We start from the raw sequence: 54,945 nt of genomic DNA, 5'->3' as shown, positions 1-54,945 counted from the left end.
ACAAGCACGGGCTGGAGAAATTATATCCCAAGGCGCCGGCCAAGCGGGCAATGATCGACAGCGCCATGTTCTACCTGATCGGGACGCTCTACCCCTATGTGGCGCGCGCCACATATCCTGTGCTGAATTTCCCGCAATATGCCGGCGAGGTCGGCCACAGCGACGCTCATCCCGACAAGAAGTCGGAAGCCCAGAAGGCCGCTATAGAAGCGATAGCCGAGCCGCTGGAGGTGTTTCACAGCTTCTTCAGGAACGGCAAGCCGTTCATCGGCGGCAAGAACCCGTCGATCGCCGACATCCGTCTGGCGGCGACGCTCGAATTCCTCGCCGTCATCGACTATGCGCTGCCCCAATGGGCAAAAGACTATATGGCGGCGATCGAGAAGAAGCTCGGCAAGGCCTATGCCGAGCCGGCCGGCGACGTGCGCGGCTATATCGCCTATGTGCGGTCGCAGGCCAACGCCTGAGGCACGTGCAGGCCGGCGATCGTCCGCACGTTCTGCGGGAGCCGGTAATGATCTGGGGTAATTCTTTCTTACTCTCCCCTGTTTGCACGGTGTGGGGAGCTTAAGGTTTCGTTAACCGAAACCCTTTCTACTGGTATCCACCTCCAGCTTGCGACCACGGATGTACTGGCGCGGATGGAAAGCAAAGGTCGGCTGCTCGCCGGCCTTTTGCTTATTTCAGCCCCTGCCGAAGTTGCGCCAGACGGCGTTTCACGACGCCTGCATGGCTGATGAAGCGCGTTGCCGGCATCTTGCCATCGCCGATGTCGGCCCTACCATCGAAGTAGTACCCTCCTCGAGGGCGGTTCAAGGACAGAGGCCCTGCCATGAAAAGCATTGCTGGAATGATGGTGATTGCAGGCGCCATGCTGGCGGGTGCAGCCGGTCAATCGAATGCAGCGACGCTCAACACCATGCCCGAGGTCGGGGCTGCCATCCAGGCGTGCTGGACCCCGCCGGCGAATGCCGGGAATTCCACCGTCACCCTGAGCTTCAGCTTCAGGCGCGATGGCACGCTGATCGGCCGGCCCAAGCCGACCGCCATCCGCGTCGCCGGCGAGGAGAAGACGCGCCAAGCTTTTGTCGACGCGGCGGTCGCGGCCGTGGACCATTGCCTGCCGTTGAGCTTTTCACCGGCGTTGGCTCAAGGCATCCCGGGCAAGGTGTTCACTCTGCAATTCAACTCGCCCAAACAAGAACAGGCTGCACCGCGAGTGAAGGCTTCGCCTTGATCTTTTCCAAAAACCGGATTCCACTTTTCGGGATCTAGTGCATGTCGCGCAAAAGTGTGCAGCGGTTTTGCGACAACGACATGCATTAGACAAGAACCTAAGCGCGTCGCATGAGGCCCGGTCGACCGCGATGCGCTTTAGTGGCGCCTTCGTCTGGCCTCGACATGTCGCGCCAGTTCCGGCATCTCGAAGACATAGTCGCTCCAGGCCGATTCCGGTATCTGGCCGGCGAGATAGCACTCCAGCAAAAGCCTCTGCTCGTGGTCGAGTGGCCTCGGTGCGCGTTCATGGTCCAACCCAAGTGAATGGAACAGATTCCTGGTCAGGTCCGCGACAGTGAAGTGGATCGACATTTGCGGTCTCCTCCTTTGGCCGCTCAACGCCGATCCCAGGGCTAAGGTTTCAGCAACGGCCGGCCGGTAACGCCGGATTGATCGCGATGCCGAACCCGCCGCGCGCATCAAAACTTCGCCGTGGCGGGCGTCCGCCGGCGTTGCTGCCGGTTCGTCTCAATCTTGAAATAAAAATGTAATATTGAATTTACACGAGTGGATCTAATACACTAGAGCTAAAGTCTCTGGTGGCGATTTGATCTACTCCAATTAGGAAAGACTGACTTAGCTAGTACTTATCCATAGTCGACAAAGAAATCCTGTTCTCGGTGCAACAAGGATAATGGTCGTTCCAATGACACGCTTCTGGCCCCTCACGATTCTGATGCTGGTGTCGGCAATAGCCGTTGCGCTCGGCACATCCTTCTCCTACGCGGATAGCTGCGGTGCCATCAGGAGCCAATTGCTTTCGGCGGGGCGCAGCGGCGGGACCAGCCCCGAGCTTGCCCAACTGCGCCGGCAACTCGCCGCGATTCAAAAGCTTGAAAGACAACGCAGATGCACGGCGAAAACGGCCGGCTTCTTCTTCAATCCCTGCGCCGACCTGGTCAGCATCAAGGCGGAGGTGCAACGGCAGATCGCCAGACTGTCGAATTCGAGCAGGGACACGTCCGGATTGAAGGCCAGGTTTGTCGCGCTGGGCTGCGCCGCCCCCGCTGCCAAGAAACAGCCGGCGCAGCAACGCACGGCACCCAAGGCCCAGTCCGCAGGCACAACAATTGGCGGCAATCGGATGCTGTTTTGCGTTCGCTTGTCGGACGGATATTTCTTCCCCGCGCCAAAATCGCAGTTCGCCAAGGGCGACGATCTGAAGGAAACGGTCGATCAGTGTCGCTACATCTGCGACGATGCCGGCGTCGACCTCTATACGCTGAGCGACGCCACTCGCGAGACCGAGGAGATGGTCACGCTCGAGTCGGGAAAACCCTATGTGGAGCTACCTGCCGCGTTCCGGTACCGCGACGACGCGAACTTCAAGGCCTGCGACGTCAAGCGCTATTACCGGCGCGTCGCCGAGCTCAGGGCACGAACCGTGACACCGGCCAACATGACCAACGCCATCATACCGTTGCCGACGGCAAAGCCGGATTTTGGCATCGTCGCGGAAATTCCTGAATCCGGGATCGAAACCGCCGGTGCCGCTCCGGCAGAGGCAAAAACGCAGGCTGCCGAAGTGCAGGGGGCTGCCCAGCATCAGTCGATCGAAAGAGCGATCGGCGCGCGGCCGGTGAGAGTGGTCGGGCCGGCCTTCTTCCCGGCGGACTGACCAAGGCGGGCGATGTTCCGAGACGGCTGGCCGGATAGCCTCTTCAAGGCCTGGAGCCGTGCGCATCGACCGACGTCGGATGGTTATTCGCAGACCATGCGGGCCCGTTTGCCGGGCTCGCTGACATTCTTGCAAGTTAGCGGCTTCGTCGGCTCCGGCGACAGCATGGGCGGGTTGTTGGTGACCCTCCTCCGAGGCGCTGCAACGGAAGCCGCGCTCCTGCGCACCGCCGGCCTTTTCGGCGTTTGCGGCGCCACTGGAAAGACGTCGGTCTCCAGTTGCGACTGTTCGGCTTGCGCCTGCGGCGAAGGCCTGTCCCAGAAACGGCGAACATCGAGCGGCTTGGGAATGATGACGGTGCCGTCATAGCTGCGCGCGCAGCCGCTTCCCAGAGGCAGCGCCAGGCACAGGAAGACAGGCAGAATCCGTCGAGACATCAGCAATACCCCTGCAAGCTTATAACGCTGCTTCGGCCTAACCGACAACCGGCGGAATAGGGCGAAGGGAGTAGATACCGTGAAGTAGAGTCGTCGCACTTCCAGTCGAAGGCGTTGCTCGAAGATCGAGCGCCGGGTCGGGCGCGGATGGAGGTCCAGCGCGAGTTAGAACCTTGCGATTCGTCAACGCTTCCAGCGTAAGGCCATGGTGCGATCGCACCATACCAAAGCCGCGCTCAGTGGCGACAATGGGATATTCGAAGTTCCGCTCCTCCAGTTACGGGCGGGAGCAGCGACCGCCGGCAAGAAACAGGGTCAGATTTACCCCAACGGACCTGTTTCGGCGATGGCGCGGCCATGACACGTTCTGGCTGCATGCAACGCGCTCCCGTCCGGCTTTTTTCTTTTAAAGCCGGTGGCTACGATCGCCGAGCAGACGATGCCGGCCGGAATTCACGCAAGCTGCTGATTCCAGCGGCAAACCGCGGCCCATGCCGACAAAGCCCGCGACCGCTCCTTCTTAACCCGGCTGGACGACGTTACCGGAGCGACATGAAACTGTCATGCGACTGTAATAATCGGGGGCTATTGGCCTCAGCGGGCGCCCGAGGAATGGCGCCGAGAGACCATATTCCGAACAGGAGCAGGCCACATGAGACATTTCATCCGCTCGGCGGCCGTTGCGATTGCAATGGCTGCGGCGACGACCACCCTCACCCTGTCCGCCGCGCTCGCCGCGGACATCTCCGGCGCCGGCGCCACCTTCCCCTACCCGATCTATGCGAAGTGGGCCGACACCTACAAGAAAGACACCGGCGTTGGCCTTAACTACCAGTCGATCGGTTCCGGCGGCGGCATCAAGCAGATCAAAGCCAAGACCGTTACCTTCGGCGCTTCGGATGCGCCGCTCAAGGGCGACGAGCTTGAAGCGTCCGGACTGGCTCAGTTCCCGATGGTGATGGGCGGCATCGTTCCCGTCGTCAATCTCGAAGGCATCAAGCCGGGCGAGTTGGTTCTCGACGGCCCGACGCTGGCCGACATCTTCCTCGGCAAGATCACGAGCTGGGATGACGAAGCGATCAAGAAGCTTAATCCCGACGTCAAGCTGCCTTCGCAGGCGATCGCGGTCGTTCACCGTTCCGATGGTTCGGGCACGACGTTCAACTTCACCTATTACCTCGGCGACGTCAGCGCGGACTGGAAAGAAAAGGTCGGCGTCGACAAGGCCGTGGAATGGCCGGTCGGCATCGGCGCTAAGGGCAACGAGGGCGTTGCCAACAACGTCTCCCAGACCGGCGGCGCGATCGGTTATGTCGAATATGCTTACGCCAAGCAGAACAAGCTCACCCACACCGATATGATCAACAAGGACGGCAAGAAGGTCGAGCCCGCCGCGGCGGCGTTCTCGGCGGCAGCGGCCAATGCCGACTGGAGCTCGCAGCCGGGCTATGGCGTCATCCTCGCCAACGAGCCGGGCGCCGAGTCCTGGCCGATGACGGCGGCAACGTGGATCCTGCTCTACAAGAAGCCGGATGATGCCGCGACCACCGGCGAAGCGCTCAAATTCTTCGCCTGGGCATACGACAAGGGCGACGAGATGGCCGGCGAGCTGGACTACGTTCCGATGCCCGACAAGGTGGTTGAGAGCGTCAAGGCCATGTGGGCCAAGGAAGTCGTCGGCGACGACGGCAAGCCGCTCTACTCGGCTATGTAATCTCCTCCAGGGAGGGCGTCGATGGCGCCCTCCCTGTTGCCTTTAATCGCGAGGACCCAATGACCATCGCTTCCGATGCCATGCCATCATCTGCAGCAGCCCGGGCCAGGGAAGCTACGGTGCGGCGCTTCGCGCTCACAGATGCCATATTCCGCGGACTCACCCGCGCTTCCGCAATTCTTGTGCTGGTCATCCTCGGCGGTGTCGCGATCTCGCTGTTTGCCGGCTCATGGCAGGCGCTGTCGTCGTTCGGTTTTTCTTTCCTGACGACTGAGAGCTGGAATCCTGTTACGGAAAAATTTGGCGCACTGGCGCCGATCTACGGCACGCTGGTGACGGCGGCCATTGCCATCCTGATCGCGGTTCCGATCGGCATCGGCATTGCAATCTTTCTCACCGAGCTCTGCCCGCGCCCGCTCAGGCGCCCGATCGGCATAGCGGTCGAGCTGTTGGCCGGCATTCCTTCGATCATCTACGGCATCTGGGGCCTGTTCGTGTTCGCGCCATTCCTGCAGACGACGATACAGCCCTTCATCATCAACATCTTCCATGGCGTGCCGGGACTATCCAGCCTTTTCGCCGGCCCTCCTTACGGCATCGGCCTTCTGACCTCGGCGCTGATCCTCGCCATCATGGTGTTGCCCTTCATCACCTCGATCACCAAGGATGTCTTCGATACGGTGCCGGCGGTGCTGAAGGAATCGGCCTACGGCATCGGTTGCACGACCTGGGAAGTGACCCGGCGCGTGGTCATTCCCTATACCCGCATCGGCATCATGGGCGGCGTCATGCTTGGCCTCGGCCGGGCGCTCGGCGAGACCATGGCGGTGACCTTCGTCATCGGCAACGCCCACCGCATCAGTGCCTCCCTGTTCGCGCCGGGCACGACGATCTCGGCGACCATCGCCAATGAATTCACCGAGGCCGACGGCGACCTCTACACCTCCTCGCTGGTTTCGCTCGGCCTGATCCTCTTCGTCATCACCTTCCTGATCCTTGCCGCCGCCCGCTATATGCTGATGCGGATCGACGCCCGTACGGGAGCCTGACCGATGTCGACATCCTCATCGCTCCACAGCCGCCGCAAAGCCAGGAATTCGGTGATGATGGCGCTTTGCGTCGTCGCCGCCGGCATCGGGCTTGCCTGGCTGGCGCTCATCCTCGGCGCACTAGTCTATAAGGGCACAGCCGGGCTTTCGTTCGCGGTCTTCACCGAGATGACGCCACCACCGGGCGAGGCCGGCGGCCTGCTCAATGCCATCGCGGGCAGCCTGCTGATGACGATCATCGCCGTTGTCGTCGGCACGCCGATCGGCGTGCTGGCGGGGACCTACATGGCCGAGTATGGACGCTTTTCGCGCATCACCACCGTCGTCCGCTTCATCAACGACATCCTGTTGTCGGCGCCGTCGATCATCATCGGCTTGTTTGTCTATGAGCTGATGGTGCGGCCAATGGGACATTTCTCGGCCATTGCCGGCGCAGTTGCGCTTGCCATCCTGGTCATTCCGGTGGTCGTGCGCACCACTGAAGACATGCTCAGCCTGGTGCCGAACGCGTTGCGTGAAGCCGGTGCCGCGATCGGCGCGCCACGCTGGGTGGTGATCCGTTCGGTCGCCTACCGCGCCGGATTGTCCGGCATCGTCACCGGCATATTGCTGGCGATAGCACGCATTTCCGGCGAGACGGCGCCGCTGCTCTTCACCGCGCTCAACAACCAGTTCTGGAGCAGCAATATCAACGCGCCGATGGCCAGCCTGCCGGTGACCATCTTCCAGTTCGCTCTCAGCCCTTACGAGGAATGGCAGCAACTGGCGTGGACCGGCGCACTCATAATCACCCTGACGGTTCTGGGCTTGAGCATCCTCGCCCGCAGCCTTACCGGACGCAGAGAGGACAGATGACACAGATGTTGTCCCCAGACATGACGATGGCCGAAACGGTAGCCGAGAAGACGAAGATCGAGGTCAAGAACCTCAACTTCTACTACGGCCAGAGCAAGGCGCTGAAGGACATCAGCCTGTCGCTGCCCGAGCGCAGCGTCACGGCCTTCATCGGCCCTTCGGGTTGCGGGAAATCGACGCTGCTGCGTGTGTTCAACCGCATCTATGAGCTCTACCCAAAACAGACGGCCGAGGGCCAGGTGCTGCTCGACGGCAAGAACATTCTCGACCGGTCGCAGGATCTCAACCTCCTCAGGACCAAGATCGGCATGGTGTTCCAGAAGCCGACGCCGTTCCCGATGTCGATCTACGAGAACATCGCCTTCGGCGTCAGGCTCTACGAGAACCTCGGCAAGTCCGAGATGGACGGCCGCGTCGAACAGGCGTTGAAGCGCGCCGCGCTGTGGAGCGAGGTCAAGGACAAGCTCAACGCCAGCGGCTTGAGCCTGTCCGGCGGCCAGCAGCAGCGGCTCTGTATCGCCCGCACCGTGGCGGTGAAGCCGGAAGTCATTCTGCTCGACGAACCGGCTTCGGCGCTCGACCCGCTGTCGACTGCCAAGATCGAGGAACTGATCGACGAATTGCAAGCCGACTACACGATCGTCATCGTCACCCACAACATGCAGCAGGCGGCGCGCGTGTCGCGCCAGACCGCCTTCATGTATCTGGGTGAACTGGTCGAGTTCGACCGGACCGAGAAGATCTTCACGTCGCCCCGCGAGAAGCGCACGCAGGACTACATCACTGGCCGCTTCGGCTGAGCCATTCCGATCATGCATTTGAGGACAGGATCATGGGCGAACACACAGTCGCTTCTTTCGACGAGGATCTCGAGCAGATCAGCAAGCTGATCCGCGACATGGCCGACCTCGCCGGTTCGATGGTCGGCGGGGCGACCAAGGCCCTGTTGAATTCCGACAACGTGCTGGCGCAACGCGTCGTTTCCGACGACGCCATCATGGATGCGCGTCAACGCGAACTGGACGACCGCGCCATCACCCTGATCGCCAAACGCCAGCCGATGGCCCACGATCTTCGCCATGTGGTCGGAGCGATCCGCATGGCGGGCGACCTCGAACGCATCGGCGACCTTGCCAAGAATATCGCCAAGCGCGTGAGTGCGGTCGGCCTCAGCGCCACGCCGCGGGACCTGTCGCATTCCATCGACGCGATGGCGCAGCTGGTTCTCATCCAGGTGCAGGGTGTCATCGAGGAATATGCTGCAGGCGATGCGGCCGCGTTGGCCAAGCTGCGTGCCGCCGACGAGCGCATCGACGTCAAATACACGTCCGTGTTCCGCGAGCTCTTGACCTACATGATGGAAGATCCGCGCAACATCACCGCTTGCACGCACCTGCTGTTCTGCGCCAAGAATCTGGAGCGGATCGGCGACCATGTCACCAACATCGCCGAAAATGCGTATTATGTGCTGACCGGCGAGCAATTGCCGGTCAATCGTCCGAAGCAGGACGAAACGACAATGTCCGCACCGGTGACATGATGGGGGTGCCCAGCCGATGATCGCACCACGCATAATGGTGGTGGAGGACGAGGAGCCGTTGGGTGTGCTGCTCCGCTACAATCTCGAATCCGAAGGCTACCAGGTCGAGGTGGTGACACGCGGCGACGAAGCCGAGATCCGTTTGCAGGAGAATGTGCCCGACCTTTTGGTGCTCGACTGGATGATACCAGCGGTTTCCGGCATCGAGCTCTGTCGTCGGTTGCGGGTGCGCCCCGAAACCGAGCGGCTGCCGATCATCATGCTGACCGCGCGCGGCGAGGAGAGCGACCGGGTGCGCGGTCTTTCGACCGGCGCCGACGACTATCTGGTCAAACCGTTTTCGACACCGGAATTCATGGCCAGGGTCAAGGCGCTGCTGCGGCGCGCCAAGCCGGAAGTGCTGTCCAGCGTGCTGAAGGTCGGCGACATCGTGCTCGATCGCGAATCGCACAGGGTCTATCGCAAGAAGAGCGAAATCAGGCTCGGGCCGACCGAATTCCGGCTGCTCGAGTTCATGATGCGGCATCCGGGCCGTGTCTTCTCGCGCAGCCAGTTACTCGATAATGTCTGGGGCGAGACAATCTACATCGACGAACGCACCGTCGACGTGCATGTCGGGCGGCTGCGCAAAGCCGTCAACAACGGCCGGATGCCGGATGTCATCCGCACCATCCGCGGTGCCGGCTATGCGATCAGGGAAGATTGACCCGCCTGGTCAGGCTACGTTCTTTCTGACGCTGGGCCTCATTTGCGCGCCCGGCGCGAAAATCTCCTGGTCGACGAAGCTTAACGCCCGCATCGCGCAGCCTTCGCGGATCAGCGGCAATTCGTTCGGCTCTGTATCGAAGGAGATCGAGCCTGAATGCTGGCCGCCGGCGGTCTGGGCGATTGCCTTCCGCAAGGCCGGCTCGATCAGATCGAAGGCGGCGGCACTGGCGCCGACCATCGCGACCGGTGCCGGATCGATCAGCGCGAACAGCGAGCCGAGACCGAAACCCAGCGCTTCGCCGGCCTTGCGGTAGGCCTCGCGTTCCGGCCCATCTTTCTCGCGCGCCTGGGCCGCCAGTGCTCGCATGTCGGCGTCGCTGACGTCGGCGACCGGTTCGCTGTCTTCGCTCATCTGCCTGGCGTTGCGCCAGATGGCGTAGTTGCCGGCATAGGCCTCGATGCAGCCGCGCCGCCCGCAACGGCAGAGCGCGCCGCCCGGACGATGGATCATGTGGCCAAATTCGCCGCCCGAGGAATGCGTCCCGGTGAACAGTTCGCCCTTCAGCACCAGCCCCATGCCGATGCCATGCGAAAGCAGGATGGCGATGAAGTCGTCGCGATAGCGATCCGGATTGCGCCAGCGCAAAGCCACCGCCATCATGTTGCAGTCGTTCTCCACCGTTGCCGGGATGCCGAATTCGTCCTCCAGCATGTCGGCAAAGGCGATGTCGGTCTGCGGCGTGATCGGCGACCACAGCATGGCGCGTGCAGGGGAGTCGGTAATGCCCTGAATCGCCAGGGCGATGCGGGCGACACTGCGGACGTCAAGGTCTGGATCCTGCAGCCGGCGCCGGACGATGGCCATGCATTCACGGATCAGCTCGTCGCGCGGCATGGTCAGCGTGTCCAGCCGGCGCTGTTCCTCGGCGACCACCTGTCCCGTATAGTCGATAATGGCGGCCGACAGGAAATTCAGCGACAACACCACGGTCAGCACCGCCGCCGCTTCCGGGTTGAGGGCGAGGCCGACCTGCGGACGACCGCGTTTCAACGAAACGGGCTCGCTTGCCTTGCTCTCGGCGAGGATGCCTTCCCGTATCAGGTCGGAAGAGATCGCCGATATGGTCGAATGACTGAGGCCGGTGGTAGCTGCGATCTCAGTACGCGATGGCTGGCCGGCCCGGCGCACCGCCGAGATCACCATCGCCCGGTTGCGCCGGCGCAAATCGTCATGGCGGATTCCGACCGACATTGTTTTGCTTTCCTCCCGGTTGCCGCGGCCGCTCATGAACCGGAAGCCGTCGGTAATGTCCGACAAATAGTGTCGGATGCAGGCAAATAGTGTCAGATGCAGGTGGCGCTGTCATCGTTTATTCCGACGCTCGAAAAAACTCGCAGAGTCATCAAAATCCATCAGAATCGATGTTGACAGCAGCCGGAGATCGGGCCAGTATTTTTTCGAGGCTCGAAAAAATTAGAGCTTCTAAGCTGGTCTTTGAGCCAATTGGTCACGCCGTACGCGGCGCAGGGAGGATATGATGAAGAAATTCACGACCGCCATTCTGGCGGGTGTCGCCATGACGCTGGCGCTGGCGTCGGTGGCGCAGGCTAAAGACAAGGTCATCGGCGTTTCCTGGTCGAACTTCCAGGAAGAGCGCTGGAAGACCGACGAGGCCGCAATGAAGGCGGCCATCGAGGCCGCAGGCGACAAGTATATTTCCGCCGACGCACAGTCCAACCCCGGCAAGCAGCTCACCGACGTCGAGAGCCTGATCTCGCAGGGCGCCAACGCACTGATCATCCTGGCGCAGGACGCCTCGGCCATCGGGCCGGCCGTGCAAAAGGCACTGGACGAAGGCATCCCGGTCGTCGGCTATGACCGGCTGATCGAGAACAAGGACGTGTTCTATCTGACCTTCGACAACAAGGAAGTCGGCCGCATGCAGGCCCGCGAAGTCTTCAAGGTGAAGCCGGAAGGCAACTACGTCTTCATCAAGGGTTCGGGTTCCGATCCGAATGCCGATTTCCTGTTTGCCGGTTCGATGGAGGTGCTGAAGGAGGCCATCGACGGCGGCAAGATCAAGAATGTCGGCGAGGCCTATACGGACGGCTGGCTGCCGGCCAACGCTCAGAAGAACATGGAACAGTTCCTGACCGCCAACGACAACAAGGTCGATGCCGTAGTCGCCGCTAATGACGGCACTGCCGGCGGCGTCGTCGCCGCGCTGACGGCGCAAGGGCTGGCCGGATCGGTTCCGGTTTCGGGCCAGGACGGCGACCACGCCGCGCTGAACCGCATCGCGCTCGGCACACAGACCGTGTCGGTGTGGAAGGATGCGCGCGAGCTCGGCAAGAATGCCGCCGAGATCGCCTCGCAACTGGCCGACGGCAAGCAGATGACCGACATTGCCGGCGTGAAGGATTTCACCACGCCCGGCGGCAATACCGTCAAGTCGCTGTTCCTGACCCCGGTCGCCATCACCAAGGACAACCTCAACGTCGTCATCGACGCCGGCTGGATCAAGAAAGAAGAGGTCTGCGCCGGCGTGACGGCTAGCGCTGTTGCAGTCTGCAACTGAGCCGACGTTTCCGAGAAGTCCGAACGCCGCGGCCGCTCGCCGCGGCGTTTTTTCAACAAGAGTTGTTTTTCCGCTTCCGGCGGATAACTTCTAGGCTGCTTCCGGCATCCGCGGCAGACGGCAACCCGGCGGGAGAAACATCATGACCGACACGACGCCCAACACGCCGGTAGACAGCACGGCAGACCGGGCACGGGAATCCGAGCTCGGCATCGTTGCCCGATTTCTCAAGGCAACCGAACTCGACACGCGCATGCTCGGCATGATCGGCGCGCTGCTGGTCATCTGGGTCGGCCTGCATGTCATTTCCAGCGTACGGCTCGGCGTCAATCCGTTCGACTTCGACAGCCGGACCTTCCTGACGCCACGCAATCTCTGGAACCTGTCGGTGCAGACTTCCGCCGTGGCCATAATGGCCGCCGGAATGGTGCTGGTTATCGTCATGCGCAATATCGACCTGTCGGTCGGTTCCGCCGAAGGCCTGATCGGCGTGGTCATGGGTTTTGCGCAGGTGCATTTCCTGGTGCGAATGGTCGGTCTGCAATTAGGCAACCCCTGGATCTGGATCCTGGCACTGGCCATCGGCCTGGCGCTTGGCCTTCTGATCGGAGCGTTCCAGGGATACATCATCGCTTATCTCGAGGTGCCGGCCTTCATCGTGACGCTGGGCGGCCTTCTGGTCTGGCGGGGTGCCGCATGGTGGGTCGCCAGTGGGCAGACGATTGCGCCGCTGGATGCCACTTTCCAGCTGATGGGCGGCGGACCGACGGGTTCGATCGGTGCGCGATGGAGCTGGATCGTCGGAATTGTCGCGTGCCTGGCGGTTGTGTTCATGCTGCTCAACGGGCGGGTGCAGCGCAAGCGGTTCCGCTTCCCGTTACGCCCGATCTGGGCCGAGACGTTCCTCGGAGCCGTCACTTGCCTTGTCATCATGGGCGCCATATGGCTTGCCAATTCCTATCCTTGGCCGGTCGGCATCGTGAACAGATATGCGGCGGCCAACAATATAACCGTTCCCGAAGGCGGGCTGTTCATCGCCCATGGCATCGCCATACCCGTGCTGATGGCTGTAGCCGTAGGGCTGATCATGACCTTCATCGCCAAGCGTACCCGTTTCGGCCGCTATGTCTTCGCCATCGGCGGCAATCCGGAAGCAGCCAACCTTGCCGGTATCAACACGCGCTGGGTGACCATGAAGGTGTTCATGATCATGGGCGTGCTGGCGACGATCGCCGCAGCGATCTCGTCAGCCAGGCAGAACTCGTCGACCAATGCGCTGGGCACGCTGGACGAGCTCCTGGTCATCGCGGCGGCGGTGATCGGCGGCACGTCGCTCGCCGGCGGCTCCGGCACAGTGCTCGGCGCAATGCTCGGCGCGCTTTTGATGCAGTCGCTGCAGTCCGGCATGGTGCTGCTCGGCATCGATTCGCCGCTGCAGAGCATCGTTGTCGGAGCCGTGCTGGTGGTCGCGGTGTGGCTCGATACCGTCTATCGCAAACGGGTCTGAGCATGATCCCGCAAGGTGGAAACCGGTTTTCGTACAACTTGATGCTCAAGCAGGATCTATAGGGAGGAAGGACGAGCATGGCAGACAAAACCGCTCCCACGCCGCTGATCGACATGCGCAACATCTCCATCGCTTTCGGCGGCATTCGCGCCGTCGACGATGCCTCTGTCGACCTTTTCCCGGGCGAGGTGATGGCTTTGCTCGGTCACAACGGTGCCGGCAAATCGACGTTGATAAAAATCCTGTCCGGCGCCTACAAGCGCGATGCGGGCCAGATTTTCGTCAACGGCGAGGAGGCTTCGATCTCCAATCCCCGCGACGCCAAGAAGTACGGCATCGAGACGATCTACCAGACGCTGGCGCTGGCCGACAATGTCGATGCGGCCGCCAACCTGTTTCTCGGCCGCGAGCTGATGACCGGCTGGGGTACGCTCGACGACGTCGCCATGGAGGCCGAGGCGCGCAAGGTGATGGGCAGGCTCAATCCGCGTTTCCAACGCTTCAAGGAGCCGGTGGTAAAGCTTTCGGGCGGCCAGCGGCAGTCGGTGGCGATCGCCCGCGCCATCCTGTTCAATGCTCGCATCCTGATCATGGACGAGCCGACGGCGGCACTCGGGCCGCAAGAGACGGCGCAGGTCGGCGAACTGGTCAGGCAGCTCAAGGCCGACGGCATCGGCATCTTCCTGATCAGCCATGATATTCACGACGTGTTCGAGCTTGCCGACCGTGTCTGCGTCATGAAGAACGGTCGGGTTGTCGGAACGGCGCGCACGACCGACGTCACCCAGGACGAGGTGCTCGGCATGATCATCCTCGGCAAGTGCCCACCCGGCGCCATTCCGGGGCCGGGCGCGCTGAAGATCGCCGCATGAACGAGAATTAGCCGGCTAATCACAAGTCGCCAAAATGTGCCAGCCGTCACCATGCTTTGGCCTCGCCATTGTGTTGGCGTCGGGACTTGCCCATAAAGATGCCGAACCGTCCACGGGACGTATCAGCAATTGAAGAAGCTTTTTCCGACCGTCGCTTTTATCGCCGTCGCGCTGATCAGCCTGACGATGGCGGGTTTTGCCTATTTTGCCACCCAGGAGGCGGCCCGCATTAAATTCGAGGCGACGGCAGACGACGCGCTTAACCGGATCGAAAGCCGCATCGACCTGGACCTGTCGCTGCTGCGTTCGACCCGGGCGCTGTTCGACGCACGCAAGGGCGGTATCTCGCAGGGCGAGTTCAAGGCTGTCTTAAACGCGCTCGACATCGACAATAATTTCGCCGGCCTGCGCGGCATCGGTTTCCTCCGCCTGGCGAAAACTGGCAACGAGGCGGCGGTCGAGCGCGACATCCTGCACGATCACGGCGCAAGCCATCCGATCTATCCCGACACGAACTTACCGTGGCGTACGCCCATCGTGCTGTTCGAACCGCTGGATCCGTCCAACAAATCCAGCATCGGCTACGACATGTTCACCGGGCCGGCGCGGCGCGAGGCGATCGAAAAGGCGATGGCCGACGACCAGCAGCACGCCAGCGGACTCGTGCAGCTCGGCAAGGATACGGGTGCCGCGCAGACCTTTACCGGGTTCCTCGTCTTCGTCCGGCTCAATGTCGAAACCGCGCCGGACGCCGTGAACGCGACGAGATCCTCGACTGCCGGCTTCCTTTATGCGGCCTTCCGCGCCCGTGATCTGTTCCAGGCTGCGCTCAGCCGGGCACCATTGCTGCCGGTCAACACCGAGATCTATGACGGCACGGTGGACAGCGACAACCTGCTGTTCCAATCGGAAACGCCGCCTGTTTCGAGCCTCGGCGACAGGCTGCTGGTCACCCGCAAGATCACCGTCGCCGGCCGGCCGTGGGTCGTCCTGTTCAGGCCGACAAGTGCTTTCTCGCAACCTTCCTCGCGCGCCATCCCGGTGATGCTCGGATTGTTCGGACTGCTGCTTGCGGGCGCCATCGCGCTGGTGGCCCGCTATCAGGAGCGGGCCTATGAGGCGGTCTCGCTGCTTCACGAAACGACCGAAAAGAGCCTGCTGGAAAAAGACCTGATGCTGCAGGAGATGAAGCATCGCATCAAGAACTCGATCACGCGGGTGCTGGCAATCGCGCGCCAGACAGCATCGCACACCACCGACGTCCAGGAATTCTCGGCTTCTTTCTCGGCCCGGCTGCAGGCGATGGCGGCTTCCCAGGACATGCTGACGCGCTCACGCTGGCAGAAAGCCGATCTCGGCGACCTGCTGCGCATCGAGCTAGGCCAGGTGTTCGGCAGTGAGCTTCCTGAAGGGCTGCTGTCGGGACCGCAGATTCTTCTCGATGAAAAGACGACGCAGGCACTCGGCCTCGTCTTTCACGAACTGGCGACGAATGCGCTGAAGCATGGCGAAGCCGGCAATTCAGTCGGTGCGCTGAAGGTCGACTGGTCGCTCGAAGCCCGTAGCGGCACCCGGACATTGGCTCTCAACTGGCGCGAGGCCGGTCAGAAGAAGCTCGAGACACCGGCAAAGAGCGGTTTTGGCACCAGACTGATCGATCTCAACGTCACGCGCGAATTGCGTGGCACAATCAGGCGCGATTTTCGCGAAGATGGCTTGAACGTGGAAATCAGGGTTCCGCTGCCGGCCTGAAACGCCGTCTCGTGGGCCGCGTCGCAACAGCGCTTTAAAGGGCAAACGCGGAGACAGGTGGCCTGCCTCCGCGTTTGCTGTTCGCCTGGAGCTCGAAACTAGTTGCAGCGAGCTGTGTAAATCCGGCCGTGACGATCTCTGTATTGGCAGTAGCCATTTTGCAGACGGCGAACGAGCAGACCGCCAATCGCACCAGCGCCGGCGCCGATCAAAGCGCCCTTGCCGCCGCCGACAGCGCCACCAATGAGCGCGCCGCCCACAGTGCCGATACCCACGTTCTCTTCCGTGGTGGTGCAGCCGCTGACCGCAACCACGGCAACCATGGCAATAATCATCTTCCGCATGGAGTCATCCTCACTTTTGTCCTCACTTTAATAAGCTCCAGCCGCCATTTAGCATGAAAGTACGGCCTTTGCCCGCACGATTTCATTGTTGATTAAGATAGTCTTTTTCGGGGCGTGCGCCGTTCGATGCTACCACGAACCCGGAAATCTCCAAGGACGCATCGAGCGTGCCGTTGGGACGCACGTTCCAGACGATCCTGTCATAGTCGGTCTCGGCGGATCGACGGCAAGGCATCTGGCGACGGCATGTTGGGCCTGGCCCTGCAGGTCGGTGACCGCGAACGGGCACGGCCGAGCACTCGGGCAGTGGTTTCAAAGCGATCAAGCAGAGGCGAGTTCGATTCAGATCAGTTGGGACGCGGCGGTCAGGACGATCGCGGCCATAAGCGCGACGGCGGCGAAGCGGAGGGGCGAAGCACGAGGCGCGGGCGCTGCGGACGCGTCGGGATCCTGAAAACCGCCCATCGAGACGCGAGCGGCCTGTTCCAGTCTGTTCAAGTCGGCAGCCGTCAAGGCCCATTCCCTTCATTTTGTGCCAAACTCAATCCGGTGGATCGGCACGTTCGGACAGGATCGGACTTTATGGTGAACAGTCGGTTAAAGATGGCGATGCGCAGCAAGCCTTCGCGCGCAGACCGCCGCTCGTTAATCCGTCTCGAAATTGCCGTGAGGAACGACAAGGCGGTATTCGAGGCGGTTCCCGGTGATCTCAAGTGTCGCCGTTCCATTCAATGAAGTGGGCACGACGCGTTCGAGCGCGACGCTGCCAAAACGCTTCTCACTGCGCTGATTGTCGTTGGCTCCGATCACTTCGGCCCATGTCAGCGACAGCGCAGGCTCGCCAGCGGAAGCTGCCGTCAGATCGGCCGTCACCTCGACGAAACCGTCGCTGCGCGACAGCGCGCCATAGCTGACCGAATTGACGGCGAGCTCATGCATGGCCAAGCCGATGTGCAAGGCGGCATTGGGGTTGAGATATGGATTTGCGCCGCGGAAGCGTAGGCTGTGCAAGGGATCCGCGCCGTACCTGCCGACCTGACCGGAAACCAGCTCGCGCAGCGCCGCTCCCCGCCAGTTGGATGACGTAACCAAATCCTGCGAGGAGGCCAGCGACTGCAATCGGCCCCGGAAGCGCGTCAGGAAATCGTCAATGCTGCCGGAATAACGGCCCGTCTGGGTGGCGATGCTCTGGATGATGGCCAAAAGGTTCTTGGAGCGATGACTGACTTCGCGCAGCAGCGCCTTCAACGTCTGCTCCCGGCGTTTCTGCTCGGTTGTTTCGACCATGGTGGTCACGACGCCCTGCACCGCGCCGGTCTCGCTGCGGTCGGCGTCTATCCACACCTGAAACCAGCGGGCGCCGTCATCGGCCGGCACGCTGAGTTCAAGATGTTGAGGATTGCCGGATGCGATGACGTCGTGCTTGGCGGCGCCGATACGCTCCGCCTGCGCCGGCGGCAAGATGCCGTTGTTGTCGGAGGCATCGGAAGTCCAGGGCGCGCGCATGTTGCGCGCCCACACCGTCTTCATCTCGCGATCCTGGTACAGGACGGAAATCCCGGCATTGTGCAGTGCATGGAGAAGGGCCCGGCCAAGCTGCATCCCGCTTTCGGCAGGATGCAAAGCGATGATCTCATCACTCTGGCCGCGGTCTTTCATTTTTCCGACTCTGGAACGCATCGGTCAATTTGCTCAACCCATGTCGGGCTGAACGGTTCGCGGAAAAATGGGTTCCAAAAGGAGGAGCTTCGTATCAAGCCTTAAAAAGCGGTCCGCCGAGCGGCATCCCGTTGGAGGACACTGCCCGGCGGTGGCTGGAAACCGTTTGAGGGGTGCGGCTTCCAGTGTTCGCTTGAATGGCCGCTTGGCATTCACGCTCGTCTGATCAGGCCGGCAATAAGCGATATGATCAGGAAGGCGAGAAAGATGAAGAACAATATCTGCGCTATGCCGGCCGAGGTGCCAGCGATACCGCCGAAACCAAGCGCACCGGCGATGATCGCCACGACGAGAAATACGAGCGCCCAGTAAAGCATGATCGATCTCCTTCCAATGCTGCGGTGAAAACGTGATTCGCCTCCGTTTGTTCCACCATTTTCCGAAAAAGACGATGCTGAAAATCTTCAGGGCCCGAATTGCCGCGGTGTGTGGAAAGGTCCAGTTGGTTGCCCCAGTTGGTTGCCAGTGAGTTGAGCCGGCGTCACGCCCCATCTGATCCAAGGGAGTGGCTATCCCGGCGGCCGCAGTTCGGCCGCCGGCTGTTTCATGCCGCGGCTTTCGCGTGCCGGTCAAAGAACAGGGCCTGGCTGATAAGAGCCTTGACCATGTCCGGATTGAACGGCTTGGTAACCAGGAAAGCCGGTTCCGGCCGCTCGCCGGTGAGCAGGCGCTCGGGAAAGGCGGTGATGAAGATCACCGGTACCGAGGTCGACGACAGGATCTCATTCACGGCCGCTATGCCCGAACTTCCGTCGGCAAGCTGGATATCGGCAAGCACCATCTTTGGCCGCGCCTTGCCGAACATCGCCACCGCCTCGGCGTGGGTGCGCGCCGTTCCGACGACGCGGTGGCCGAGGCTTTCGACCATTTCCTCGATATCCATGGCGATCAGCGGCTCATCCTCGATGATCAGCACGTCGGTTGCCACCTGACGGGAGATCTCGTTGCTCGCCTGCGCGAGGAGTTCGGAGAATTCCTGTTCGTCGACGTCGAGAATCTCCGCCGCCTCGTCTTCGCTGAAGCCTTCGACCGCCACCAGCAGAAAGGCTTGGCGGGGGCGAGGCGCAATTGCATTCAGATTGGCCGCGGCACGCTGTTCCCATGCCGACTGGGCATGCTCCTGCGGAACGCGAATGGCCACTGAGGTGAAGAGCTTGGCAAAGACCTTGTAGAGCGCGATGCGGTCGTTCGATGCGTCCGGAAAGATGTCGACATCGGCAATGATGGCCTCGAGCATTGCGGCGACCAGCGCGTCGCCGCTCTCTTGCGATCCGGATACGGCGCGCGAGAAGCGGCGCAGGAACGGCAGGTGCGGAGCGATGGTTGCTGATAGGCTCATAGTGGACGTCTCCCTCATATGACGTGATTGCATGTTACAGCTAAAAACGGTTTGCAAGCCTAGCAATTGAAACGCTGGCTCCTTGAAAAAGGTTCCAATCGTGCGGAACTAATATGTGAGGCTGGCGTTTAAAGGCGGGTTGGGCAACCAGACGAGGCTGCCGCTTGCATTACGTTATGTGTTGAAGGGCGGCTTAAGGCTGGGACAAAAGGGCGAAATGAAGAACATGACGAAAGCTACCATGGGTGGCGTTGGCAACGGGCGCCGGGCTGCTTCCCGCGACCCGCTTGGGCCGAACTCGGAAATCGGCCGCAAACTCAAACAATACTATGACGAGCTGGTCTCCGACAATGTGCCGGATCGCTTCGCCCAACTGCTCAGCCAGTTGGAAAAGGCCGAACCTGTACAAAAGAAGGACTGAGGCATGGCGGCCGTCTCCCAGGGCTTCAAGACCGACTTGCTCGGCTCGATCCCGAGCCTGCGGGCTTTTGCCGTGTCGCTGACGCAAAACGCCGACAAGGCCGACGACCTGGTGCAGGAAACATTGGTCAAGGCCTGGGACAAGCATGAAAGCTTCCAGCCCGGCACCAACCTGAAGGCATGGCTGTTCACGATCTTGCGCAACGAATTCTATTCGCAGATGCGCAAGCGCGGCCGCGAGGTGCAGGACAGTGATGGCGTCATGACGGCCAGGCTTGCCGTTCACCCGGCCCAGCACGGCCAGCTTGACCTCGAAGACTTTCGCGGCGCGCTCGAGTTGCTGCCAGAAGACCAGCGCGAAGCCATTATCCTCATCGGCGCGTCGGGCTTCTCCTACGAGGAAGCGGCCGAGATCTGCGGCTGCGCCGTCGGAACGATCAAGAGCCGCGTCAGCCGCGCCCGCACACGGCTGCAGGAAATTCTGAAGATCTCCGGTGAAGACGAGTATGGCCCGGACGCAATTTCGGCTCAGGTAACCGGGTCGACGGCTGCGTGAAGCGCGGCGTCTTCGAACCGCTCCGCGCCTCAGCGGAGAGGCGTTCGCCTGCAGGCCGCCGCCACTGCCTCGACGAGATCGTCTCCCGAATAGGGCTTGGTGACCAGTCTGACGCCGGGAAAGGATTTCTTGATCTCGTCCGTATCCGAATAGCCCGAGGCGAAGACGAACGGGATGCCCGCTTCACGCAGCCGCGAAGCAAATTGGAGCGTCGAAACGCCGCTCAGCATGAGGTCGACGATGGCCACATCGAACTGCGCGGCAACGTCTTGCTGTTCGATCTCAGTCAGATCACGGGCGATGACCACATCGAGCGCGCCGTAGTCGCGGCAAAGCTGCTCGATATCCATGGCAATCAGGAACTCATCTTCCAGGATAAGAATCCGCAAACCGTCAAGTGATGCGCGCACGCAGCAATATCTCCTTAAATGCGTCTCTAACGTGAAACGGGGGAAGTCATGATCGTTATTTGGCATGCTGTCATTTAAAAAAGACGTGCCGGCGCGGATGCGTCGGCCTCGGCCCGTGCAAGGCATTTGCAACGCGCGCTGCCGGAGATAGGGTTAGAAGAGGTTCGTGCCGGAACCTTGGGGTCTGTCGGGCGTTTCGACCGAGCAAAAGCATGGAGAGTGAAGCAATGGCGACTGCCGCAGGAAAGGCCGCGAACGAAGCCCGCACGAATTCCGATATTGAGGCCGACATCGCACAATTGAAGGCCGACATCGACCAACTTACCAAGCTGTTGGCCAAAACTGGCGAACATGGCTACGGGGCAGCACGGCGAGCCGCCGCCGAAAGCGTCGAGCAGTTGCGAACCCAGGGCGAGGCAGCCTTCGACAGCCTGCGCAGCAACGCCAGGGACATCGAGGCGCAGATGATAGCGCATATGCGCGAAAAACCGGTGACTTCGCTGGCGATCGCCGCAGGCGTCGGATTCCTCTTCGCTCTTCTCGCGCGCCGTTAGTTCTGCACGCATGGGAATGCTTGCATCGCTGATCTCGGGCCTTGCCTCGGGCGAAACCATTGCGGCGGTGCAACGCGCACGCGTCGCTGCGATTGTCTATTCGGTCGCAGCGCTCGCGGCGCTGTGCGGCCTCGGCTTCCTCGTCGGGGCGGCCTATATCTGGACGGCGGCCCGCTATGGGCCGATGGCAGCTTCCCTGAGCTTCGGGATCGGCTTTCTGGCAATCGCCGGTCTCATCCTGCTCGTCTACCGGATGTCGGCCGGCTCGCGCGCTAGGCGCCGGGCGAAGCGACGCAACGCCGACATGAAGGCTATCGGCATCACTGCGGTACTCGCCGTGCTGCCGGCGCTGCTCAAGGGCAAAGGTGGCCCGGGGAAGGCCGGACTGGGCGCGATTCTCGGCCCGGCGATAGCACTCGCCGCCTACGCTATCTACCGCGAGAACGTGAAGCGCGGCTCCGATGATCCGGATACCGGCAAACGCGAATAGTTCGGAGGGATAGTTCGGGGCAAACGATTCTGGCGCCGGTCGCAAAATGCTGGCGTCACAAATCTTCGAGCGGAATCGATATTTCGGCGACCACGCCTTCCGGCCGGAATTCATGGGTCACCTCGCTGGAAATGACCTTGGCCAGGCTGCGGCGGATCAGGATCGAGCCGAAGCCATGGCGTTCGGGCGGCGCAACCCGTGGGCCGCCGCTTTCACGCCAGGCCAGCAACAGACGCCGTGCGCCCTTCCTGCCTTGTACCCTCCAATCGAGATCGACCTTTCCGGAGGAAACCGAGAGCGACCCGTATTGCAGTGCGTTGCTAGCCAGTTCATGCAGGATCAGCCCGAGCCCGACTGCCTGGTCGGGTGACAGCAGGACATCGGCGCCGGAGATCGCCATGCGCGATTGTCCGGCGGCTTGGAACGGCTTTAGCTCGATCTCCACCAGCTCGCGGATGCCGATACCGCGCCACTCGCGGTCCGACAGCAGGCTGTGCGCAACGCCCAGTGCCTGCAGCCTGGCGCTGAAGGCTTCGAGGAATTCGCTTGGCTGGCGGGCATGGCGAACGGTCTGCGTCGCCAGCGCCTGTACGGTTGCCAAAGTGTTCTTGACGCGGTGATTGAGCTCGCGCAGCAACAGCCGTTGACGTTCGTCGCCAAGTTTGCGTTCGGTAATGTCGTAGTTGACGCCGAAGATCAGCGTTGGCTTGCCCTCGCCGTCGCGCTCTATGACGCGGCCGCGCGTTGCGATCCATCGCGGCGGATCGAGGCCTTTGACACGGTATTCGCCAAAATAATCGTCGCTGCCGGTCAGCGCGTCGCGAAAGCGTGTTTCGGTCTGGTGAACGTCGCGCGGGTCGATGGCGGTCAGGATGTCGCGCGCCCTCAGCCTGTTCGACTTCGGCAGGTTGAACAATTCGGACAGCAGGACATCGCAGTCGATCATATCGCTGCGGATATCCCATGCCCAGCTGGCAAGCGAAGCCGCGTCGAGCGCGATAGCGCGCCGCTTTTCCTCTCGAACCAGTGCTGCCTTGGCAATCGCCGCACTGCGGGTTGCATCCTTCAGCGTGAACAGGCTGGCGGCAAGGCCGGCCAGCGCCGACAGCTGGTCGAGCTGGACAGAGGAGGGACGTGCGTGCGGCTTCCGGTCGAGCACGCACAGCGTGCCGATCAGCGCGCCGTCGATTACGATGGGCACGCCTGCGTAAAAGCGGATATGATGCTCGCCGGTGACCAGCGGATTGGCTTTGAACCGCGGATCCGCCGCCGCGTCGGCCACCACCATCGGCACGTTGCCGGCTGCGATGGTATAGGCGCAGAACGATGTCTCGGTTGCGGTTTCGGTCTCGTCGAGGCCGATACAGGACTTGAACCACTGCCGCTCGGCATCGACCAGCGTGATCAGTGCGACAGACGTTTGCATCGCCGAAGCGGCAAGACCGCCGATACGATCGAAATCAGGGTCGGCAGCCCCGTCCAGCGTGTCGAGGCCGTGCAGCACGGCAAGACGGTCCGCGGCGCCCACCACACGGCGAATATCGGCCGGCAGGCCCGGCGTGTTCTGGCTATTGTCGTCCACTATGCCCCCGGTGGCCGGCTCCGCTGATTGGTCAGGCCAACCGGCCCGTCTGCCGCCTTGCAGAGCCGGAACTTTCGCGGCGGGGGACCGTTACCAGCCAACGCCCCGCCAGTTACGCCTGCCGGCGCCAAATATGGAGCCAGACAATGCCAAAAACCATTCCTGAAAACAAAGCCCGTCAAGGGCGGCGGGGTCGGCATGTCCTTCGTATCCTGATCGCCGCGCTGTTGCTGGCTTTTATCGCCTGGGGCGTCGCCGAAATCTACGGCTGGATGATCGAGACGCCGAAGACCGAACAGGGCAACACGCCCAGCGGCTAGGTTCTCTCCATCGCTCGCGCCAGTTTGCATCACGCAACCCCACATCACGCATCCCACGTCAGGCAACCTTTGCCTCGGCGGCGCGCGCCGGGACGAGAACATTCAACGCGCGCGGATGGATTTCGACGGTCGTCTCGCGATCGAGCTTTACCAGTTCGCCGTCCATGACGGCCTGAACTTTCCTGTTCGACGAATGGATTTTCAAAACGGCGCGGTTTGCCTGATGGATTTCGACATGCTCGTTGCCGCGCCATTTCCCACGGGCGACGTCAAAGAGGAACCTGATCAATTCGCCGCGCCGCCGCGCCACGGTGACATAGACGCCCAGCACGCCGCCTGCCGGATTATCGGCATAGGGCAGGTGGCCCTCGCCAAACAGATTGTTGGTGATGCCGATACCGGTGATCCGCGTTCTGATCTCGGCCTCGCCGATCGTCAGCGTTACGTTCATCGCCGGTGGATTGTTGATCGTCGCCCAAGCGGCTCGCACCGAGGCGCGCATCTTCCCCAACCGCGAGCCGAATTCCATCTTCTGGCGCAGTTGCACCATCCTGGCGTGCATGCCGATCGAGAATTGATGCACGAAAGGCCGGCCGTTGGCTGTTGCAATGTCAATCGCCATCACCTCGCCGTCGGCAAACGATTTCAGTGCCGCATCGAGGGTCTGCGGAATACCGAGGCCGCGCGCAAAAAGATTCATTGTGCCAGCCGGCAGAATTGCAAGCGCCTTCTCCCCATTCATCAAACGGGCTGCCGCGGCCGAGATGGTGCCGTCGCCGCCGCCCGCCAGCACGACGTCGATGCCGCGCCTGGAAGCTACGCCGTCCAGCGTGGCAACGATATCCTTGCCGGCGACGATTTCGATATCGATCGAGTGGCCGGCAGTCTCAAGCGTGCCGCGCATCCGACTGGCGAAGGCCTCAAGATCGATGGTGCGCAGGGTGCCCCCGTCCTTGTTCAGCACCGCTGCAAACTGCATGGCCGTTCCATTTTCCAGCACCTATCGGGCCGGGACGGAGCCCCAGCCGGGAGTGGAACGGGGCGGCCGAGAAAATGTTCCTTTCGACCAACGAGGCGAATCCGAGAACCATTGACATCGCACCGGGTGCACCACGGCTTTTTTCGGAACAACAGTGTGGTCACAACGTTGTGAACATGCAGAAGACGCTGCGCCCGCAGTGACGCTAGGCGGGCAGGGCGTGCACGAAATCACCGACGAGGAGACACTAAGATGATCCGCACCCTTTTAACCACGACAGCAGTCGCAACATTGATTGCGACGGGTGCATTTGCGCAATCGGCGACGACCCCGGCGCCGACGCAAGCACCCGCCGTAGAGAATTCCGCTCCAGCCGCTCCGGTGCAACGCGCCGAGGGCAGCCTTGTCACCAATATCATCGGCGAGTCGGTTTATAACGGCACCGGCGACAATGCAGAGAATATCGGCAAGGTCACCGATATCGTCTTCGACGAGCGCGGCCAGGTAAAATCCGTCGTCATCGGCGTCGGCGGGTTCCTCGGCATTGGGACCAAGAACGTCGCCTTCGACTACAGCAAGATGCAATGGGCCGAAAGAAATGGCGATCGCTGGCTGATAGCGCAAACGACGAAGGATGAGCTGACGGCTCATCCGGATTTCGACCGCAAGCCCTATGATCCGGCGCCTGCGGCGACAGACACCACGGCTACGGCTCCTGCCGCTCCGTCGACCTCCACCGATACGGCGCAGAACGCCCCGGCGGCGCCGACCGGTAACAACCCCGCTCCGGTCGTGAAGCGCGCGGAAGGCAATCTTGCCACCAATATCATCGGCGAGACCGTCTACAACGGTACCGGCGACGACGCCCAGAACATCGGCGACGTAAACGACATCGTCATCAACAAGGAAGCCAAGGCGCAATCGCTGGTCATCGGTGTCGGGGGCTTCCTCGGCATAGGTGAAAAGAACGTCGCCTATGATTTCGACAAGGCGCAGTGGGCCGAGAGGAACGGCGATCGCTGGCTGGTTGCCCAAACCACCAGGGAAGAGCTGACGGCGCAGCCGGATTTCGACCGCAAGCCCTATGATCCGGCCCCGGCGACCACAGCGTCGAACGATGCCGCGGCTAATGCGCCAGCCGTCGTCACGCCTACTGTGACGGCCAGCAACACTGCCACGACCGATAACACTGCGACGACCAACAACACTGACCAGGCCAGTAAGACGGCTCAAAATGCCCCAGCGCCCGCAACGACGGCAGACCAGACCAAGACCGGGTCGATCGACAAGTCGACACTGACTGAAATGCCGATAGGCGAAATCCGGGCCGAGGATCTGGTCGGAACAACCGTCTACGGCGCCAACGATGTCAATGTCGGCGAGATCGGCGATATCGTGCTGGGCGGCGACAAGAAGGTCGACGCAGTCATCATCGACGTCGGCGGCTTCCTTGGCATCGGCGAGAAGGAGGTGGCGGTCGGCATGGACAACCTGAAATTCATGACCGACAAGAACGGCAAGCGCTATCTCTACACGAACTTCACCAAGGAGCAGCTTGAGGCGCAGGCCCCCTATGACAAGGCCAGCTATGCGCAAAATCGCGAGAAACAGCGCATGATCATGCGCTAAGCTGCGCACAGGCCGACAGAGAAGCCCGCGCCGGCAACGGCGCGGGCTTTGCTTATCTCGAGGGGAAGCCGGCGACATGGCCGGCAACGCCATTGTCCGTCAATTCGGCGAGCGCCAAAGACTGGTCGAGATGCTCGGCCCGCCAGGCGAGCAAGTTCTCGGCAAATTCCAGCCGTTCCAGCAGATAGGCTGGGTCGTCAGCGACATTGGTCAACTCGCGCGCATCCTTCTCCAGGTCGAAGAGCAAGGGCGGCAGGCCTCCGCCGAAATGCACATATTTGAATTTTTGCGTGCGAACGACGGCGAGATTGCACTGACGCGGACCGACGCCGAAATACCGTTCGGCATCACCATCCGCGATCGAGCGGAAATCGAACTCCCAATGCGCCGCATCGCGCCAATTGTCCGGCTCCGTTGCGTCCAGGAAAGGCGCCAGCGAGCGGCCGTCGAGATGCGGCAGCACTTCGCCGCCAGTGAGCTCGAGCCCAGTGAGCTCAAGCAAGGTCGGCGCCAAATCCACCGCCTCGGTGAAGCGGTCGACGCTGCTGCCGGCAGCCTTGCGGCGGCGCGGATCGCGAATGATCAGCGGAATATGGAAGCTGCAGTCGAAGAAGCCGCCCTTGCCCAGCATGAAATGGTCGCCCATCATCTCGGCGTGGTCGGAGGTCAGCACGATGACGGTGTCGTCCCATGCATCGGCCGCCTTGACCGCTTGCCAGACGCGGCCAAGCTGCGCGTCGACCTCCGAGATCATGCCGTAATAGAGCGCCCGGATGCGGCGAAAATTATCGTCGCCCCAGTCGCGCACCTTGCCCTCCGAGCCGGGACGGAATTTCGACCGTTCCTGCCGGTTAAGTTCATAGGCGAGATAAGGGTGGCTTGCTGCTTCGGCCTGCCAGCTTTCCGCGCGGTCAAAAGCTGGACCGATGGCCGGATCGTACATGGCGTTGTAAGGCGCCGGCACGATGAAGGGCGGGTGGGGGCTGATGAAGGAAAGATGCGCGAACCACGGGGCATCGCGCTCCTGCTCGCCGAGCCAGCGGATGAATTCGCCGGCCAGGAAGGCCGACGGCGTCTCGTCCTTCGAATAGATTGGCGGACCGTTGCTGATCGCGCCGTCGTTTTCCAGGATTTCGCCCGCCGGGCGGTGAATGGCGGGGGAGCCGGCACCGGCATCGACGCCGCGCGCCTTGAGCCATGACAGCCAGGGCTTCTGGTGCTCGGGCAGAAGCTGGCGCACAGTGAAGCCGGGCAGCACGCCTTCATAGCTTTTCAGCTGCGGGTCGCCAGGCGCCAGCGTGCGCGGGTCGCGCGCCATGTCGGTATAACCGAACAGCGTCGGATCATAGCCGAGGGCGCGTGCCCAGAGGGCTATGTTGCCGTGGCGGGCGTCGAGCGGCGTGCCGTTGCGGCAGACACGATTGTTCATCTGGTAGAGGCCGGTGTAGAGGCAGGCGCGCGCCGGCGAGCAAGGTGCGGCGCCGCCATAGTGCTTCTGGAACAAAACGCCCTCGGCAGCCAGCGCGTCGGCATTCGGCGTCCTTACCACCTTGTGGCCAGCAGCTGACAGGCAGTCGCCCCGCCATTGGTCGCAGGTGATCAGGAGAATATTGGGGCGTTTTCCACTCAACCGCTGTATCCTCATGCTGGCTACATGCGTCGCTCATGGAGCGCAATTTCGACGAGTATGCAAGCCGGTCCAGTTTGCCGAATGGTGAACAAAACCTGCTTCGTCGTTCACTTTAACAGCACAGTCCATTCTGTGTTTGCCGCCTTTGCGGCCAGGAGGCGGATGCTCATATTTGCGTGGACAGCGGCAAGGGCCGCACCGGCACAAGGAAAGGAGCAGAAACATGCTCGACCAAGTCAAGGGCCTGCATCACGTCACCTCGATGGCCAGCGATGCGCGCCAGAACAATGAATTCTTCACCGGGACGCTCGGTCTGCGGCGGGTCAAGAAAACCGTCAATTTCGACGCACCCGATGTCTACCACCTCTATTACGGCGACGAGGTCGGCACGCCCGGCTCGGTGATGACCTATTTCCCGTTCCCGAACATCGGCAAGGGCCGCCATGGCGTTGGCGAGGTCGGTACCACCGCTTACTCGGTGCCCGAGGGCACGCTCGGCTATTGGGAGAACCGGTTTGCCGAGCAAGGTGTCACCGGGCTGTCCGGCGAGGAGACGTTCGGCGAGAAGCGTCTTGTCTTCGCCGGTCCCGACGGCGATGGGTTTGCGCTGGTGGAAGACAGAGCGGACAGCCGTGCACCATGGGCCAAGGGTGGCATTCCCACCGACGAGGCGATCCGCGGCTTTCACTCGGTGTCGCTCAGGCTGAAAGATGGCGGCGCCACCGAAGAGCTGCTGAAATTCATGGGTTATGAGGAGGTCGACAAGTCCGGCAACGTCAGGCGGCTGGCGGTGAAGAACGGCAACGGCGCCGACGTCGTCGATATCGAATCGCTGCCAGGGGCCGGCTTTGCCAATCTCGGCGCCGGCTCGGTCCACCATGTCGCTTTCGCCGTCGAGAACCGCGCCAAGCAGATCGAAGTGCGCAAGGCGCTGCTCGATACAGGTTATCAGGTGACGCCGGTGATCGACCGCGATTATTTCTGGGCGATCTATTTCCGCACACCGGGCGGCGTGCTGTTCGAAGTCGCCACCAACGAGCCGGGCTTCGACCGCGACGAGGATACCGCCCATCTTGGCGAGGCGCTGAAACTGCCGTCGCAACACCAGCATTTGCGGCCCTATCTCGAGCAGCATCTGCAGAAATTGGAAGACTGAGGGCAAGGTCATGAGCAAGGATTCGTATATTCACAAAGTGCTGCCCGGTTCGCCGGGCGGACCGCTGCTCTTCGTCTTCCATGGCACCGGCGGCGACGAGGCCCAGCTTCTGTCGCTTGGGCGCGATCTTGCGCCGCAAGCGACGATCGTCGCTCCGCGCGGCGATGTCTCGGAACAAGGCGCCGCACGCTTCTTCCGCCGGACCGGCGAGGGCGTTTACGACATGGGCGACATCACGCGAGCGACGGACAAGATGGCCGGCTTCGTCAAGGCACATGTCGAGACGGCAAGGCCATCTTCGGTGCTCGGCCTCGGTTACTCCAACGGCGCCAACATCCTGGCCTCGGTGCTGTTCGCCGAACCGTCGCTGTTCGACGCAACGGTGCTGATGCATCCGCTGATCCCGTTCGAGCCGGAGGTCAAGGGCAGCCTTGGCGGCAGCCGCATCCTGGTCACCGCCGGCAGGCGGGACCCGATCTGTCCGCCTGATTTGACGGCACGGCTTGAAGCCTATTTGCGCGCCGATGGCGCCGATGTCACAGTCGAGTGGCATGACGGCGGCCATGAGGTGCGGCCGACCGAGATCGAGGCGGCGCGGCGACTGTTTGCCGTGGCGCCGGATGAAAGGACCGCAAGCCATGTCTGACCTATTGCCGAAGATCGAACTGGAGGACCGCGGTTCGAAGGGCCGCTACCTCCTGCGTGGGCCGGGCGGCGCCGAGGCTGAGATGACCTTCACCAAGATCGGCGAGCACCAGATCATCATCGACCATACCGAAGTGCCGGATGCATTTCGCGGCCAGGGCGCGGGGCTTCGCCTGGTCACCCGTGCCGTCGACGATGCGCGTGCGGCGGGCAAGATGATCATCCCGCTTTGCCCGTTCGCCAATGCCCAATTCCGCCGCCATCCGGAATGGGCGGACGTGCTGAAGCGGTAAGCACCGCCTCTCGATGAATGACAGGAGAAAGGGTGCGCGGCTTTACCGCGTGCCCCTTCAGCCATTGGAGGCGTACAAACACAGCGGCAACATGCGGGATTTGCGCAGAGCGCCAACCTTGCCTAAGTATTGCCAGCAACCGGCTCGCCATCCGCGGCCCGACCACTTCAACCGAATGGCCCTCCATGACCGAATCCGATCTCGTTCCCGTCTTCGACGGCCACAACGACACGCTGCTCCGGCTCTACCAGTCGAAGGATGCGGACGTCGAAAAGCTGTTCGTCGAGGGGACGCCAGGTGGCCACATCGACCTGCCGCGCGCGAAGAAAGGCGGGTTTGCCGGCGGCATGTTCGCGATCTTCCCGCCGCCTGTCGAGAAATCCAAACGCGGCGCGGTGCCGCTGGCGCCGAGCGACAGCGAGCCCTTGCCGCCCGAGGTTCCGCGCGCCGATGCGCTCAACTCCACCGTAGCGATGGCCTCGATCCTGTTCAGGCTGGAGCGGGCTTCGGCGCTCACCGTCTGCCGCACCGCCGGCGATGTGAGGAAGGCGATGGCGGAAGGCTCGATCGCGGCGGTCTTCCACATCGAAGGGATCGAGGCGATCGACCCTGAGCTCACCCTGCTTGACGTCCTCCACGCAGCCGGCCTGCGCTCGCTCGGCATCGTCTGGAGCCGTCCCAACGCCTTCGGCCACGGCGTGCCGTTCCGTTTCCCGTCATCGCCCGATACAGGGGCGGGGTTGACCGATGCCGGCAAGGCGCTTGTGAAAGCCTGCAACCAGCTGAAGATCATGATCGATCTTTCGCATCTCAACGAAAAAGGTTTCCGCGACGTCGTCGAGATCAGCGACGCACCGCTGGTCGCGACCCATTCCAACGTGCACGCGATCTGCGGCCATTCGCGCAACCTCACCGAATGGCAGCTCGGCGCGATCCGCGACTCCGGCGGCATGGTCGGGCTGAACTTCGCCACCGGGTTCCTGCGCGAAGACGGCAGGATGAACGCCGACACCGGCCTCGACATCATGGTGCGCCATGTCGATTCGCTGCTGCAGGCGCTGGGCGAAGACGGCGTCGGCCTAGGCTCGGATTTCGACGGCGCCATGATCCCGGCCGTGATAGGCGATGTTGCCGGCCTGCCAAGACTGCTCGACGCATTCGCGGCACGCGGCTTCGGGCGCGCGCTGATCGAGAAGATCGCCTATCGCAACTGGCTAGGCATGCTGGAAAGGACCATCGGCTAAGCGGGTGATGCCGGCTTGACCGGAACGCGTTTTGGGGGCGGACTATTCGAAACCCATGCGTTTAAGCCAGTCCTGGCCAATGCCGCGATCACGGATGATCGGCAGCGGATCCGTCGAATCCAGGCGTGCGCAGATGCGGTAGACCTCGAGCGTCTCGGCGTTCATCTCGCCGCGTTTGTAGAAGAACATGGCCGCGGCATAGCGGGTGCGGCCCGACCATTTTTCGCCGAGCGGCGTGTTGATCAGCTGCCACTGTTCGGCGGCTTCGGCGTCGAGTTCGGGACTATCGGTGTCGTCGGCCATATTTAGAAATCCGCGGGCGGACTGGTGCGGCGGTCGAGTTTGATGACCGGCCGCGGCGCCAGTTTGGCACGCCTCAGCAGCTTTTGATATTGCAGCTCGCGCCTGGCGTAGATCTCGACCCAAGGTCCGCTGCAGGCGGGCTCGGCGGCGCTGATCTGGTCTGCATCGCCGGGATCGCTGCCTTTCGCCGACGGTGCCTTCGACGTCGTTTTCTCCAAGGATGCAATCTCGACGAGAACATTCGAATATGGGCAGCCGTGCAGAAGGTGCTTGACAGTGGCAAACACCGTCCCACTGATCTTCGCGGCCGAAGCCGATCGGCTAGCCGGCGATGCTGGAGACCATCACCCCGATGAAGACAACAGAGGCGCGCGAAGCCCTCCTCGAACCGGCGCGAAAAAGCGATTCCGATAAGCGCGGCCGCAAAGCGTCGAAAGAGACAAGGCAGGTTCAACTGATCGAAGCGACTATCGATTCATTGGCCAAGCGCGGCTATTCGGAAACGACTATGGCCGACGTCGCCGACGGCGCCGGCCTGTCGCGCGGCATCGTCAATTTCCATTTCGAGAGCAAGGAGAAGCTGCTCGTCGCCACTTTGCAATACATGCATGACGAGTATTCGGCGCATTGGCGCAGCGCCTTGCAAAAGGCCGGCGATGATCCCGCCCGCCAGTTGCAGGCATTGGTGGTGGCCGATTTCGACCGCTCGATCTGCAACAAGCGCAAGCTGGCTGCCTGGTGTGCCTTCTGGGGCGAGGCCAAATCGCGACCGAAATATCAGGCCCTGAGCAGCGCACGCGATGCCGTCTACCAGAACATCTTCATCGATCTTTGCGCGGCGCTCAAGCAGAGCGGCTTCTATGCCTATGAGCCGCAGGTCATGGCGCTGGCGCTCAGCGCCATGCTGGATGGTCTGTGGCTGCGTTTGATGATGGGCACCGAGGACGCCACACGCGAGACGGCGCTGCAGGCCGCGAACGAGTTCCTGTCTGCGGCATTCCCCAAGCACTATCCGAACTCTGCAGCCCGCGGTGCCAGGCCGGCGTGAACCATCAAAAAGAGGGTGGACCAGCAATGAAGACAATGATCCGGCCCCTGACATTCGAGAAGATCAAGGCCGGCTAATGAAGTTCAAGATCGAACGAGCCGATGTGGCCATCGTCGGCGCCGGCTTCACCGGCCTGTCGGCCGCGCGTGAATTGAACCACGCCGGCATCGATGTCGTGCTGCTCGAAGCCCGCGACCGTGTTGGCGGCCGCGTCGAAGCCGTGCAGAACGGGCTCGGCGAGCGGATCGACAGCGGCGGCCAGTTCCTGTGCGAAGACATGCCGGAATTAATGGCGCTGGTGCGAGCGCGCGGCAAGACATTGGTCGAGACCCATGTCGCAGGCGAATTCGTCACGCAGCCGCGAATGAGCGAGGCGCAAGCCGGGCGCACTTACGGCACCGCGATGCGAATGCGCGAGCGGATGAATGCGATCGCACCGACCGACCCGACCATTGTCGGCTTGACGGTCGCGGCATGGCTCGATCGCCAGGCCGATCCCGACGATGCGAAGGCCGCCTTTCGGTCGATGATCGAGGGCCTGTGGTGCCTGGCAATGGAAAGGCTGCCGCTGTGGTACTTGATCGACAATGATCGCCGCATCACCAACGAGGTGTCGGAGCTGCAGTATTTCGTGGGCGAAACCATGCATTCGCTAGCGGATGATCTTGCGCGGGATCTCGGCGATCGACTGCGGCTGAATACAGCTGTCGAGGCCATTGAGCACGGGCCGGGAGGGGTTCGCGTCGTTTCGCCTGCCGGCGCGATCGAGGCACGAGCGGTACTGGTCGCCGTACCGCCGATGATGGCCTCGAGAGTGGATTTCGTGCCGCCGCTGCCGGCTGTGCTGAAGAGAGCCCTCGGCGTCTGGCAAAGCGGCGCGGTGATCAAAATGCTGGTGCGCTACCCCAAGGCTTTCTGGCGCGACAGGGGCTTGAGCGGCATGGTGATGTGGCGCGACCCGCACGGGCTTTTTGCCTGCGATGCCAGCAGGGACGAGGATCACGCAGCCCTTGTCGTCTTCATCGGCGGGCCGCTGGCGCAGCGCTGGCGGGATCTGGACGACGCGGCGTTGCGCGCAAAGGTGACGTCAAAGCTGGAAGAGGCGCTCGGTATCGAGGCGGCCGGCATCATCGATCTCAGTTATCGCGACTGGACTGGGGATCGCTGGAGCGGCGGCGGTTACAGTGATCTGATCGTCGATGCGACGGCAACCGATGCCGAACGCATTATCCGCGCCGGCGCGTCGCGGATCCATTTCGCCTCGTCGGAGCTGTCGCCATCATTTCCGGGCTACGTCGAGGGCGCCATCGTCGCCGGCCGCATTGCTGCGCTAAGAATTATTCAGTCTGCCATCGCCAGCAGAGCCTCGGGGTCATAAGCGAGGCGGATCAAGGTGCCGAGCGCATCGACGCGCATTGCCACGAGCTCGGCCTGCTGGTCCGGCCACTGATCAACATGCGCGTGATGTCGCCGCCATTGATCATCACGCGCGACCAGATCGACGACATGGTGTCGATCCTGCGCGAAGGCATTTCGCGCACGATGGACGATCTGCGCCGCGAAGGTGCCTGGCGGGGATAGGCGTTTATCGCCGGCAATCTCGCCATTGCTGACAACGATCGTCCGCGCCTACGATGTCCGGCAGGGGCCTCGATCGCCTGTCTCTGGCCGCATCTCTGGGGAAACAAAGCATTGATGACCTATCGGGCCTGTTCGGCCTCGCCGGTAAAACCGCCTTAATTTCCGGATTGAGCCGCGGCATTGGTCGGCCGCTGGCAACGTGGGCGAGGTCGATGAACTGGGCGGTGCCGCGATCTTCCTGGTTTCCGACGCGTCGAGCTTCATGACCGGCCAGATGATCTATGTCGACGGCGACATGACCGGACCCGTATGAGCGTGACTGTCGCTGTCGGGCGCATGGAAGATCGGTCGGCCTCGGGCCCGCCCCGCAAAAGGCAGGGCTCGTCATTTGCACACTCTTATCTTCACCGCTAAGCTTCTCTGGCTGGGGTATTTTCCTCAGATCACATTCGCCATCCCAAGGATATCATGACACCCGACACAGCAACGCGCGAACAGTTCGCCATCGATCTCGCGCGGCGCGCCGGCGCGCTCGGCCTGAAGTATTTTCGCGACCTCGACAGCCTCGCCATCGAGAGCAAAGGTCATCAGGACATGGTCTCGCAGGCTGACCGCGAGGTCGAGCTGTTCATCCGTGCGGCAATGAAAGCCGCCTACCCGACCGATGGAATTGTCGGCGAGGAGCATGCCTCGGTCACCGGATCGAGCGGGCATGTCTGGGTGATAGATCCGATCGACGGCACCGCGAACTTCGTGCGGGGCATCCCGGCCTGGTGCGTGGTCATCGCCTGCGCCAAGGACGGCGACACTGTCGTGGGTGTCATCCACGAGCCCTCTACCGGCGAAACGTTCCATTGCCGCAAGGGCGGCGGCGCTTTTCTCAACGGCAAGCCGATCAGGGCAAGCGCGGCCACCAGCCTGACCGACGGCTCGTTGGGCACCGGCTTTTCCAACCGCGCCGAAATGCAAAACGTCGCAACGCTCATCGGCTTGCTGTTTTCAAAAGGCGGCGTGTTTTTCCGTAACGCATCCGGCGCGTTGATGCTCGCCTATGCGGCCGCCGGCAGGCTGCTCGGCTATGTCGAAGAGCATATGAACGCCTGGGACTGCCTGGCAGGCATGCTGCTGGTGGAAGAAGCCGGCGGCACGATCGTCAAGCCCGACCCAAAGACGGTTCTGGAAAACGGCGCGCTGGTGATTTGCGCCGGCAGCGGTGTGTTCGCCCAGGTCCGCCAGCTCTGCGTGCAATCCTTCAAGCTTTGATCAGAACCGGTCCGCGCTCCGGAAAGCCGATGCCGACGCTGTCGCCTGCCTGAAACGGCGCATCGATGTTGTGCGATATTGCAAACACCTGGCCGTGCGGCGTGGCGATGACAAGCTCGAGATGGCTACCGATATAGGTGACCTTTTCCAGCCTGCCCGCGATCGTCCGTGGTGCACCGGCAGGGCCGATCTCGATGCGGCTCGGACGGACGGCCAGCTTCGCCGGGCCGACCAGCTGGCCTCGCGCCGGCAGTTTCAAGGCCAGCGAACCCAGCCGGACGGCAGCTTCATCACCTTCTACCGAAACCACCTCGCAATCGAGGATATTGGCTTCGCCGATGAAGTCGGCGACGAAAGCGTTGGCCGGTGCGTCGTAGAGTTCGCGTGGCGTGCCGTCCTGTGCGATCACCGCTTTGTTCATGACGATGATACGATCCGAAACCGCCAGCGCCTCTTCCTGGTCGTGTGTGACATAGACCACCGTCAGCCCAAGCTTGATCTGGATTTCCCTGATTTCCTCGCGCACGTGCCGGCGCAGCTTGGCGTCGAGATTTGACAGCGGCTCGTCGAACAGCAGCACTTGCGGTTCGAGCACCAGCGCGCGCGCCACCGCCACGCGCTGCTGCTGGCCACCCGACAGCTCGCTTGGCAGACGCGCCTCGAAACCGGTCAGGCCGACCAATTCCAGCCCGGCACGGGCCCGAGACGCAGCCTCCTTCTTGTCATGGCCGGAGAAGCGCAAGCCATAGGAGACGTTTTCCATCACCGTCATGTGCGGAAACAGTGCATAGGACTGGAAAACCATGGACACGTCGCGGTCGGTGGCGGGCAGGCGGGTGACATCTTTGCCGCCTATCAGAATGCGGCCGCTGGACGGCATTTCAAGGCCGGCGATCATGCGCAGCGTCGTCGTCTTGCCGCAGCCGGAGGGCCCGAGAAGCGTCACCAGCTTGCCGGCTTCGATCGCAAGCGAGATGTCGTCGACCGCCGGCATGCTGGCGCCCGGATATGTCTTGGTGACATGGTCGAAGGTTACCGAGGCGGCGTTGCTGCGAATTTCGGCCATCACCCGGCTCCTGCTATTGTGGTCGGGCCGCCGGCCGTTCCGGGCAGGCTGACATTGGTGCGCACGCTCCAGCCGCCGTCGCCCTGCTGGATGCCGCGCCGGCCGATATTGCGGCTGCCGACAAGCAGCTGCATCAAGCCAATTACCATCAGCATGACGACGATCAGCACCGTCGAATAGGCGATGGCGATGCCGTATTCATTGTTCTCGACACGTCCAACGATGTAGCTGGTCGAGAGATCGTAGCGCGCGCTGACCAGAAAGATGACGGCGCTGATCGCGGTCATGGCGCGCACGAAGGAATAGACGAGCGCCGCCAGCATTGCCGATCTCAGCAAAGGCAGGATGACGCGCCTGAAGGTCTGCCACGAGTTGGCGCCAAGCGTCAGTGAGGATTCATCCAGGCTACGGTCGATCTGCGACATCGAGGCGACGCCGGCGCGCACGCCCACCGGCATGTTGCGGAAGATGAACGACAGTACGAGGATGATGCCGGTCCCGGTCAGCTCGATCGGCGGCACGTTGAAGGCAATAATGTAGCTGACGCCGATGACGGTTCCCGGAATCGCGAACGAGAGCATGGTCGCAAATTCGAAGGCGTTCTTGCCGCGGAAATTCTGGCGGACCAGAAGATAGGCGGTCAGAAGCCCGATCCCGGCCGTCAGAGGCGCCGATATCAGCGCGATCTCCATGGTCGTCCAGAAGGAGCTCCATGCCGAGCCCGACCAGTGGATGCCGAATTCGTTCCAGCCGACGGAGAACGCCTTCCGGTAGTGCTCCAGTGTCAGGCTCTGGTCGACCCCCCACAGCTTGACGAAGCTGCCATAGAAGATCACCGTGTAGACCAGTACGGTGAATGCCGTCCACAGTCCGGCGATGACATAGAGCGCGTATGTCAGCCCGGCAGGCAAGCGCGGATGGACGCCGGCGTCGCCCTTGCCGGTGACGGTGGTGTAAGAGCGCCTGCCGATCCAGAAGCGCTGCGCATAAAAGGCGCCGAGCGTGAAGGCCAGCAGCACCAGCGCCAGGATCGCGGCAAGTGCCGCATCGTTCTGCGCGCCGACAATGGCAAAGAAGATTTCTGTCGACAGCACGTCGTAATTGCCGCTCAGCACCAGCGGATTGCCGAAATCGGCCATGCTCTCGATGAAGCCGAGCAGAAAGGCGTTGGCAAGGCCCGGCCGCATCAGCGGCAGGGATACGGTCCAAAAGGTCTGCCAGCGGCTGGCTCGGAGCGTCTGGGAGGCCTCTTCCATGGACGGGCTGACGCCTTCGACGACGCCCATCAGCACCAGGAAGGCGATCGGCGTGAAGGCGAGAACCTGGGCAATGAGCAGGCCGGGAAGTCCATATACCCAGCGTGTCGGCTGGAAACCGAAGAGACCGGCCACGCTCTGCGTCACTGCCCCTGACAGTCCGAACAACAAGATGATGGCAAGGCCGATGACGAAAGCCGGCGTGATGATCGGCAACACGGTCAGGGCGCGGAGCAGCTTGCCGTGGCGGAAACCGGTACGGGTCACGACCAGCGCGAACACCAGCCCCAGAAACATGGTCAGCAGGCCGACGAGCACGGCCAGCAGCAGCGAATTCCAGGCCACGCCGCAGCGGCTGCCGCCGGCAAGACAAGCCAGGCTCCACAGCCGCGAACTGAACAGCTTGGCCAGGAACGCGACAGGCGAGTAGCCGCCGTCGTCGGTCTGCATGGCATTGGCCAGCATCATCAGGATCGGCATGAAGATGAAAATGGCAACCATGGCGACGACAAAGCCGATCGAGCCGACGACGAAGACGTCGCCAGAGACGGCGCCGCGCGCGGCAACACCCAGGGTGAAAAGGAACAGAAAGGCACCGCTGACCAGCAAGGCGCCGTAGCCCATGCCGAATTGGCGGTCGCCAAGTTCGCCGAACAGGCTGGTGAGCCAGCCGAACTGCCAACCGCGCAGCCCGATGGCGAAGCCCTGGAACAACAGCCAGCCAAATCCGGCGGCGCCGACAATGATCAGCAGCCGGCTGAAAACCGGATCGGATTTGGTGCGGCCCCACAGAAGCAGCGGCACCACCAGCAGCAGGCCGAGCGGCGCCAGCCACAGTTTCTCGCCCTTGAGGGCCAGAACCAGTGCCGGCGCGAATTCGCTGTCGGACGGGTAACCGTCGAACAGCCAGGAAAAGCCGAAGAACCCGTCCTCGATGCCGTACCAGGGCAGCACGGCAAACCCCAGCCATCCGACCGCCATCCAAAGGACGGCGACCGGTTCAATCGGCCAGCGGGTTTCGCGGAAGCGCATCTGCTATTGCGGCAGCGATGCGACCTCCTCGTCCCATTTTTTCAGCAGCCGCTTCCGCTCTTCGCTCGAGCCGTACTTCTTGAAGTCGTAGTCGATCAGCTTGATGGTGGAGAGGTCGGGCGCCTTGTCGGAGGTTTTTGCCGCCTTGTTCGACGGAACCTGGAACGACCCCGCCTTTTGCGCCATGGACTGGACGTCGGCCTCGAGCGCCCAGTCGTAGAATTTTTTCGCAGCCTCCAGGTTCCGCGCCCCCTTGATGATCGATTCCGAGCCGATCTCGTAGCCGGTTCCCTCGCAAGGGGTGACCGGAACGATCGGGAAACCTGCGACGACCTGCGACACGGCGTCGTGGATGAAGACGATGCCGATGGTGGTCTCGCCGAGACCGGCGGCCTTGATCGGCGCCGAACCCGACTTGGTGTACTGGTTGACGTTCTTGTGCAGGGCTTTCATGTATTCGAAACCCTTGTCCTCACCAAACAGCTGAACGATGGTCGCCAGCATATTGTATGCGGTCCCCGAGGAATTGGGGTTGGCGACCTGGATGTGCCCCTTGTATTCGGGCTTGATCAGATCGGCCCAGCATTTCGGTTCGGGCAGATTGTTCTTGGCCAGCAAATCCTTGTTGTAGCCGAAGCCCAGCGCACCCGAATAGATGCCGACCGTGCGGTAGCCGGACGTTTCCGCCTGCTTGATCGCCCAGGGCTGCAACTGGTTGAGCAGCGGCGATTTGTATTCCACTGTCAGGCCCTCCTCGGCTGCCTGCAGATGCGGATCGCCGGTGCCGCCCCACCAGATGTCTGCCTTTGGGTTGGCGGCCTCGGCGCGCAATTGCGCATAGATTTCGCCAGCGCTCTTGCGGGTCATATTGACGGTGATGCCGGTCTTCTCCTCGAACGCCCGCGCCGTCTGCTGGCACCAGACCTCGTCAACGCCGCAATACATGGTCAGGCTTTCGGCGGACGCCGATGACGACGCGGCCCACATACCGGCGGCGAGGATGCCGGCGCCGAGAATTGCCCTTTTTATCATGTTGAAATTCCTCCCTAAGTTATTTGCCGACTTATGAAACCCAGATACGCGGAAAATTCAAGTTGGAAGGGTACGGCCGCCTTTGCGCCTTTCGCCGACTTCCCGCTCGATATGTTCGACAGGTTGATGCGGATCAATCTTTGCAGTCACCTGGCCGATCGTCCAGCGCTGCTGAACATCCTCAGACGATGGCCCGGTCCCAGCCGCCATAATGCGCAGCGCTGCGCGTGCCGCGCGGCAGGCTGAGCCCGACCAGCAGCGCTCCGATCGCCAGATTGGCGAGGCTCGCGGCCGCGCCGCCGGCGAGGATGAACGGAGAGAGGGCAATCCAGGCTCCAAGCGCGATGTTCAGAAAGCGGACGGCGCGCGCCACTTCGGCCATCGCAGTAACGGCGATCATGATGATGAGGCAACCGGTGACATGATCGCTAAGGTAGAGCGGCGGACTTGTGCCGAAGACAAGCGGCGTGATCATCAGCAGGGCGCCGGCGAGCGTGCTGGCGACAAGGGTCCACGGGAAGTTCACACCGCCGGTGATGAAGTCCCGCGCCACTGCCGATAGCGACCGGTCGAGATCCGGCGTCGGCGTCTGGTCCTCCGAAAGCGCCGGGCCGCCGCACCAGAATGTGCGCCAGAACGGCTCTCCCGCCTGTTTCGCACGCCAAAGATACTGGCAGCTCGCCAGCACCTCGTCCACCGAATAGGGGATGAGCACGACCGTGACGGCGGCCTGGACGATGCAGAGCGTGCACAGCGCCCCGATGAGCGGTGGCTGGATGATGATGAAGCCGACGCTGACCACACCGAGCGGAACGACCAACAAACCGAACAAAAGCACTATCCACGGCATGGTGCGCCAGCGGCGGCGATCGCCGATCGCGCCCGCGAGGATATCCAGCGCATAGGCAAAGGCGCCCAGCCCGGCATCGGCGATCGGAAAACCCTTGGAGACCCAGGAGGTGACCACCGCCTCGCTGCCATTGCCGGCCGGCGTTTCGCCCGGGCCGAAGAACGGATCCCAAAGACTGTCGATGTGCCCTAGCTGATAGGCAGCGAGATAGCGCGAGACGAACAGGCCGACAAAGGCGAGGCCGATTATGGGAATGCGCTGGGTGAAGAGGGAGGGCGAATAGCTCCAGCCGAGCGGGCGGTCGTCATCGGCGGCAAGGGCACGCCGGCTGATACCCGGCGTCGGCGGGATCATCACCGCGAACGCGACGATCAGCATGCCGGCCAACGTGTCGGTCGCGTAGGCTCCGGCGCTGGTGGTCCAGAACAGCAGCGGCGCGAACATCACCCAAACCCCGATCGAGGCGGTGATCCATTGCAGCCCGTGCCAGCGCCGGCGCATGCCGACAAGCGCCAGCGACAGGATGGCGAGGCCGGATACAATCTCACTGATGCCGAGCCTGCCGTCGCGCGTCTCCGGCGAGGCGATCTCATGTCCGAGCGCCGGCGGAATCGGTGCTGAAGCGGGATCGAACAGGCCGAGCGTGAAGGGCGACGCCACGAGCCACAGCCCGATCGCAACGTTGGTCAGCGGCGCCCAGAGCGTTGCGGCCCGGTGGCGTTCGGTTTCCGCCTCGACCTCGTCGTCCGAGCGCTCGAGCGGGCGCTGCAGCCGTTCGGCGGCCTGGTCGAGCTCGGGCGCGGAAGCGGCGACCGCCGACGGTTCAAGCTTGTTCTTCTTGTACCAGTCGGTAGGATCCGCCTTCAGCCGCCGGATCATTTCCGGCAAGGTAGCGGTCAGGCTGTGTCGCGGGTTCCAGCCAAGCAGGCGCCTGGCGCGGGAGATGTCGATCTCGTAGTGATCGTCAGCGTTCTCGATCATCCATGGCTTGATGTCGGTCTCCTGGTCGAGAACCTTCTCCTGCATCCAGGCGCCGAGCTTCGTCACCTCTTTCGGCAGGGACAGGGTCCGCCAGGTCTCGCCGTGCAGGAGCTGCCCGATCTGCTTCTGCATCTCGTCGTAGGACGGCGTCTCTTCTTCGCCGATCAGCAGTACGGTCTCGTTGGGAAGCGCGCTGCGCCGGTCGACGGTGCGGACCACGGCGTCGACGAGATCGTCCAGATGCAGGTAGGGCTGGCCGGTGGTGATGTCGCCGGTGAAAAGATAGGCGGTCGGCATGCGCTCGAAAATGCGGGCGATCTGCTGGGCGATAAAGGCCGCGTGACAATTCTCGTCATAGACGCCCGCCAGTCGCAGGATCGCAACCTTGACGTGGCCGTGCTCTTTCAGGATCAGCGTCTCGGTCTCAGCCTTCGATCTCGGATAGGCCCAGGCCGGATCGATCGGCGATCGCTCGTCGATCCTGGCGCCCTTTGCCGGGCTCGGCGCATGCACCAGCAACGTGCTCGAAAACACGAACTGCTCCGTCTCGAGCCCTCTCAGCGCGTTCAGCAGCCGGCGCGTTCCCTCGACGGTCACCGCGCCGTATTTCGGATTATCCTCGCCGGTCGTGTCGTAATAAGCCGCGAGATGGATCACCGAGGCAACGCGGCCGCCGCTCCGCTCGCGCACCTCGGCCAGTGCCTTCGCCACGCTCGCGTCCGAGGTAAGGTCGATCTCGATCGTCTCGACGCCGGGCAAGGATCGTCTGGCAACATCAAGGCCGATGATGTCGTAGCGCTCCATCAAGCCGCGAGCGATGGCTTGGCCCAGAAACCCGCTGCTGCCTGTGATCAGGACGGTGGGACGGGTTTTGCCGGTCATGGCGAATCTCCTTGGCGATAGCCGGGTAGAAGAAGCCGAATGCTTCGGTCGCACACTCGGAACCATGTTCGTTGAGAACGGTTCCCGATGAGGTAGCACCACAGAATGGGTGCGCGCGGCGATCCGTCAGACCGACGGCCATTCGTGCCGGCGGATTGCGTTCGTGCACAAGTGCAGGACTCCCATTGGTCTACCGGCCGCGAAGGGAAGCGACCAGAATGTCGATCAGCAGCTTGCCGCAGCGACGATCCGGATCGCGGTCGGGATCATAGATCGTCACCTCCATCCCAATCACGCGTGGATCGTTGCACCATGTGCGAAGGGCTTCGACAGCTTCGTCGGGCAAGACACCGCCGGCCTCCGGCGAATCGACAGCCGACATGATCTCGCTGTCCAGCACGTCGACATCGAAGTGAACGAATACACCCTCGACGTCCTGCCCTGCGACCGCGTCAAGCGCTATGCGTGCCGCATCGGCGAAGCCGCGCCGCCGCACTTCAGCCAAATCCATCCGGTGAACATCGGTGTCGAAGACGGCCTTGGACGTGTAAGTCGCGGGGTCCTGCACATCGCGATAGCCAAACGCGACTACGTCGGCCTCACGGACCAAAGGAGTGTGCTCGCCGAAATCGGTCAGGAGCGTCGGGCCATGGCCGGTCACGAAGGCCAAATCCATGCCCGCGGCTCCCTTTGACGGCGAGGTATCCGGCAATTTGAAATCGGTGTGCCCATCGAAGAAGATAAGGCCGTAGCGGCCACGACGCCGTAGCGCGAGCGCAGGGCCAAGCAACACACTGCAATCGCCGCCGAGCATGAGCAGGAACCCTCCCGAGTTCAGCTCCTCGTCGACCGCTTCGGCAAGCGTCTTGGAATACTGGCGCAGGGCCTGGGCATTGCGCACGCCCGTCGCAGGATCCACCTCAGGCCGATAAAGCGGAGCCCGAACCGAGCGCAACGGACCGGCGCCCAAACGGTCGGCGAGACCAAGCGATTGAAGTGCCTCCGGCGCCTTCCACACGCCGGGCTCCGGCTCACCCTCCTGCGGCATCAGCCCAAGATTAGAGGGCGCGCCGAGCAAAGCGATATGTCTCGTCTGCGTGGTGGCTCGCGGCATTGTCGTGCTGGCAGTTGAGGTCATGATCAGAGTTCCCCGCGTTATGGGCGATACGCATCATGCTCAAGAAGCAGGCTGCGCTTTCCTGACCGGTCTCCCGCTGCCCTTGCCGCCGAGTATCTCCGGTCGGTGTCACGCGTCGGGCAGCATTGCGAGCGACGAGTATTGCTCGTTCAGCGCCACCGTGTCGTCAGCGGTGATTTCGAAGTCGATGTTGTCCCGCGGATGCAGGCTCTGGTTCGCCTTGGGCAGCGGCGTTGTCCCGCGCTGCCGGGGCAGAGCTCGATACCGGTCGTTTGGGCCATATCGGATTTCCAGGAGGCGAACTGCCGTCTTTGAACTATGCGTGGTGCGCGCGCGTTCTGGCGGCCTTCTGCGCCGCCGCCTTCCTTCCGCTGGCGCCTTTCGTCTCGGCGGCCTTCTTGGCGGCGGCCGAGCGCTCCTCAGCCGTCCGGCGCGAGGCCGCACGCTTCGCCTGCTGCGCCAGCGCCGCGTGCGACGCCGTGCTCTTCGGCTCGTGCTCGAGCACCTTGGAGACGGCTTTCGAGACCCGCGGGCGGCGTTTCGGCGTGCGTTCACCCTGGCCGGCCTCATAGGCGTATTCGGCGCTTTTGCGCGTGCTCTCCTTCACCTTGCCCTTTTTGGGCGGGGGCAGGTCTACGCCTGCGCGTCTTGCCTCGGAAAGCCCGATGGCGATGGCCTGCTGGGTCGAGCGCGCGCCGTGCTCGCCGCGGCGGATTTTATCGATCTCCTCGTGCACGAACTCGCCGGCCTGTGTGCTCGGCGATTTGCCCTCGCGCTTGTCCTTTCGGGCCTTCTCGATGGTTTTCTTGTCCGGCATTGTCTTTCTCCCACATGCGGGTTGCGACAGCCATTCGGGTTGCAGCTGCGCGCGGTCTTATGAGGATCATAACGCGTTGAGGACGCAAATGATCCCGGCACTGATGATCCAAGCCCCAGCTGTCAGGACGTCGACGCCGATCTGTCCGAAATCAGATGGCGCAAGAACCATCGGCTCGCCAGACCCGCGACTTCGTCCAGGGCGCCGGGCTCCTCGAACAGGTGCGTCGCGCCAGGGACGATGGCGAGCTCCTTCTCGCAGTGGAGCGCCGCCAGCGCCGAGCGGTTGAGCGCGATCACCTGCTTGTCCGCGCCTCCGACGACGAGCAAGGTCGCCGCCCGGACGCGCGGCAGGGCGAGCGCTGCAAGATCGGGCCGGCCACCACGCGAAACTACGGCCGCGGCCTGGTCGGGCCGCTCGGCCGCCGCCACCAGGGCGGCACCGGCGCCCGTGCTCGCGCCGAAATAGCCAAGACGCAACCCCGACGTGTCCGGCGAGGCGCCGAGCCAATCCGTGACGCCGACCAGCCGGTCGGCGAGCAGTCCGATATTGAAGCGCAACTCGGCCGTGACCTGGTCGATCCGCTCCTCTTCGGCCGTCAACAGGTCGATGAGGAAGGTGGCGAGGTTCGCCTCGTTCAGCCTTTCGGCCACGTGGCGGTTGCGCGGGCTGTGGCGGCTGCTTCCGCTGCCGTGGGCGAAGAGCACAAGGCCGCGAGCATCCGGGGGCAACGAAAGATTGCCCTCAAGCGTGACAAGCCCCGCGGGAACATGCACGACGTGCTCGCTATCCCGGTCCATATCCACCTCCGCTATGTCGATCTGGTGCCAGGCGCCGGACCCGCGCTCGCGCGCCCAGCCAATTCCTCTTCGCAAGCGGCAGGCTTGTGGGAAGCCGCAGGCTTGGGCACGGACCTGGCGAGGAGCGCGCGGACCTCTTCATCGCTCGTCTGCGAGAAATCCACGTACCAGCGCCCGACACCCAGCAATGGCTCTGGTGTCGTCGCGCAAACGACCTCGTCGGCGTCCGCCCGCATCGCGTCGCAAGTGTCGGGGCTACCGACGGGAACGGCCGCGACAATATGGGCGGCGTGGTTTTTTCGCAGCGCCTTGATCCCGGCCCGCATGGTCGATCCGGTCGCAAGCCCGTCATCCACGAGGATAATGGTTCGTCCATTCAACTGCGGTGGGGGTCGCCCGTCCCTATAGAGGTGCTCGCGGCGCAGAAGCTCTTTTTCCTCCTTTGCAGCGACCGCGTCGATGACATGTGGCGGGATCGCGAGACCGTTGACGATTTCGTCGTTCAGGACACGTACACCTGAGGGCGCGATCGCCCCCATGGCCAGTTCCTCGTGACCGGGGACGCCGAGCTTGCGCACGACGAAGACGTCGAGCGGTGCCTTGAGTGCCTGCGCGACCTCGTAGCCGACCGGCACGCCGCCTCGGGGCAGCGCCAATACGATCACATCGTCGCGGCCGGCAAAGCGAACGAGTTCCCCGGCGAGTTGCCGCCCGGCCTCGCGGCGATCTGAAAAGATGATAGCCATGACCTTCAATCCGCGTGCATCTGTTTTCCCGGTGGATGTTTTTTTCACCAGCCTGCGGCCACATTCCGTGGGATGGCTGCGGCACCGGTACCATTTTGGAACTCGCTCGCTGCCTGGACGTTCCAAGAATAGTTTCGATCGCGAGGTGCCGGCACCGGCACGCGCCTCAGCGCGGATCGGGAAGATCGGAAGATAGTGATCCGTACATGCCTCGTCCGGCCAGCTGGCAATCTAGCGATGCGTGGCAACAGGCCCGTCTGGCGACTTGTTGCCTCAGCAATCAGGGAAAGGAATATCCCATGCAAGTTCAGGAGATCATGAGCCGTCGGACCGAACTGGTCGGCCCGAACACGACAATCAGGGATGCCGCCCGGAAAATGCGGGCCGACAATCTCGGCGCCCTTCCGGTCGGCGAGAATGACAGGCTGGTCGGCATGGTGACGGACCGCGACATCGTGATGCGCGGCGTCGCCGAGGAGCGCTCAGCCGGCAACACGACCGTTCGCGAGGTCATGTCCGAGCATGTCTATTGGTGCTTCGACGACGCCGAAATCACCGATGCGGCGAAGATCATGGCCAAGCATCAGGTGCGTCGCCTTCCGGTGATCAACCACGACAAGCGCCTCGTCGGCGTCATTGCCCTGGCCGACCTCGGGCGGACCGATGAGGAAGCCGCCAAGATCGCACTCGAAGGCGTTTCCGAGCCGACGGACGATCCCCGGCGCTAGACGCTCGCCTGGGCGGCTGCCGCCGTGCTCGCCGTTCTTCTCCATCTGGGCTGAACGCCGCCTGCTCAGGCAGCCTTCAGTTTGGCAACTATCGCGCTTTCACTTCTATGCGGCGTGTCTTGTCCTTTGCAGCGGGGTTCTTCGGAAGCTCGACAGCCAAAACGCCGTTCCTGAAAGTGGCCTGCACCTTGTCGGCATCGATCTCCGCTTCCAGGGGGATGGTCCGCTGAAACCGGCCATAACTGCGTTCGCTGTAGGTGCGGCCGCCGTCGCCTTCCTTGTGCTCCGAACGCTTCTCGCCCGTAATAAAGAGGGTGTTTTCGCGCAGCTTGAGCTCAACGTCCTTCTGCTCGAGCCCCGGCAATTCGGCGGTGACCTTATAGGCTTGGTCTGTTTCATGTACGTCGACGCTCGGCCAAAGATCGCCGGCCGTAGTCGCTTCGGCCATCGGCGCGAAGAAGTCGTCGAACAGGCGGTCAATCTGCCGGTGGAATGACGTGAGCGGGTCGCGCGCGGATGGGTAGAGGCTGCGCGATGGCGTCCGGGGCGAAAAATCGTGATGTGCCATGGTTCTTCTCCTGTTTTTTGTGTCTGCATCACTCGTCGCCATGTGATCGGCGACGGCAAACAAAACTCGTCCACCCATGAGGATGTTCCGGGTGCCGGCCAAGAAAGGTAGTCGAAAAACAGCGGCAAAAAAGCCGGCCCGAATTCCCTCATGACGGGACCTCCGACAATAAATGCGCATCAGGACATGCGCATCGGGGAACAACGGGCAGGTACGGCTGTTTGGTCACATCACCTAGTCGGATTTGAACGAAAGGAGGATTTCGATGAATGCCACCGGACTCGACGTATTCGACAAGACACTGCAGACCACAAACATCTGGCTCGACGAGATCATGGACGAGATTGGACCGGATCGGCAGGTCGCCTGGCACGTTCTCGGAGCGGTGCTGCACGCCCTGCGCGACCGTATGCAGCCGGATCTTGCAGCCCACCTCGGCTCGCAGCTGCCGATCCTGGTGCGCGGTGCCTTCTATGACCAATATCAGCCTTCCAAAGCTCCCGAGAAGATGCGGTCGCTCGACGAGTTTCTGGCCAAGATCAAGGCGGAGCTGGAATTTACCCGTCCGGTCGATTCCAAGGATGCATTCAGGGTCGTGTCCAAGGTGCTCGCCCATCACGTCGGAGAAGGACAGATGCACAAGGTCTGGGAATCCCTGCCAGGCGAGATAAGACGCGTCGCCGAAGCTCAGCAAGCGGCGTGAACGGCGCAGGCGCGGGCTTCTCGGTCGCAACCTCCTTGGGGAAATAGCAATGCCACTCACCCTTATCAGCCCGGCGTTCCGGGCAGGCGGAAGACTTCCCGAAAAATATGCGCGTGACGGCCAGAACGTCTCGCCGCCGCTGAAGTGGTCCGGTGTCCCGGATGGTACCAAGAGCCTTGTTCTTGTCGTGCGGGATCCCGATGCACCAAGCGGGATTTTCGGGCACTGGGCGGTGTTCAACATCCCGCCGGATGCCGGCGGACTCGCCGAGGCCGAAGACGGCAAGCCCGGCCCGTCGGCACTCAGGCAAGGCACCAACGATTTCGGCAATGCCTACTACGATGGTCCGCAGCCGCCTGCAGGGCACGGCGTCCATCATTACCACTTCCTGCTGGCCGCGCTCGATGTGCCGAGCCTCAGCGTACCAGGACAGGCGGGCGTGCATCAGGTCTGGAGGCAAGCCCAGAAACACGCATTGGAGGAGACGGAGTTGGTCGGAACCTACGAACGGCCGGCGTGACGCGGGCCGTGTCGGTCGCCGCCTTCACAATGTAATCTGGGCAAGCGGTTTTCGGGCAGGGCCGTGGATGACCGAACCGTCGGCGGCGAAGATCGAGCCGTGGCAGGGACAATCCCAGGTGTGGTCCGCATTGTTCCAGGTTACGGTGCAGCCCTTGTGGGTGCAAATCGCCGAAACCGCCTGGAGTGCGCCTTCGGTGTCTCTCCACGCCGCAATCTTTTCGTCTCCCCTGACGATCACGCCACCCATGCCAGGCGCAATGTCGTGGGTGCTCGAGACGATCGATTGACTGCGGCCGTTCTTGTGGAAGTCCTCGGGATAGGGCCGCGCCGGATCGTAGAGTTTTTGCCAAGGGCTCGGGCGGCCACAGATCAGGTCGGCGATCATCGTGCCCACGGCCGTCCCGTTGGTGATGCCCCAGGCGTTGAAACCCGTGGCAATGTGGAAGCCGGCGGCCTTGGCGGGATCGGGTTCGCCGGCATATGGGATCCTGTCGGCCGTATCAGAATCCTCGTTGCACCAGCGCCAGGCGACATCGCCGACCGGAAGGTTCTTTCTTGCCCATTTTTCCAGTTCGACAAACCGCCTCGCCACGTCGCCGTCCCAGCCGGTGTTGAACTTGGGGCCGAGCGCGACCAGCAGTGGACCTTCGGCATCACGGCCTGTGCGAATGGAATGCGTCGGGTCGTCGATGCCGATGAACATGCCGTCGACAGGGAGGGGATCATCGATCCGAAAGGCCATGGCGGTGTGGCAGCGCGGTTGCGTCCGGTTCGCTATGCCGACGGGGCTCTTCACCGTCATGTTGGTGGCGACGACGACGTGCCCGGCATCAACGGCGCCGCCATCTGTGACGACGCGCCAGCGGCTTGCCTCGTCGATCGAGGTGGCGCGGCTGTTTTCGAAGATCCCACCGCCACGGGCCGTCACCGCTTCCGCCAGGCCAACCAGATACCTCGCCGGATTGAACTGCGCCTGGTCGGGGAACCGTAATGCCGCGGCCGTTTCGAAAGGCAGCGGTACGCGTTCGAGGACCTCGGCCTCCAGCCCGACCTGGCGCGCTGCCTTCGCCTCGGCCGCGACCTCCGCGCGCCGGCTTTCATCGCAGGTGTAGCTATAGGCGTCCTTGCTCTCGAGATCGCAGGCGATAGCGTAGTTGTTAACCCAATCCCGGATTTGATGGGCGCCGGCGGAATTCGCATCGGCATAGGTCCGCGCCAGGTCCCGGCCTACGCTGTCAATGAGATGACGATAGATCAGCGCATGCTGCGTGGTGATCTTGGCCGTCGAGCGGCCGGTCACCTGGCCACCTGTCCGCAAGCCTTCCAAGACGATCACCGACCGGCCCGTCTCGCAAAGGCGAAGCGCCGTCGTCAGCCCGACGATTCCAGCCCCCACGACAACGGCGTCCGCACGGACCAAACCTTCGAGCTGGGGATAGTTCGTGGAGGTGGCCGTCGCCACCCAACAGCTCCCCGGTTTTCCCAAGAGAGTGGCCATTTCAACCGCGTTCCTTGCTTTTGCTTTTCGATGCACTTTCATCGACAACCGCGCCGGCTGAGGAACGTTCCCCAGGTTCGTCGCTTTCAATCGTTCTCTCGCCACCCCGGGTCAGAAAAGCACCGGGAAGGTGCGAGGTGCAGGCCATCACCCAGGTGATCGCCTCGCGGTCGTATTCGTCGCCGGAGCGCCAGTCCTCGAAGAAGGCGTTCAGCCTATCGACACGCCCCGGCCAGATACCGGCGGCCTGCAGGCCGAGCGAAACGCCGTAATTGGTGAAGGCGAACTTGGTATCGCGCAGCCATGGCGCGCGGCTGAAATAACCGGGCGGGTCGACCCACATCGTTTCCAGGGTTCGCAGCGAACGCCTCGTCTGGGCCTCGGCCCACGGCTCGTCGGGAAAGAAATGGGCGAGCCACAGCATCATGCCGAGGCCGAGGTCCTGGTCGATGTCGAGGCTGCGCCAATCGCGCTCCATCAGGTCACGCATCTGCGCGATCTCGGGCGCCAGTTCCTCGTCGTCGAGCATTCGGTAAGAGACGTAGCCGTCATAGGCATCCATGCTGCCGAGGCCGTAGCCGGGGTAAGGACCGCTCAAATCCTCCTGCATCTTCCAGATCACGCCGCGGCCGGGGACCACAAACGCCGGGTGAATGTCCCGCGCCAGCGTAATGCCGCGCTTGCGGTATTCCGGCTTCAGATCGCCGAGACGCGCCAGGGCGAACAGCCACATCGCCAGATAGTGGAAATACTGGCCGTCGCGATCGGCCGCTTCGCCGATCCTCAGTCCGCGCCGGCGGCCGAGCACACGCTCGACATCGGCCACCAGCCGCTCGGCTTCGCCCAGCCAGCGCTCTTCGCCAGTTTCCGCATAAAGCGAGACGTAGAGCACGACCCCGAATGCATCGGTCCACAGATATCGCAAGCCGTTGGGCCAGATGCCTTCGCCGCGCATCCAGTCGAGTTTTTGCAGGACATAGTCGACGTCACGCAGCATCGTCACGCAGCATCGCGCCAAGCCCCGAACTGGCAGAGCCGGCCCGTGTTCGGTGTCCCGCGATTGTGAGCATGCAGAATTTCGAGCATGTCTCTCCTCGTCCGGTTGATCTATCGCGAAACGATCTGATCGGCGGCGGGTTCCTTGGCCATCTCGGCAAGGACAGATGGCGCGGCATTCCCGGGGCGGCGTAGGCGAGATAACCAAGACTGGTCGAGTGCGATACACCCGCACTCGCAGCCAGGATTGTTTCAAGAAGCGATCTCATGACGACGCGCAAAGGAAGGCAAAAAGGTGACGCCGTTCAAGCGAAAAGCTATCAAATTCGACTGATCCTCGGTGTCGGCAAGCCGCAAATGTGGTCAATTGCCTCCGTACATGACCTTCGGGAGCCAGACGACGATTGAGGGGAACACGATGCACAGTCCCACTCCGATCGCCTGCAGGCACAAGAAGGGGACTGCGGATCGAAAGATCGTCGCCATCGAGATCTCCGGCGGCGCAACGCTCTTCAGATAGAACAGCGAATAGCCGAAAGGCGGGCTAAGGAACGCCATCTGCATGTTGACCATGAAAATGACACCATACCACAGTGGCACGTCTTCAGGAGCCACACCGGCTAGCCCAAACGTGCCGCCGAATTCGAGTGTCTTTAGGATGGGCAGAAATATCGGTACGGTGAGAAGGAGAATGCCCACCCAGTCCAGAAACATGCCCAGGACGAACAGAATGATCATCATCAGAACAAGAACGCCGTAAGGCGCCAAGCCTGTTCCGAGTATCGATTCGGCTACGAAGTTCTGCCCACCTTTCAGGATGAAGAAACCGACGAACATGGTGGCGCCGAAGAATATCCACATGACCATCGCCGTGGCCTTGAGCGTCGCGACACAGGCCTCCCGGATCGTGTCCCAGGTCAGGCGCCGATGTGCGGCGCAGACGATGAAAGCCCCGAACGTACCGATGCCGGCGGCTTCGACCGGCGTGGCAATGCCCATGAAGATGACCCCGAGCACAAGCAGGATCAGCAGTATCGGCATGAACGTCCGGCGCAAAAGCTTGAGTTTTTGGGCGAAGTCAATGCGCTCGTTCGGCGGCAACGCCGGGCCGAGTTTGGGGTCGATGTAACAGCGCGCCGTCACGTAGGCGACATACATCCCGGACAGCAGCAGCCCGGGAAATACCGACCCGATCAAAAGCTCGCCCAGCGACTGCTGCGCCACGACGGCATAGACGATCGCCATGACGGAAGGGGGTATGAGAATGCCAAGGGTCCCGCCAGCAAGAAGCGAGCCGCAGGCAAGCTTGGCGTCGTAGTTGCGGCGCAGCATGGCCGGGAGCGCGATCATGCCCATCGTCACTTCCGTCGCCCCGACGACACCGACCATCGCGGCCAGCAGAGTGCAGGAGATCACCGTGGCCGATGCGAGCCCGCCTTTGAGTCCGCCCAGCCATTTGTAGACGACATCGAACAGCTCCTCGATGATGCCCGCCTTCTCGAGAATCGCGGCCATGAAGATGAAAAGCGGCACCGCCGAGAGCTGATAATCCGTCATGAACGGGAAGACCCGAGACGGCAGCATGTTCAGCATGGCCGAATTGCCGAACAGAAAGAGGAAAAGCACGGCAAGGCTGCCGGTGCAAAAGGCCATCGGTAATCCGAGCAGCAAAAGTACGCCCAGACCCCCGAACATCAATATGCTGAGCCACAGGATCGGAAGCTCGAGGCCCATCGCTCAGCCGATCCTTCCAAATGCAGTGGCGATGTCTCGCATCAGCCGGGATAGGCCCTGAAGCAACAGGAGCGCTGCCCCGATGGGGATCGCGAGCTTTACCGGCCAGTATTGGATGCCCCATTCGGTGAATGAGCGTTCGCCAACCGCCGTGGCATCGCTCGCAAATCGCCATCCTGTGACCAGCATGGTGCCGGTGAACAAGAAGAAGAAGGCCGAGGTGATGATGTCGCAGACAGCACGACCGCGTTCGGAGAGATGGCTGTAGACGATGTCTACCCTGACATGCGTTTCGTCACGGTAGGCATAGGCGCCTGCCAGCATGTACTGGATGCCGAACATAAGAAACATGCTTTCATGTACCCAGTTGGTCGGTGAGTTGAAAACAAAACGGGCCACCACTTCGTAGTAGTACGCCACCACTGCGAGAACCGACCAATACGCGACGAACTCGCCCGTCACGCGTACCAGCCAGTCGACCGGCTGGAACAACGCGAGCGGTTGCTTGACGGGCGTGGCTGGCACATCGACTACGAGCGGATGGTCGGCCGCGGCGCGCGCGATCTCACGGGTGCGGGTGCGCCGCACAAGACCGGGTATTAGAAGGGCGTCGCCTGCGAGAGCGAGACCAAGCAGGAGTCCGGCAATTCGGCCAATGCTGTTGGCGCGCTCGAGCCCATGGGCGGCGGCGCTCAGATTATCGCGCGCCACCGTGGCGTCTGCCTCAGCTTTCGCCAGGCGATCGGCAGCGCCTTCTTTGCTGGCTGCTACATCTGCCTTGGCACGCGGCAACAGCCTTTCGGCGTGTTCGCTCAGGGATCGCGCGAGCGACACTGCCTCACGTCCGTCGCGTACCTGGGCGCTCGTCCAAAGCACTGCAATGAACAGCGGGATAAAAATGAATCCCCACCTGCTCTTCAGATAAAACCGGTGCATGCCGAGGAAGCCTGCAGTGACCAGGAACAGGTAAGCAAGAAAGAGATTTGGACGGCCGGCATCGCGCTGTGCCCGCTCGCGATGGACAAGGAAGACCGCAACGAGCGGGAAAAGCACGAGGCTTGACCAGTATAGCCAGTGCGGCAGCACAAATGTGAGTGAGGGCATCGGCGACTGCCTCTTGCAGGAGAGTGCGCCCGCCCGGACAGGACGGGCGCGGAGAGCCTCAGAGGTCGATCGACAATCCCTGATACATGTCCGGCGTCACGTAACCGACGGTCGGGTTCTCCATCACCTCAAGCTGCAGTTTGAAGATGCGCGCCGCGTCCTTATCCTTGTTGGCCCACTCGAACCAGATTGGCACCGCGATTTCCTGGAACTTCTGGAGGTCCTCCGGTCCAAGCCGATTGATTTCAATGCCGGCATCCAGGAATTTCTGCCAGGCCTCCATGTCGGCCTTCTGGATGGCCCCGAAATGGACATTGGAATAGACTTGGATTTCGTCTTCCACGAACTTCTTGAGGTTGTCCGGGAGTTGGTTCCAGACATTCATGTTGACGGCAAAGTCCATCAGGTCGACGGGCTGGTATACGGACATCAGACCGGCTGGGCCCATGGAAATGTACTTGGTCACCTGCTGGAACCCGAGCGCCCAGTTTACCGCCGGCCCAGTGTAGTCGGCTGCATCGATCGTGCCTTTCTCCAGCGCGGAGAACACCTCGCCGCCCGGCAGCAGCGTCGTCTTGGCGCCGGCTTTTGCGAATGTCTCGGCGATCATGCCGCCAGGCACGCGCAGCTTCAGGTCTCTGAAATCCTCGATCGAGCGGATCGGTGTCTTTGAGTGGATGATGTTCGGGCCGTGATGAATGCGGTTGACGTAGTAAAGACCTTGTTTCGCATAAAGGTCGCGCGCGGCCTGCAGACCACCTTTCGAATAGAAAAAGATGTCCCATTCGTGCGGATAGCGTAGCCCCATCGTGTAAGAGGAGAGGAACGCCGCAGCGGGAAGCTTACCGGCCCAGTAAAGTGAAAACGAGTTCATCGCTTCCAGAACGCCGTTCTTCACCCCGTCGAGGAGTTCGAAGTCACCAACGATGTCCTTTGCCTTGAACGGCTGAAATTCGAGTTGGCCTCCAGTCTTTTCCTTGATGGTCCCACACCAGCTCTGGAAAGTTTCAAGTCCGACGCCAGCCGGCCACGAGGTTTGAATTTTCCAGATGATTGTGTCAGCGGCTCCTGCCCTTCG

At 62.3% G+C, this 54,945-nt stretch carries 59 protein-coding genes and 1 pseudogene (2 of these 60 running past the window's edge); 32 read left to right on the top strand and 28 right to left on the bottom strand.

From position 1 onward, the window contains the following. Both NKJ28_RS03845 and tolA read left to right on the top strand, forming a co-directional pair. Nucleotides 1-467: the 3' portion of a glutathione S-transferase family protein gene (locus NKJ28_RS03845; RefSeq protein WP_352574823.1), read on the top strand. 397 nt of this gene lie to the left of the window's left edge; 467 of the gene's 864 nt are visible here — the last part of the coding sequence; its start codon lies off the left edge, out of view; its stop codon occupies nt 465-467. A gap of 365 nt (nt 468-832) precedes the next feature. Next, nucleotides 833-1,237 (top strand): cell envelope integrity protein TolA, encoded by a 405-nt coding sequence (gene tolA / locus NKJ28_RS03840; protein WP_352574825.1) that lies wholly within the window; start codon nt 833-835, stop codon nt 1,235-1,237. Nucleotides 1,238-1,374: 137 nt separating this feature from the next. Here the strand turns inward: tolA and NKJ28_RS03835 are convergent, their stop codons facing one another. Continuing rightward, entirely contained in the window at nt 1,375-1,590 is a 216-nt protein-coding gene (locus tag NKJ28_RS03835; protein ID WP_023678527.1) for a hypothetical protein, read from the bottom strand. A 334-nt stretch (nt 1,591-1,924) separates the two neighbouring features. Here NKJ28_RS03835 and NKJ28_RS03830 point away from each other — a divergent pair, with 334 nt between their 5' ends. Further along, complete coding sequence (locus tag NKJ28_RS03830; protein ID WP_352634130.1) at nt 1,925-2,896, top strand: DUF2865 domain-containing protein; 972 nt, start codon at nt 1,925-1,927, stop codon at nt 2,894-2,896. Between the two features lie 83 nt (nt 2,897-2,979). Here the strand turns inward: NKJ28_RS03830 and NKJ28_RS03825 are convergent, their stop codons facing one another. Continuing rightward, complete coding sequence (locus NKJ28_RS03825; protein ID WP_352457960.1) at nt 2,980-3,333, bottom strand: hypothetical protein; 354 nt, start codon at nt 3,331-3,333, stop codon at nt 2,980-2,982. A 652-nt stretch (nt 3,334-3,985) separates the two neighbouring features. On the opposite strand from NKJ28_RS03825, the gene pstS reads away from it, so the two are divergent. Genes pstS through phoB form a run of 6 tightly spaced genes read left to right on the top strand, consistent with a single transcriptional unit; the run spans nt 3,986 to nt 9,197 of the window. Then, on the top strand, nt 3,986-5,047 hold the full coding sequence (gene pstS, locus NKJ28_RS03820; RefSeq protein ID WP_352457961.1) for a phosphate ABC transporter substrate-binding protein PstS: 1,062 nt from the start codon (nt 3,986-3,988) through the stop codon (nt 5,045-5,047). A gap of 59 nt (nt 5,048-5,106) precedes the next feature. Next, complete coding sequence (pstC, locus tag NKJ28_RS03815) at nt 5,107-6,096, top strand: phosphate ABC transporter permease subunit PstC (RefSeq protein ID WP_352634128.1); 990 nt, start codon at nt 5,107-5,109, stop codon at nt 6,094-6,096. Between the two features lie 3 nt (nt 6,097-6,099). Further along, the gene (gene pstA / locus NKJ28_RS03810) at nt 6,100-6,951 is read left to right on the top strand and encodes a phosphate ABC transporter permease PstA (RefSeq protein WP_352634126.1); all 852 of its coding nucleotides are present in this window, start codon (nt 6,100-6,102) and stop codon (nt 6,949-6,951) included. Continuing rightward, nucleotides 6,948-7,751 (top strand): phosphate ABC transporter ATP-binding protein PstB, encoded by an 804-nt coding sequence (gene pstB / locus NKJ28_RS03805; protein ID WP_352451144.1) that lies wholly within the window; start codon nt 6,948-6,950, stop codon nt 7,749-7,751. The genes pstA and pstB overlap by 4 nt, the downstream gene beginning before the upstream one ends. 32 nt (nt 7,752-7,783) lie before the next feature. After that, on the top strand, nt 7,784-8,491 hold the full coding sequence (phoU, locus tag NKJ28_RS03800; protein ID WP_023678534.1) for a phosphate signaling complex protein PhoU: 708 nt from the start codon (nt 7,784-7,786) through the stop codon (nt 8,489-8,491). A 16-nt stretch (nt 8,492-8,507) separates the two neighbouring features. After that, nucleotides 8,508-9,197, top strand: a complete 690-nt coding sequence (phoB, locus tag NKJ28_RS03795) for a phosphate regulon transcriptional regulator PhoB (RefSeq protein ID WP_031212149.1) — start codon at nt 8,508-8,510, stop codon at nt 9,195-9,197. 9 nt (nt 9,198-9,206) lie between these two features. On the opposite strand, the gene NKJ28_RS03790 is transcribed toward phoB, so the two are convergent. Next, nucleotides 9,207-10,451, bottom strand: coding sequence for an ROK family protein (locus tag NKJ28_RS03790; protein WP_352634124.1), 1,245 nt, complete (start codon nt 10,449-10,451; stop codon nt 9,207-9,209). Nucleotides 10,452-10,737: 286 nt separating this feature from the next. Between NKJ28_RS03790 and xylF the strand changes: the two genes are divergently transcribed. From xylF to NKJ28_RS03770, 4 genes are all read left to right on the top strand, one after another. Continuing rightward, the gene (gene xylF, locus NKJ28_RS03785) at nt 10,738-11,778 is read left to right on the top strand and encodes a D-xylose ABC transporter substrate-binding protein (RefSeq protein ID WP_352634122.1); all 1,041 of its coding nucleotides are present in this window, start codon (nt 10,738-10,740) and stop codon (nt 11,776-11,778) included. A 142-nt stretch (nt 11,779-11,920) separates the two neighbouring features. Further along, nucleotides 11,921-13,285, top strand: coding sequence for a sugar ABC transporter permease (locus tag NKJ28_RS03780; protein ID WP_352634120.1), 1,365 nt, complete (start codon nt 11,921-11,923; stop codon nt 13,283-13,285). A gap of 77 nt (nt 13,286-13,362) precedes the next feature. Further along, nucleotides 13,363-14,157 (top strand): ATP-binding cassette domain-containing protein, encoded by a 795-nt coding sequence (locus NKJ28_RS03775; protein WP_292655543.1) that lies wholly within the window; start codon nt 13,363-13,365, stop codon nt 14,155-14,157. Between the two features lie 129 nt (nt 14,158-14,286). Next, nucleotides 14,287-15,909, top strand: coding sequence for a CHASE domain-containing protein (locus NKJ28_RS03770; RefSeq protein ID WP_352634118.1), 1,623 nt, complete (start codon nt 14,287-14,289; stop codon nt 15,907-15,909). Nucleotides 15,910-16,007: 98 nt separating this feature from the next. Here NKJ28_RS03770 and NKJ28_RS03765 read toward each other — a convergent pair whose 3' ends face one another. From NKJ28_RS03765 to NKJ28_RS03745, 5 genes are all read right to left on the bottom strand, one after another. Beyond that, a complete protein-coding gene (locus NKJ28_RS03765) occupies nt 16,008-16,253 on the bottom strand; it encodes a YMGG-like glycine zipper-containing protein (RefSeq protein WP_006328050.1) in 246 nt (81 codons plus the stop codon). Between the two features lie 342 nt (nt 16,254-16,595). Continuing rightward, complete coding sequence (locus tag NKJ28_RS03760) at nt 16,596-16,766, bottom strand: hypothetical protein (RefSeq protein ID WP_023678539.1); 171 nt, start codon at nt 16,764-16,766, stop codon at nt 16,596-16,598. Between the two features lie 132 nt (nt 16,767-16,898). Next, on the bottom strand, nt 16,899-17,933 hold the full coding sequence (locus NKJ28_RS03755) for a sensor histidine kinase (RefSeq protein ID WP_023678540.1): 1,035 nt from the start codon (nt 17,931-17,933) through the stop codon (nt 16,899-16,901). Between the two features lie 191 nt (nt 17,934-18,124). Continuing rightward, nucleotides 18,125-18,289, bottom strand: coding sequence for a DUF1328 domain-containing protein (locus NKJ28_RS03750; RefSeq protein WP_023678541.1), 165 nt, complete (start codon nt 18,287-18,289; stop codon nt 18,125-18,127). Between the two features lie 227 nt (nt 18,290-18,516). After that, complete coding sequence (locus NKJ28_RS03745) at nt 18,517-19,311, bottom strand: response regulator (RefSeq protein WP_023678542.1); 795 nt, start codon at nt 19,309-19,311, stop codon at nt 18,517-18,519. 217 nt (nt 19,312-19,528) lie between these two features. Between NKJ28_RS03745 and NKJ28_RS03740 the strand changes: the two genes are divergently transcribed. Together NKJ28_RS03740 and NKJ28_RS03735 are read left to right on the top strand one after the other, a co-directional pair. After that, nucleotides 19,529-19,732, top strand: a complete 204-nt coding sequence (locus tag NKJ28_RS03740) for a NepR family anti-sigma factor (RefSeq protein ID WP_023678543.1) — start codon at nt 19,529-19,531, stop codon at nt 19,730-19,732. Between the two features lie 3 nt (nt 19,733-19,735). Further along, complete coding sequence (locus NKJ28_RS03735) at nt 19,736-20,287, top strand: sigma-70 family RNA polymerase sigma factor (protein ID WP_023678544.1); 552 nt, start codon at nt 19,736-19,738, stop codon at nt 20,285-20,287. A gap of 29 nt (nt 20,288-20,316) precedes the next feature. Here the strand turns inward: NKJ28_RS03735 and NKJ28_RS03730 are convergent, their stop codons facing one another. Then, nucleotides 20,317-20,697 carry a response regulator gene (locus NKJ28_RS03730; RefSeq protein ID WP_352634116.1) on the bottom strand — a complete coding sequence of 127 codons (381 nt, stop codon included), beginning with the start codon at nt 20,695-20,697 and terminating at the stop codon, nt 20,317-20,319. Nucleotides 20,698-20,924: 227 nt separating this feature from the next. Between NKJ28_RS03730 and NKJ28_RS03725 the strand changes: the two genes are divergently transcribed. Together NKJ28_RS03725 and NKJ28_RS03720 are read left to right on the top strand one after the other, a co-directional pair. Then, nucleotides 20,925-21,251: an ElaB/YgaM/YqjD family protein gene (locus tag NKJ28_RS03725; protein WP_023678546.1), complete on the top strand. Its 327-nt coding sequence runs from the start codon at nt 20,925-20,927 to the stop codon at nt 21,249-21,251. 10 nt (nt 21,252-21,261) lie between these two features. Further along, nucleotides 21,262-21,741, top strand: coding sequence for a hypothetical protein (locus tag NKJ28_RS03720; RefSeq protein ID WP_023678547.1), 480 nt, complete (start codon nt 21,262-21,264; stop codon nt 21,739-21,741). A gap of 55 nt (nt 21,742-21,796) precedes the next feature. Here NKJ28_RS03720 and NKJ28_RS03715 read toward each other — a convergent pair whose 3' ends face one another. Further along, on the bottom strand, nt 21,797-23,323 hold the full coding sequence (locus tag NKJ28_RS03715) for a sensor histidine kinase (RefSeq protein ID WP_352634114.1): 1,527 nt from the start codon (nt 23,321-23,323) through the stop codon (nt 21,797-21,799). Nucleotides 23,324-23,469: 146 nt separating this feature from the next. Here NKJ28_RS03715 and NKJ28_RS03710 point away from each other — a divergent pair, with 146 nt between their 5' ends. Continuing rightward, the gene (locus NKJ28_RS03710; protein WP_292659198.1) at nt 23,470-23,643 is read left to right on the top strand and encodes a hypothetical protein; all 174 of its coding nucleotides are present in this window, start codon (nt 23,470-23,472) and stop codon (nt 23,641-23,643) included. A 58-nt stretch (nt 23,644-23,701) separates the two neighbouring features. Here the strand turns inward: NKJ28_RS03710 and NKJ28_RS03705 are convergent, their stop codons facing one another. Beyond that, nucleotides 23,702-24,622: a diacylglycerol/lipid kinase family protein gene (locus tag NKJ28_RS03705; protein ID WP_352634112.1), complete on the bottom strand. Its 921-nt coding sequence runs from the start codon at nt 24,620-24,622 to the stop codon at nt 23,702-23,704. A 252-nt stretch (nt 24,623-24,874) separates the two neighbouring features. Here NKJ28_RS03705 and NKJ28_RS03700 point away from each other — a divergent pair, with 252 nt between their 5' ends. Next, the gene (locus NKJ28_RS03700) at nt 24,875-26,251 is read left to right on the top strand and encodes a PRC-barrel domain-containing protein (protein ID WP_352634110.1); all 1,377 of its coding nucleotides are present in this window, start codon (nt 24,875-24,877) and stop codon (nt 26,249-26,251) included. 52 nt (nt 26,252-26,303) lie between these two features. Here the strand turns inward: NKJ28_RS03700 and NKJ28_RS03695 are convergent, their stop codons facing one another. Beyond that, nucleotides 26,304-27,896, bottom strand: a complete 1,593-nt coding sequence (locus NKJ28_RS03695; RefSeq protein WP_352634108.1) for an alkaline phosphatase family protein — start codon at nt 27,894-27,896, stop codon at nt 26,304-26,306. A 208-nt stretch (nt 27,897-28,104) separates the two neighbouring features. Here NKJ28_RS03695 and NKJ28_RS03690 point away from each other — a divergent pair, with 208 nt between their 5' ends. The 4 genes from NKJ28_RS03690 (at nt 28,105) to NKJ28_RS03675 (ending at nt 31,219) form a co-directional block, all read left to right on the top strand. Then, entirely contained in the window at nt 28,105-29,037 is a 933-nt protein-coding gene (locus NKJ28_RS03690; RefSeq protein WP_352634106.1) for a VOC family protein, read from the top strand. A gap of 10 nt (nt 29,038-29,047) precedes the next feature. Continuing rightward, nucleotides 29,048-29,683, top strand: coding sequence for an alpha/beta hydrolase (locus tag NKJ28_RS03685; RefSeq protein ID WP_352634104.1), 636 nt, complete (start codon nt 29,048-29,050; stop codon nt 29,681-29,683). Then, on the top strand, nt 29,676-29,975 hold the full coding sequence (locus NKJ28_RS03680) for a GNAT family N-acetyltransferase (RefSeq protein WP_352634102.1): 300 nt from the start codon (nt 29,676-29,678) through the stop codon (nt 29,973-29,975). The genes NKJ28_RS03685 and NKJ28_RS03680 overlap by 8 nt, the downstream gene beginning before the upstream one ends. A gap of 185 nt (nt 29,976-30,160) precedes the next feature. Beyond that, complete coding sequence (locus NKJ28_RS03675) at nt 30,161-31,219, top strand: dipeptidase (RefSeq protein WP_352634100.1); 1,059 nt, start codon at nt 30,161-30,163, stop codon at nt 31,217-31,219. A 42-nt stretch (nt 31,220-31,261) separates the two neighbouring features. Here the strand turns inward: NKJ28_RS03675 and NKJ28_RS03670 are convergent, their stop codons facing one another. Together NKJ28_RS03670 and NKJ28_RS03665 are read right to left on the bottom strand one after the other, a co-directional pair. Next, nucleotides 31,262-31,522 (bottom strand): hypothetical protein, encoded by a 261-nt coding sequence (locus NKJ28_RS03670; protein WP_352634098.1) that lies wholly within the window; start codon nt 31,520-31,522, stop codon nt 31,262-31,264. Nucleotides 31,523-31,524: 2 nt separating this feature from the next. Next, the gene (locus NKJ28_RS03665; protein WP_352634339.1) at nt 31,525-31,740 is read right to left on the bottom strand and encodes a hypothetical protein; all 216 of its coding nucleotides are present in this window, start codon (nt 31,738-31,740) and stop codon (nt 31,525-31,527) included. A 113-nt stretch (nt 31,741-31,853) separates the two neighbouring features. Here NKJ28_RS03665 and betI point away from each other — a divergent pair, with 113 nt between their 5' ends. The 5 genes and pseudogenes from betI to NKJ28_RS03640 all read left to right on the top strand — a co-directional run bounded on the left by betI (nt 31,854) and on the right by NKJ28_RS03640 (nt 35,414). Further along, nucleotides 31,854-32,570, top strand: coding sequence for a transcriptional regulator BetI (gene betI / locus NKJ28_RS03660; RefSeq protein WP_502898220.1), 717 nt, complete (start codon nt 31,854-31,856; stop codon nt 32,568-32,570). A 76-nt stretch (nt 32,571-32,646) separates the two neighbouring features. Then, nucleotides 32,647-33,948 (top strand): flavin monoamine oxidase family protein, encoded by a 1,302-nt coding sequence (locus NKJ28_RS03655; protein ID WP_023678560.1) that lies wholly within the window; start codon nt 32,647-32,649, stop codon nt 33,946-33,948. Between the two features lie 20 nt (nt 33,949-33,968). Then, nucleotides 33,969-34,151 (top strand): annotated as a pseudogene (locus NKJ28_RS03650) (aspartate aminotransferase family protein); the annotation flags it as partial. Between the two features lie 166 nt (nt 34,152-34,317). Next, entirely contained in the window at nt 34,318-34,464 is a 147-nt protein-coding gene (locus tag NKJ28_RS03645; RefSeq protein WP_502896713.1) for an SDR family oxidoreductase, read from the top strand. Between the two features lie 155 nt (nt 34,465-34,619). Next, nucleotides 34,620-35,414 (top strand): inositol monophosphatase family protein, encoded by a 795-nt coding sequence (locus NKJ28_RS03640; RefSeq protein ID WP_352570624.1) that lies wholly within the window; start codon nt 34,620-34,622, stop codon nt 35,412-35,414. Here the strand turns inward: NKJ28_RS03640 and NKJ28_RS03635 are convergent. From NKJ28_RS03635 to NKJ28_RS03600, 8 genes are all read right to left on the bottom strand, one after another. Continuing rightward, nucleotides 35,404-36,480, bottom strand: a complete 1,077-nt coding sequence (locus tag NKJ28_RS03635) for an ABC transporter ATP-binding protein (RefSeq protein WP_352589796.1) — start codon at nt 36,478-36,480, stop codon at nt 35,404-35,406. The genes NKJ28_RS03640 and NKJ28_RS03635 overlap by 11 nt on opposite strands. After that, nucleotides 36,480-38,768 carry an ABC transporter permease gene (locus NKJ28_RS03630; protein WP_352574854.1) on the bottom strand — a complete coding sequence of 763 codons (2,289 nt, stop codon included), beginning with the start codon at nt 38,766-38,768 and terminating at the stop codon, nt 36,480-36,482. Before NKJ28_RS03630 ends, NKJ28_RS03635 begins: the two co-directional genes overlap by 1 nt. Nucleotides 38,769-38,771: 3 nt before the next feature. Continuing rightward, complete coding sequence (locus NKJ28_RS03625; RefSeq protein ID WP_352570620.1) at nt 38,772-39,800, bottom strand: ABC transporter substrate-binding protein; 1,029 nt, start codon at nt 39,798-39,800, stop codon at nt 38,772-38,774. A 181-nt stretch (nt 39,801-39,981) separates the two neighbouring features. Further along, nucleotides 39,982-42,513 carry an NAD-dependent epimerase/dehydratase family protein gene (locus tag NKJ28_RS03620; protein WP_352570618.1) on the bottom strand — a complete coding sequence of 844 codons (2,532 nt, stop codon included), beginning with the start codon at nt 42,511-42,513 and terminating at the stop codon, nt 39,982-39,984. Between the two features lie 190 nt (nt 42,514-42,703). Then, nucleotides 42,704-43,591, bottom strand: coding sequence for an arginase family protein (locus NKJ28_RS03615; protein WP_352570617.1), 888 nt, complete (start codon nt 43,589-43,591; stop codon nt 42,704-42,706). A gap of 376 nt (nt 43,592-43,967) precedes the next feature. Then, nucleotides 43,968-44,468 (bottom strand): DUF6496 domain-containing protein, encoded by a 501-nt coding sequence (locus tag NKJ28_RS03610; protein ID WP_352480832.1) that lies wholly within the window; start codon nt 44,466-44,468, stop codon nt 43,968-43,970. A gap of 122 nt (nt 44,469-44,590) precedes the next feature. Further along, a complete protein-coding gene (locus tag NKJ28_RS03605) occupies nt 44,591-45,268 on the bottom strand; it encodes a dienelactone hydrolase family protein (RefSeq protein ID WP_352570616.1) in 678 nt (225 codons plus the stop codon). 11 nt (nt 45,269-45,279) lie between these two features. Then, entirely contained in the window at nt 45,280-46,062 is a 783-nt protein-coding gene (locus tag NKJ28_RS03600; protein ID WP_352634091.1) for a phosphoribosyltransferase, read from the bottom strand. A gap of 251 nt (nt 46,063-46,313) precedes the next feature. Between NKJ28_RS03600 and NKJ28_RS03595 the strand changes: the two genes are divergently transcribed. Continuing rightward, complete coding sequence (locus NKJ28_RS03595; protein WP_502898219.1) at nt 46,314-46,742, top strand: CBS domain-containing protein; 429 nt, start codon at nt 46,314-46,316, stop codon at nt 46,740-46,742. An 88-nt stretch (nt 46,743-46,830) separates the two neighbouring features. Here the strand turns inward: NKJ28_RS03595 and NKJ28_RS03590 are convergent, their stop codons facing one another. After that, on the bottom strand, nt 46,831-47,310 hold the full coding sequence (locus tag NKJ28_RS03590; protein ID WP_352634087.1) for an Hsp20/alpha crystallin family protein: 480 nt from the start codon (nt 47,308-47,310) through the stop codon (nt 46,831-46,833). Between the two features lie 265 nt (nt 47,311-47,575). Between NKJ28_RS03590 and NKJ28_RS03585 the strand changes: the two genes are divergently transcribed. Together NKJ28_RS03585 and NKJ28_RS03580 are read left to right on the top strand one after the other, a co-directional pair. Next, nucleotides 47,576-48,013, top strand: a complete 438-nt coding sequence (locus NKJ28_RS03585) for a DUF2267 domain-containing protein (RefSeq protein ID WP_023677864.1) — start codon at nt 47,576-47,578, stop codon at nt 48,011-48,013. 49 nt (nt 48,014-48,062) lie between these two features. Continuing rightward, nucleotides 48,063-48,533, top strand: a complete 471-nt coding sequence (locus NKJ28_RS03580; protein WP_352634085.1) for a YbhB/YbcL family Raf kinase inhibitor-like protein — start codon at nt 48,063-48,065, stop codon at nt 48,531-48,533. A gap of 24 nt (nt 48,534-48,557) precedes the next feature. Here the strand turns inward: NKJ28_RS03580 and NKJ28_RS03575 are convergent, their stop codons facing one another. Together NKJ28_RS03575 and NKJ28_RS03570 are read right to left on the bottom strand one after the other, a co-directional pair. After that, on the bottom strand, nt 48,558-50,033 hold the full coding sequence (locus NKJ28_RS03575) for an FAD-dependent oxidoreductase (RefSeq protein WP_352634083.1): 1,476 nt from the start codon (nt 50,031-50,033) through the stop codon (nt 48,558-48,560). Nucleotide 50,034: 1 nt separating this feature from the next. Continuing rightward, entirely contained in the window at nt 50,035-51,030 is a 996-nt protein-coding gene (locus NKJ28_RS03570; protein WP_352634328.1) for a hypothetical protein, read from the bottom strand. A 71-nt stretch (nt 51,031-51,101) separates the two neighbouring features. Here NKJ28_RS03570 and NKJ28_RS03565 point away from each other — a divergent pair, with 71 nt between their 5' ends. Further along, nucleotides 51,102-51,224 carry a hypothetical protein gene (locus NKJ28_RS03565; protein ID WP_352570610.1) on the top strand — a complete coding sequence of 41 codons (123 nt, stop codon included), beginning with the start codon at nt 51,102-51,104 and terminating at the stop codon, nt 51,222-51,224. Nucleotides 51,225-51,392: 168 nt separating this feature from the next. On the opposite strand, the gene NKJ28_RS03560 is transcribed toward NKJ28_RS03565, so the two are convergent. The 3 genes in view from NKJ28_RS03560 to dctP are tightly spaced (at most 58 nt apart) and all read right to left on the bottom strand, a layout consistent with a single transcriptional unit that may run on beyond the window. Beyond that, nucleotides 51,393-52,763 (bottom strand): TRAP transporter large permease, encoded by a 1,371-nt coding sequence (locus tag NKJ28_RS03560; protein ID WP_023677869.1) that lies wholly within the window; start codon nt 52,761-52,763, stop codon nt 51,393-51,395. Between the two features lie 3 nt (nt 52,764-52,766). Beyond that, nucleotides 52,767-53,867: a TRAP transporter small permease subunit gene (locus tag NKJ28_RS03555; RefSeq protein WP_031212033.1), complete on the bottom strand. Its 1,101-nt coding sequence runs from the start codon at nt 53,865-53,867 to the stop codon at nt 52,767-52,769. Nucleotides 53,868-53,925: 58 nt separating this feature from the next. Beyond that, a protein-coding gene (gene dctP, locus NKJ28_RS03550; RefSeq protein ID WP_352634080.1) for a TRAP transporter substrate-binding protein DctP crosses the window boundary here: on the bottom strand, nt 53,926-54,945 show its 3' portion. The gene runs 267 nt beyond the window's last position; the window shows 1,020 of its 1,287 coding nt (coding positions 268-1,287); its start codon lies off the right edge, out of view; the stop codon is at nt 53,926-53,928.

Origin of the sequence: Mesorhizobium sp. M0145, assembly GCF_040322355.1 — a bacterium.
Lineage (GTDB): Bacteria > Pseudomonadota > Alphaproteobacteria > Rhizobiales > Rhizobiaceae > Mesorhizobium.
This window is presented reverse-complemented; position numbering and strand designations above follow the sequence as displayed.

Coding starts and splice junctions, on each gene's coding strand:
- NKJ28_RS03620 (WP_352570618.1), bottom strand. CDS start 42,513: ATGACCGGCAAAACCCGTCCCACCGTCCTGATCACAGGCAGCAGCGGG.
- NKJ28_RS03670 (WP_352634098.1), bottom strand. CDS start 31,522: ATGGCCGACGACACCGATAGTCCCGAACTCGACGCCGAAGCCGCCGAA.
- NKJ28_RS03740 (WP_023678543.1), top strand. CDS start 19,529: ATGAAGAACATGACGAAAGCTACCATGGGTGGCGTTGGCAACGGGCGC.
- NKJ28_RS03590 (WP_352634087.1), bottom strand. CDS start 47,310: ATGGCACATCACGATTTTTCGCCCCGGACGCCATCGCGCAGCCTCTAC.
- NKJ28_RS03750 (WP_023678541.1), bottom strand. CDS start 18,289: ATGCTTTACTGGGCGCTCGTATTTCTCGTCGTGGCGATCATCGCCGGT.
- pstS (WP_352457961.1), top strand. CDS start 3,986: ATGAGACATTTCATCCGCTCGGCGGCCGTTGCGATTGCAATGGCTGCG.
- NKJ28_RS03775 (WP_292655543.1), top strand. CDS start 13,363: ATGGCAGACAAAACCGCTCCCACGCCGCTGATCGACATGCGCAACATC.
- NKJ28_RS03555 (WP_031212033.1), bottom strand. CDS start 53,867: ATGCCCTCACTCACATTTGTGCTGCCGCACTGGCTATACTGGTCAAGC.
- NKJ28_RS03570 (WP_352634328.1), bottom strand. CDS start 51,030: ATGCTGCGTGACGTCGACTATGTCCTGCAAAAACTCGACTGGATGCGC.
- NKJ28_RS03705 (WP_352634112.1), bottom strand. CDS start 24,622: ATGCAGTTTGCAGCGGTGCTGAACAAGGACGGGGGCACCCTGCGCACC.
- NKJ28_RS03560 (WP_023677869.1), bottom strand. CDS start 52,763: ATGGGCCTCGAGCTTCCGATCCTGTGGCTCAGCATATTGATGTTCGGG.
- NKJ28_RS03595 (WP_502898219.1), top strand. CDS start 46,314: ATGCAAGTTCAGGAGATCATGAGCCGTCGGACCGAACTGGTCGGCCCG.
- NKJ28_RS03695 (WP_352634108.1), bottom strand. CDS start 27,896: ATGAGGATACAGCGGTTGAGTGGAAAACGCCCCAATATTCTCCTGATC.
- pstB (WP_352451144.1), top strand. CDS start 6,948: ATGACACAGATGTTGTCCCCAGACATGACGATGGCCGAAACGGTAGCC.
- xylF (WP_352634122.1), top strand. CDS start 10,738: ATGAAGAAATTCACGACCGCCATTCTGGCGGGTGTCGCCATGACGCTG.
- NKJ28_RS03735 (WP_023678544.1), top strand. CDS start 19,736: ATGGCGGCCGTCTCCCAGGGCTTCAAGACCGACTTGCTCGGCTCGATC.
- NKJ28_RS03745 (WP_023678542.1), bottom strand. CDS start 19,311: ATGAGCCTATCAGCAACCATCGCTCCGCACCTGCCGTTCCTGCGCCGC.
- NKJ28_RS03825 (WP_352457960.1), bottom strand. CDS start 3,333: ATGTCTCGACGGATTCTGCCTGTCTTCCTGTGCCTGGCGCTGCCTCTG.
- pstA (WP_352634126.1), top strand. CDS start 6,100: ATGTCGACATCCTCATCGCTCCACAGCCGCCGCAAAGCCAGGAATTCG.
- pstC (WP_352634128.1), top strand. CDS start 5,107: ATGACCATCGCTTCCGATGCCATGCCATCATCTGCAGCAGCCCGGGCC.
- NKJ28_RS03585 (WP_023677864.1), top strand. CDS start 47,576: ATGAATGCCACCGGACTCGACGTATTCGACAAGACACTGCAGACCACA.
- NKJ28_RS03630 (WP_352574854.1), bottom strand. CDS start 38,768: ATGCGCTTCCGCGAAACCCGCTGGCCGATTGAACCGGTCGCCGTCCTT.
- NKJ28_RS03675 (WP_352634100.1), top strand. CDS start 30,161: ATGACCGAATCCGATCTCGTTCCCGTCTTCGACGGCCACAACGACACG.
- NKJ28_RS03565 (WP_352570610.1), top strand. CDS start 51,102: ATGCAGAATTTCGAGCATGTCTCTCCTCGTCCGGTTGATCTATCGCGA.
- NKJ28_RS03780 (WP_352634120.1), top strand. CDS start 11,921: ATGACCGACACGACGCCCAACACGCCGGTAGACAGCACGGCAGACCGG.
- NKJ28_RS03710 (WP_292659198.1), top strand. CDS start 23,470: ATGCCAAAAACCATTCCTGAAAACAAAGCCCGTCAAGGGCGGCGGGGT.
- NKJ28_RS03610 (WP_352480832.1), bottom strand. CDS start 44,468: ATGCCGGACAAGAAAACCATCGAGAAGGCCCGAAAGGACAAGCGCGAG.
- phoB (WP_031212149.1), top strand. CDS start 8,508: ATGATCGCACCACGCATAATGGTGGTGGAGGACGAGGAGCCGTTGGGT.
- NKJ28_RS03755 (WP_023678540.1), bottom strand. CDS start 17,933: ATGCGTTCCAGAGTCGGAAAAATGAAAGACCGCGGCCAGAGTGATGAG.
- NKJ28_RS03700 (WP_352634110.1), top strand. CDS start 24,875: ATGATCCGCACCCTTTTAACCACGACAGCAGTCGCAACATTGATTGCG.
- phoU (WP_023678534.1), top strand. CDS start 7,784: ATGGGCGAACACACAGTCGCTTCTTTCGACGAGGATCTCGAGCAGATC.
- NKJ28_RS03835 (WP_023678527.1), bottom strand. CDS start 1,590: ATGTCGATCCACTTCACTGTCGCGGACCTGACCAGGAATCTGTTCCAT.
- NKJ28_RS03635 (WP_352589796.1), bottom strand. CDS start 36,480: ATGGCCGAAATTCGCAGCAACGCCGCCTCGGTAACCTTCGACCATGTC.
- tolA (WP_352574825.1), top strand. CDS start 833: ATGAAAAGCATTGCTGGAATGATGGTGATTGCAGGCGCCATGCTGGCG.
- NKJ28_RS03640 (WP_352570624.1), top strand. CDS start 34,620: ATGACACCCGACACAGCAACGCGCGAACAGTTCGCCATCGATCTCGCG.
- NKJ28_RS03685 (WP_352634104.1), top strand. CDS start 29,048: ATGAGCAAGGATTCGTATATTCACAAAGTGCTGCCCGGTTCGCCGGGC.
- NKJ28_RS03625 (WP_352570620.1), bottom strand. CDS start 39,800: ATGATAAAAAGGGCAATTCTCGGCGCCGGCATCCTCGCCGCCGGTATG.
- NKJ28_RS03790 (WP_352634124.1), bottom strand. CDS start 10,451: ATGTCGGTCGGAATCCGCCATGACGATTTGCGCCGGCGCAACCGGGCG.
- NKJ28_RS03720 (WP_023678547.1), top strand. CDS start 21,262: ATGGGAATGCTTGCATCGCTGATCTCGGGCCTTGCCTCGGGCGAAACC.
- NKJ28_RS03655 (WP_023678560.1), top strand. CDS start 32,647: ATGAAGTTCAAGATCGAACGAGCCGATGTGGCCATCGTCGGCGCCGGC.
- NKJ28_RS03725 (WP_023678546.1), top strand. CDS start 20,925: ATGGCGACTGCCGCAGGAAAGGCCGCGAACGAAGCCCGCACGAATTCC.
- NKJ28_RS03575 (WP_352634083.1), bottom strand. CDS start 50,033: ATGGCCACTCTCTTGGGAAAACCGGGGAGCTGTTGGGTGGCGACGGCC.
- NKJ28_RS03690 (WP_352634106.1), top strand. CDS start 28,105: ATGCTCGACCAAGTCAAGGGCCTGCATCACGTCACCTCGATGGCCAGC.
- NKJ28_RS03605 (WP_352570616.1), bottom strand. CDS start 45,268: ATGGACCGGGATAGCGAGCACGTCGTGCATGTTCCCGCGGGGCTTGTC.
- NKJ28_RS03580 (WP_352634085.1), top strand. CDS start 48,063: ATGCCACTCACCCTTATCAGCCCGGCGTTCCGGGCAGGCGGAAGACTT.
- NKJ28_RS03765 (WP_006328050.1), bottom strand. CDS start 16,253: ATGCGGAAGATGATTATTGCCATGGTTGCCGTGGTTGCGGTCAGCGGC.
- NKJ28_RS03680 (WP_352634102.1), top strand. CDS start 29,676: ATGTCTGACCTATTGCCGAAGATCGAACTGGAGGACCGCGGTTCGAAG.
- NKJ28_RS03830 (WP_352634130.1), top strand. CDS start 1,925: ATGACACGCTTCTGGCCCCTCACGATTCTGATGCTGGTGTCGGCAATA.
- betI (WP_502898220.1), top strand. CDS start 31,854: ATGCTGGAGACCATCACCCCGATGAAGACAACAGAGGCGCGCGAAGCC.